General features: G+C 45.9%; 49 protein-coding genes and 1 other RNA gene (2 of these 50 cut by a window edge). 36 read left to right on the plus strand and 14 right to left on the minus strand.

The window, feature by feature from the left end; all coding sequences use genetic code 11:
* Both glnD and map read right to left on the minus strand, forming a co-directional pair.
* On the minus strand, positions 1-2,053 hold the 5' portion of the coding sequence (gene glnD / locus AT705_RS19040; RefSeq protein ID WP_058797798.1) for a [protein-PII] uridylyltransferase. The gene continues 566 nt to the left of window position 1, outside the view; the window shows 2,053 of its 2,619 coding nt (coding positions 1-2,053); the start codon lies at positions 2,051-2,053; its stop codon lies beyond the left edge, outside the window.
* A 161-nt stretch (positions 2,054-2,214) separates the two neighbouring features.
* Positions 2,215-3,006 (minus strand): type I methionyl aminopeptidase, encoded by a 792-nt coding sequence (map, locus tag AT705_RS19045; RefSeq protein ID WP_058797799.1) that lies wholly within the window; start codon positions 3,004-3,006, stop codon positions 2,215-2,217.
* Between the two features lie 316 nt (positions 3,007-3,322).
* On the opposite strand from map, the gene rpsB reads away from it, so the two are divergent.
* The 19 genes from rpsB to AT705_RS19140 all read left to right on the plus strand — a co-directional run bounded on the left by rpsB (position 3,323) and on the right by AT705_RS19140 (position 24,296).
* On the plus strand, positions 3,323-4,051 hold the full coding sequence (gene rpsB, locus AT705_RS19050; RefSeq protein ID WP_049866374.1) for a 30S ribosomal protein S2: 729 nt from the start codon (positions 3,323-3,325) through the stop codon (positions 4,049-4,051).
* A gap of 163 nt (positions 4,052-4,214) precedes the next feature.
* Positions 4,215-5,066 (plus strand): translation elongation factor Ts, encoded by an 852-nt coding sequence (gene tsf, locus AT705_RS19055; protein ID WP_049866373.1) that lies wholly within the window; start codon positions 4,215-4,217, stop codon positions 5,064-5,066.
* Between the two features lie 150 nt (positions 5,067-5,216).
* Positions 5,217-5,957, plus strand: a complete 741-nt coding sequence (pyrH, locus tag AT705_RS19060; RefSeq protein ID WP_010385750.1) for a UMP kinase — start codon at positions 5,217-5,219, stop codon at positions 5,955-5,957.
* An 84-nt stretch (positions 5,958-6,041) separates the two neighbouring features.
* Positions 6,042-6,599, plus strand: a complete 558-nt coding sequence (gene frr, locus AT705_RS19065) for a ribosome recycling factor (protein WP_058797800.1) — start codon at positions 6,042-6,044, stop codon at positions 6,597-6,599.
* 77 nt (positions 6,600-6,676) lie between these two features.
* Positions 6,677-7,450 carry an isoprenyl transferase gene (locus AT705_RS19070; RefSeq protein WP_058797801.1) on the plus strand — a complete coding sequence of 258 codons (774 nt, stop codon included), beginning with the start codon at positions 6,677-6,679 and terminating at the stop codon, positions 7,448-7,450.
* 11 nt (positions 7,451-7,461) lie between these two features.
* A complete protein-coding gene (locus AT705_RS19075) occupies positions 7,462-8,328 on the plus strand; it encodes a phosphatidate cytidylyltransferase (RefSeq protein ID WP_058797802.1) in 867 nt (288 codons plus the stop codon).
* The gene (ispC, locus tag AT705_RS19080) at positions 8,325-9,512 is read left to right on the plus strand and encodes a 1-deoxy-D-xylulose-5-phosphate reductoisomerase (protein ID WP_058797803.1); all 1,188 of its coding nucleotides are present in this window, start codon (positions 8,325-8,327) and stop codon (positions 9,510-9,512) included. The genes AT705_RS19075 and ispC overlap by 4 nt, the downstream gene beginning before the upstream one ends.
* A gap of 8 nt (positions 9,513-9,520) precedes the next feature.
* Positions 9,521-10,873 carry a sigma E protease regulator RseP gene (gene rseP, locus AT705_RS19085; protein WP_058797804.1) on the plus strand — a complete coding sequence of 451 codons (1,353 nt, stop codon included), beginning with the start codon at positions 9,521-9,523 and terminating at the stop codon, positions 10,871-10,873.
* A gap of 67 nt (positions 10,874-10,940) precedes the next feature.
* Positions 10,941-13,412: an outer membrane protein assembly factor BamA gene (gene bamA, locus AT705_RS19090; protein WP_058797805.1), complete on the plus strand. Its 2,472-nt coding sequence runs from the start codon at positions 10,941-10,943 to the stop codon at positions 13,410-13,412.
* Between the two features lie 10 nt (positions 13,413-13,422).
* Positions 13,423-13,941, plus strand: a complete 519-nt coding sequence (locus AT705_RS19095; RefSeq protein WP_049866302.1) for an OmpH family outer membrane protein — start codon at positions 13,423-13,425, stop codon at positions 13,939-13,941.
* Positions 13,941-14,981 carry a UDP-3-O-(3-hydroxymyristoyl)glucosamine N-acyltransferase gene (gene lpxD, locus AT705_RS19100; protein ID WP_058797806.1) on the plus strand — a complete coding sequence of 347 codons (1,041 nt, stop codon included), beginning with the start codon at positions 13,941-13,943 and terminating at the stop codon, positions 14,979-14,981. Before AT705_RS19095 ends, lpxD begins: the two co-directional genes overlap by 1 nt.
* 11 nt (positions 14,982-14,992) lie before the next feature.
* Entirely contained in the window at positions 14,993-15,445 is a 453-nt protein-coding gene (fabZ, locus tag AT705_RS19105; protein WP_054015673.1) for a 3-hydroxyacyl-ACP dehydratase FabZ, read from the plus strand.
* A gap of 2 nt (positions 15,446-15,447) precedes the next feature.
* Entirely contained in the window at positions 15,448-16,218 is a 771-nt protein-coding gene (gene lpxA / locus AT705_RS19110; RefSeq protein WP_058797807.1) for an acyl-ACP--UDP-N-acetylglucosamine O-acyltransferase, read from the plus strand.
* Positions 16,219-16,318: 100 nt separating this feature from the next.
* Positions 16,319-17,473, plus strand: coding sequence for a lipid-A-disaccharide synthase (gene lpxB, locus AT705_RS19115; RefSeq protein ID WP_049866306.1), 1,155 nt, complete (start codon positions 16,319-16,321; stop codon positions 17,471-17,473).
* Complete coding sequence (rnhB, locus tag AT705_RS19120; RefSeq protein ID WP_010385765.1) at positions 17,463-18,056, plus strand: ribonuclease HII; 594 nt, start codon at positions 17,463-17,465, stop codon at positions 18,054-18,056. The genes lpxB and rnhB overlap by 11 nt, the downstream gene beginning before the upstream one ends.
* Before the next feature lie 2 nt (positions 18,057-18,058).
* Complete coding sequence (dnaE, locus tag AT705_RS19125; protein ID WP_058797808.1) at positions 18,059-21,550, plus strand: DNA polymerase III subunit alpha; 3,492 nt, start codon at positions 18,059-18,061, stop codon at positions 21,548-21,550.
* Between the two features lie 16 nt (positions 21,551-21,566).
* Positions 21,567-22,523: an acetyl-CoA carboxylase carboxyl transferase subunit alpha gene (accA, locus tag AT705_RS19130; RefSeq protein WP_058797809.1), complete on the plus strand. Its 957-nt coding sequence runs from the start codon at positions 21,567-21,569 to the stop codon at positions 22,521-22,523.
* A gap of 101 nt (positions 22,524-22,624) precedes the next feature.
* A complete protein-coding gene (gene tilS / locus AT705_RS19135) occupies positions 22,625-23,980 on the plus strand; it encodes a tRNA lysidine(34) synthetase TilS (RefSeq protein ID WP_058797810.1) in 1,356 nt (451 codons plus the stop codon).
* Positions 23,955-24,296, plus strand: a complete 342-nt coding sequence (locus AT705_RS19140) for a hypothetical protein (protein WP_058797811.1) — start codon at positions 23,955-23,957, stop codon at positions 24,294-24,296. Before tilS ends, AT705_RS19140 begins: the two co-directional genes overlap by 26 nt.
* 159 nt (positions 24,297-24,455) lie before the next feature.
* Here AT705_RS19140 and AT705_RS19145 read toward each other — a convergent pair whose 3' ends face one another.
* Positions 24,456-25,352 (minus strand): GGDEF domain-containing protein, encoded by an 897-nt coding sequence (locus tag AT705_RS19145; RefSeq protein ID WP_058797812.1) that lies wholly within the window; start codon positions 25,350-25,352, stop codon positions 24,456-24,458.
* A 205-nt stretch (positions 25,353-25,557) separates the two neighbouring features.
* Here AT705_RS19145 and AT705_RS19150 point away from each other — a divergent pair, with 205 nt between their 5' ends.
* On the plus strand, positions 25,558-27,558 hold the full coding sequence (locus tag AT705_RS19150) for a monovalent cation:proton antiporter family protein (RefSeq protein ID WP_058798055.1): 2,001 nt from the start codon (positions 25,558-25,560) through the stop codon (positions 27,556-27,558).
* 13 nt (positions 27,559-27,571) lie between these two features.
* Here AT705_RS19150 and AT705_RS19155 read toward each other — a convergent pair whose 3' ends face one another.
* On the minus strand, positions 27,572-28,717 hold the full coding sequence (locus AT705_RS19155) for a patatin-like phospholipase family protein (RefSeq protein ID WP_058797813.1): 1,146 nt from the start codon (positions 28,715-28,717) through the stop codon (positions 27,572-27,574).
* A gap of 438 nt (positions 28,718-29,155) precedes the next feature.
* Here AT705_RS19155 and AT705_RS19160 point away from each other — a divergent pair, with 438 nt between their 5' ends.
* From AT705_RS19160 to AT705_RS19180, 6 genes are all read left to right on the plus strand, one after another.
* Positions 29,156-30,061 carry a DUF3014 domain-containing protein gene (locus tag AT705_RS19160; RefSeq protein ID WP_058797814.1) on the plus strand — a complete coding sequence of 302 codons (906 nt, stop codon included), beginning with the start codon at positions 29,156-29,158 and terminating at the stop codon, positions 30,059-30,061.
* 157 nt (positions 30,062-30,218) lie between these two features.
* Positions 30,219-30,315: signal recognition particle sRNA small type (gene ffs / locus AT705_RS25000), an RNA gene on the plus strand.
* Positions 30,316-30,445: 130 nt separating this feature from the next.
* Positions 30,446-31,075 (plus strand): TnsA endonuclease N-terminal domain-containing protein, encoded by a 630-nt coding sequence (locus tag AT705_RS19165; RefSeq protein ID WP_058797815.1) that lies wholly within the window; start codon positions 30,446-30,448, stop codon positions 31,073-31,075.
* The gene (locus AT705_RS19170) at positions 31,065-32,906 is read left to right on the plus strand and encodes a Mu transposase C-terminal domain-containing protein (RefSeq protein ID WP_058797816.1); all 1,842 of its coding nucleotides are present in this window, start codon (positions 31,065-31,067) and stop codon (positions 32,904-32,906) included. Before AT705_RS19165 ends, AT705_RS19170 begins: the two co-directional genes overlap by 11 nt.
* A gap of 2 nt (positions 32,907-32,908) precedes the next feature.
* Positions 32,909-33,922, plus strand: coding sequence for a TniB family NTP-binding protein (locus tag AT705_RS19175; RefSeq protein WP_058797817.1), 1,014 nt, complete (start codon positions 32,909-32,911; stop codon positions 33,920-33,922).
* Positions 33,923-34,225: 303 nt separating this feature from the next.
* Positions 34,226-35,782 carry a P-loop NTPase fold protein gene (locus AT705_RS19180; protein WP_058797818.1) on the plus strand — a complete coding sequence of 519 codons (1,557 nt, stop codon included), beginning with the start codon at positions 34,226-34,228 and terminating at the stop codon, positions 35,780-35,782.
* Positions 35,783-35,815: 33 nt separating this feature from the next.
* On the opposite strand, the gene AT705_RS19185 is transcribed toward AT705_RS19180, so the two are convergent.
* Positions 35,816-36,730 carry an IS5 family transposase gene (locus AT705_RS19185; RefSeq protein WP_058795072.1) on the minus strand — a complete coding sequence of 305 codons (915 nt, stop codon included), beginning with the start codon at positions 36,728-36,730 and terminating at the stop codon, positions 35,816-35,818.
* Between the two features lie 114 nt (positions 36,731-36,844).
* Between AT705_RS19185 and AT705_RS19190 the strand changes: the two genes are divergently transcribed.
* The 4 genes from AT705_RS19190 to AT705_RS19210 all read left to right on the plus strand — a co-directional run bounded on the left by AT705_RS19190 (position 36,845) and on the right by AT705_RS19210 (position 42,516).
* Positions 36,845-37,960, plus strand: coding sequence for a hypothetical protein (locus AT705_RS19190; RefSeq protein WP_058797819.1), 1,116 nt, complete (start codon positions 36,845-36,847; stop codon positions 37,958-37,960).
* The gene (gene rdrB, locus AT705_RS19195; RefSeq protein ID WP_058797820.1) at positions 37,960-40,695 is read left to right on the plus strand and encodes an antiviral RADAR system adenosine deaminase RdrB; all 2,736 of its coding nucleotides are present in this window, start codon (positions 37,960-37,962) and stop codon (positions 40,693-40,695) included. Before AT705_RS19190 ends, rdrB begins: the two co-directional genes overlap by 1 nt.
* 15 nt (positions 40,696-40,710) lie before the next feature.
* Positions 40,711-41,430 (plus strand): antiviral RADAR system accessory protein RdrD, encoded by a 720-nt coding sequence (gene rdrD, locus AT705_RS19200; protein ID WP_058797821.1) that lies wholly within the window; start codon positions 40,711-40,713, stop codon positions 41,428-41,430.
* 771 nt (positions 41,431-42,201) lie between these two features.
* Positions 42,202-42,516 carry a helix-turn-helix domain-containing protein gene (locus tag AT705_RS19210; RefSeq protein ID WP_017216068.1) on the plus strand — a complete coding sequence of 105 codons (315 nt, stop codon included), beginning with the start codon at positions 42,202-42,204 and terminating at the stop codon, positions 42,514-42,516.
* An 8-nt stretch (positions 42,517-42,524) separates the two neighbouring features.
* Here the strand turns inward: AT705_RS19210 and AT705_RS19215 are convergent, their stop codons facing one another.
* The gene (locus tag AT705_RS19215; protein WP_058797823.1) at positions 42,525-43,211 is read right to left on the minus strand and encodes a DNA-methyltransferase; all 687 of its coding nucleotides are present in this window, start codon (positions 43,209-43,211) and stop codon (positions 42,525-42,527) included.
* Positions 43,212-43,667: 456 nt separating this feature from the next.
* On the opposite strand from AT705_RS19215, the gene AT705_RS19220 reads away from it, so the two are divergent.
* The 5 genes from AT705_RS19220 (at position 43,668) to AT705_RS25745 (ending at position 49,135) form a co-directional block, all read left to right on the plus strand.
* The gene (locus AT705_RS19220) at positions 43,668-44,846 is read left to right on the plus strand and encodes a TniQ family protein (RefSeq protein ID WP_058797824.1); all 1,179 of its coding nucleotides are present in this window, start codon (positions 43,668-43,670) and stop codon (positions 44,844-44,846) included.
* A 402-nt stretch (positions 44,847-45,248) separates the two neighbouring features.
* A complete protein-coding gene (locus AT705_RS19225) occupies positions 45,249-46,901 on the plus strand; it encodes a type I-F CRISPR-associated protein Csy2 (RefSeq protein WP_237113752.1) in 1,653 nt (550 codons plus the stop codon).
* Positions 46,901-47,923: a type I-F CRISPR-associated protein Csy3 gene (gene csy3, locus AT705_RS19230; RefSeq protein ID WP_058797826.1), complete on the plus strand. Its 1,023-nt coding sequence runs from the start codon at positions 46,901-46,903 to the stop codon at positions 47,921-47,923. The genes AT705_RS19225 and csy3 overlap by 1 nt, the downstream gene beginning before the upstream one ends.
* Positions 47,920-48,513: a type I-F CRISPR-associated endoribonuclease Cas6/Csy4 gene (gene cas6f / locus AT705_RS19235; protein ID WP_058797827.1), complete on the plus strand. Its 594-nt coding sequence runs from the start codon at positions 47,920-47,922 to the stop codon at positions 48,511-48,513. The genes csy3 and cas6f overlap by 4 nt, the downstream gene beginning before the upstream one ends.
* Positions 48,514-48,973: 460 nt before the next feature.
* Positions 48,974-49,135 (plus strand): transposase, encoded by a 162-nt coding sequence (locus AT705_RS25745; RefSeq protein ID WP_237113753.1) that lies wholly within the window; start codon positions 48,974-48,976, stop codon positions 49,133-49,135.
* A 716-nt stretch (positions 49,136-49,851) separates the two neighbouring features.
* Here the strand turns inward: AT705_RS25745 and AT705_RS19240 are convergent.
* Together AT705_RS19240 and AT705_RS19245 are read right to left on the minus strand one after the other, a co-directional pair.
* On the minus strand, positions 49,852-50,784 hold the full coding sequence (locus tag AT705_RS19240) for a LysR family transcriptional regulator (protein WP_058797828.1): 933 nt from the start codon (positions 50,782-50,784) through the stop codon (positions 49,852-49,854).
* Between the two features lie 414 nt (positions 50,785-51,198).
* Positions 51,199-52,113: an IS5 family transposase gene (locus AT705_RS19245; RefSeq protein ID WP_058795072.1), complete on the minus strand. Its 915-nt coding sequence runs from the start codon at positions 52,111-52,113 to the stop codon at positions 51,199-51,201.
* Between the two features lie 262 nt (positions 52,114-52,375).
* On the opposite strand from AT705_RS19245, the gene AT705_RS19250 reads away from it, so the two are divergent.
* Positions 52,376-53,167: a CmcJ/NvfI family oxidoreductase gene (locus tag AT705_RS19250; RefSeq protein WP_058797829.1), complete on the plus strand. Its 792-nt coding sequence runs from the start codon at positions 52,376-52,378 to the stop codon at positions 53,165-53,167.
* Between the two features lie 245 nt (positions 53,168-53,412).
* Here the strand turns inward: AT705_RS19250 and AT705_RS19255 are convergent, their stop codons facing one another.
* The 6 genes from AT705_RS19255 to AT705_RS19280 all read right to left on the minus strand — a co-directional run.
* Complete coding sequence (locus tag AT705_RS19255) at positions 53,413-54,387, minus strand: ion transporter (RefSeq protein ID WP_058797830.1); 975 nt, start codon at positions 54,385-54,387, stop codon at positions 53,413-53,415.
* 68 nt (positions 54,388-54,455) lie between these two features.
* Positions 54,456-55,664, minus strand: coding sequence for a low temperature requirement protein A (locus AT705_RS19260; RefSeq protein WP_058797831.1), 1,209 nt, complete (start codon positions 55,662-55,664; stop codon positions 54,456-54,458).
* 3 nt (positions 55,665-55,667) lie between these two features.
* Positions 55,668-56,222 (minus strand): carboxymuconolactone decarboxylase family protein, encoded by a 555-nt coding sequence (locus tag AT705_RS19265; RefSeq protein WP_157576868.1) that lies wholly within the window; start codon positions 56,220-56,222, stop codon positions 55,668-55,670.
* Positions 56,223-56,226: 4 nt separating this feature from the next.
* Entirely contained in the window at positions 56,227-56,880 is a 654-nt protein-coding gene (locus AT705_RS19270) for a DsbA family oxidoreductase (RefSeq protein ID WP_058797832.1), read from the minus strand.
* 1 nt (position 56,881) lies between these two features.
* Complete coding sequence (locus AT705_RS19275; protein WP_058797833.1) at positions 56,882-57,250, minus strand: hypothetical protein; 369 nt, start codon at positions 57,248-57,250, stop codon at positions 56,882-56,884.
* A gap of 11 nt (positions 57,251-57,261) precedes the next feature.
* Positions 57,262-57,671, minus strand: partial view of a peroxiredoxin family protein gene (locus tag AT705_RS19280; RefSeq protein WP_058797834.1) — the 3' portion only. The gene runs 139 nt beyond the window's last position; only the last 410 of its 549 coding nucleotides appear in the window; the start codon falls outside the window, past its right edge; its stop codon occupies positions 57,262-57,264.

Raw genomic sequence — 57,671 nt, forward strand, 5'->3', positions numbered from 1 at the left:
GTTCTGATACAACTACGCAGGGCTGGCTTAAGTCATCTCGGCCGAGCAAATATTCGGTTTGCCAGGAAATTTGCTGCTCGCTGAATGCGGTAAAATAGTTGGCTTTAAAGCGTGCCCAGATCATGTCAATCAGGTCTTCGCGATAGTCTTTATTGATCAGCCGCTGTTTTGCCTGTTGTTTCTTATCGCGGATCTGATCACGCATATCCATGGGGTTTTCCAGACCCAGGCGCAGCGCCCGCTGCGTGAGCAAATAAAGCTCACGCAATAAAGTGTTTTTCCAGTCATTCCACAGATTATCGTTGGTTGCGCGAATATCGGCAACGGTCAGACAATAGAGATAGTCGAGCTGGCGCTCGTTTTTAATGCGTGTGGCAAATTCGTTGATCACTTCCGGATCATTGATGTCCTTACGCTGCGCGGTGACCGACATCAACAGGTGGTTTTCGACCAACCAGGCAACAAGCTTACAGTCGGAGGAAGAGAACCCGTGCATTTGTGCAAAGGCGGAGGCATCAACGGCTCCCAGCTCAGAGTGATCGCCGCCCCGGCCTTTGGCAATATCATGGAAGATACCTGCCAGATACAGCAGCTCAGGTTTATCCATGCGGGTGACGATTTCAGTACACAGCGGGAATTCGCCCTGGTGCTCATGACTAAAATAGCGATAAATATTGTTGATAAGCTTGTGCGTATGCTCATCAACGGTATAGGCATGGAACAAGTCGAACTGCATCTGTCCAAAGATATTTCGCCATTGTGGCAAGTAGGCGGCGATGATCCCATGCTTGTGCATTAGGGTAAAGGCGCGGCCCATGCCGTTAGGGTGCTTAAGCAGTCGCATGAGCGCGTCACGGCAAGCAGCGTAATCTTGTAAGTCACCCAGCAGGCGTCGTCTGACCTGACGAACGGTGCGAATGGTGCTGGGGTCGATGTCGGTAATTTCCGTGTTATCCGCAATATGTTCAAATAGTAAAATGAGATTTTCCCGGCGAAAAAACACGGACGGATTTTTCACCCGAATTTTATTTCCGACACGTTCAAAGTGGTTATCGAGCGGTATCACGGTTTGTTCGCTTTGGTCGGGTAAAATGCTCTGTTCAAAGTAGGCCAGCAGCATCTGGTTCATTTCACGCACCCGGCTCATGATCCGGAACAGGCGTTTCATCATGCGCTCCACAGACGCCTTACCTTCGGAACCAAATCCCAGCAGCTCAGCGGCATGCGGCTGGTAATCAAACAACAAGCGATTTTCACTGCGCCCGGCTGCCAGATGGAGTGCAAAGCGGATATTCCAGAGGTTCTCCAGGCATTCCAGCAGCTCCTGATATTCTTCGTGGGTCAGATAGCCATGACTTATCAGCTCTTCGAGTGTTTCTGCATGAAAGTGCTTTTTAGCAACCCAGAAAATGGTCTGAAGGTCGCGCAGGCCGCCGGGGTTTTCTTTGATATTTGGCTCAAGGTTATAGGCGGTGCCATGACACTTTTTACGCCGCAGTCGTTGTTCTTTGACCTTAGCGATAAAGAACTCATCTGACTGCCAAATGGGCGTTTCAACAATGTGGCTTTTGAGTCGCTCAAACTCAACGTGATTGCCGCAAATTAAGCGACTTTCCAGCAGGCTGGTGGTGAAATGCACATCTTCGCGCTTTTGTTCAAGCACCTGTTCATGGGTTCGGACACTGTGGCCAATATCCAGATTAAGATCCCACAGCAAGGTCATGAATGACTCCAGAGACTCTGTCAGCTCAGGTCCGGGTTCTTGTTTACAGAGCAACAGAAAGTCAATGTCGGAGTATGGGTGTAATTCTCCGCGACCATAACCACCGACCCCTATCAGGGCTAAGTCAGGGAATTGGGCCAACCCGGTGTCGGCGTACAACTTAATCAACAGGCGGTCGATAAACTCGGCCCGGGCATTGATCAGCTGTCTGACGGGTTGCTTAGAAAACTGGTTGTTCAGCCATTTATAAAAATAGGCTTGACAGTTTTTGTAATCGTTTAAGGTTTGCGCTTCGTCGAGAAGCGTTTTTACTTTGTTTGGTAGTGCCACCTGGGCTCCCTATGTTGCGCGCAAAACTCACAGCTCAGTTTTACACTAAGTCACAAAAAAATGCGAGGTTGTGATTGGAGAAGGGTGTTTAACTGGATGAAAAGGCAGCATAGTGAGCGGATGGTAACGCCACCGCGATGGTGGCGTTGATATGGCAAGGATTAAGCGCTGTGCTCAATCACGCGCTCAATGGTGTCGTCGCTGCGCAATGTCAGGATCTCAACACCGTTTTCTGTAACCAGCAATGTGTGCTCCCACTGTGCAGACAGGCTGCGGTCCTTGGTTACCACGGTCCAGTCGTCTTTCAGCAGTTTGCAGTGGCGTTTGCCGGCATTGACCATGGGCTCAATGGTCAGACACATACCTGCCTCAAGCGCTTCTCCGGTGCCTGCTTTACCATAGTGGACGATTTGCGGTTCTTCGTGGAATTCTGCGCCAATGCCATGGCCGCAATATTCGCGGACGATAGAGTAATTAAAGCCTTCCGCATATTTTTGGATAGCAGCGCCAATGTCACCAATGCGTACACCTGGCTTCACCATGCGAATGCCTATGTACAGCGCTTCCTGAGTGACTTCGCTCAGGCGCTTGCCCTGAATACTGGGTTTGCCAACAAAAAACATCTTTGAAGTATCGCCATGATAGCCATCTTTGATAACGGTCACGTCAATGTTGATGATGTCGCCATCTTTGAGTGGCTTGTCGTTTGGAATACCATGACAAATGACATGATTTACTGAGGTACAAATCGACTTCGGAAAACCATGGTAGTTAAGTGGGGCAGGGACTGCTTGCTGCACATCTACAATGTAGTTATGACAAATGGTGTTTAGCTCATCGGTCGTCACCCCTGGTTTGACAAAAGGTTCAATCATTTCCAAGACTTCAGCGGCTAACTTACCGGCAACACGCATCTTTTCGATTTCTTCAGGGGTTTTGATCACTGCACTCATTGAGACTCCAAGTCATAGTTTCGACGCAACAACATCGGGCTAGTTTATGAACGATTTTTAGCCCAAACGTTGAGTTAATTTCTTTTATATGGTATAAAGCGCGCCGTCTTTTTACAAATAAATCTTTCGGCCGATTCAGGCTCTCAGGTTGTTTGTAACGAAGACCACACGAAATTTAATTTTAACACACACACATATCGACACATACACTTGGGTGCAGGTGAGGGACAAATAACCGGTTTACCGGAGTGCCAAACTTGTTGGTGTTATGGGATATGTGGAGGCCTAACCCTACTTAATTTAGAGGAAAATACAAATGGCAAACGTTTCAATGCGCGATATGCTTCAAGCTGGTGTTCACTTTGGTCACCAGGCTCGTTACTGGAACCCTAAGATGAAGCCTTTCATCTTCGGCGCTCGTAACCGTGTTCATATCATCAACCTGGAAAAGACTGTTCCTATGTTCAACGATGCACTTAAGTTCCTTTCGAACGTTGCATCTAACAAAGGTAAAATCCTTTTCGTTGGTACTAAGCGCGCTGCAAGCGAAGCAGTTAAAGAAGCAGCTATTCAAAGCGAGCAGTTCTACGTAAATCACCGTTGGTTAGGTGGTATGTTGACTAACTGGAAAACAGTTCGTCAATCAATCAAGCGTCTTAAAGACCTTGAGACTCAAAGCCAAGACGGTACTTTCGAGAAGCTGACTAAAAAAGAAGCTTTGATGAAAACTCGCGAAATGGAAAAGCTTGAGAAGAGCCTTGGTGGTATTAAAGATATGGGCGGTCTTCCAGACGCTATCTTCATCATCGATGCTGACCACGAGCACATCGCTATCCGTGAAGCAAACAACCTGGGCATTCCAGTAGTATCTGTTGTTGATACTAACTCTAACCCAGATGGCGTTGACTTCATCATCCCAGGTAACGATGACGCGATCCGCGCTATCCAGCTTTACACTGGTGCTGTAGCGACTGCTATCACTGAAGGTCGTGAAAGCAACATCGTTGCTCAAGCTGAAAGCGACGACTTCGTAGAAGCTGAGTAATTGATTGCATACCGCGCCACTGGCAACACCTAGTTTGCGGGTGGCCGGTCGCAACGCACTAAGCTGTCATCAAGTCTTCATCTTATTTATCTGGAGACTTGATATTCTTTACAAGCGGTAATTCGCTTATCAAAAAACCGAATTCAGAATTGAGGATATTCTAATGGCTGTAACTGCTGCCCTAGTTAAAGAACTTCGCGAGCGCACTGGCGCTGGCATGATGGATTGTAAAAAAGCACTAACTGAAACTAACGGTGACATCGATCTAGCTATCGAAAACATGCGTAAGAGCGGTGCTGCTAAAGCGGCTAAAAAAGCTGGTAACATTGCTGCTGAAGGTACAATCCTTATCAAGCAAGGTGAAGGTTTCGCTGCACTTCTTGAAGTTAACTGTCAAACTGACTTCGTTGCTAAAGACGAAAACTTCCTGGGTTTTGCAAACACTGTTCTTGACGCTGCTGCTGAAGCGAAAACAGACATCGAAACTTTGAAAGCTAAGTTCGAAGAAACGCGTGTTGCACTAGTTGCTAAAATCGGTGAAAACATCAACGTACGTCGCGTTGAGTACATCGATGGTGCAAACATCTCTGCTTACCGTCACGGCGACCGTATCGGTGTTGTTGTAACTGGTGAAGCTGACGAAGAAACGCTGAAGCACGTTGCAATGCACGTTGCTGCTTCTAAGCCTGACTACCTAAACCCAGAAGATGTACCTGCTGAGGTTGTAGAGAAAGAAAAAGCGGTTCAAGTTGAAATCGCTATGAACGAAGGCAAGCCTGCTGAAATCGCTGAGAAAATGGTTGTTGGCCGCATGAAGAAGTTCACTGGTGAGATCTCTCTTACTGGTCAAGCTTTCATCATGGAGCCTAAGAAGTCTGTTGGTGAGTACCTGAAAGAAAAAGGTGCTTCTGTTTCTTCATTCATTCGCCTGGAAGTTGGTGAAGGTATCGAGAAGAAAGAAGAAGACTTCGCTGCTGAAGTTGCTGCTCAAATCGCGGCTGCTAAAGGCGAATAATCACGCTTAGGTGATTAAGTGATGCAAAAGCCCCCTCGATATGAGATTTGCTTTTGCGTCACTGCACAAAATTCTCTAAAATAACCGCGCATTTATGTCTTTCATAAGCGCGGTTATTTTGTATCTCACTTTTAATTTGGCCCGGAAATTATGACTATCAATCGAAAACCTGTTTTTAGACGCGTTCTTCTTAAACTTAGCGGCGAAGCTTTGATGGGAGATGAAGGCTTTGGAATCGATCCTAAAGTATTGGATCGTATGGCCCAAGAAATAAAAGAACTTGTAGAACTCGACGTAGAAGTGGGTTTGGTTATCGGCGGCGGTAACTTTTTACGTGGCGGCTCGTTAGCCGAAGCGGGCATGAATCGCGTAGTGGGCGATCACATGGGCATGCTGGCAACTGTGATGAACGGCCTGGCAATGCGCGATGCACTACACAGAGCGTTTGTGAATGCACGTCTGATGTCTGCCATTCCTCTGAATGGTGTTTGTGATGCGTATAACTGGGCAGAAGCAATCAGCTTACTGAAATCTGGCCGCGTGGTTATTTTCTCTGCGGGTACCGGTAACCCGTTCTTCACAACCGATTCGGCAGCTTGTTTACGCGGTATTGAAATTGAAGCAGACACTGTCATTAAAGCGACCAAAGTAGACGGCGTATTCAGTGATGACCCTGTTAAAAACCCGGATGCAGAATTACACCGTCACCTGACGTACAATGAAGTGATTGAAAGAGAATTAAAGGTTATGGACCTGGCGGCATTTACGCTGGCCCGTGACCACAACATGCCTTTGAGTGTATTCAACATGAACAAACCTGGCGCGTTAAAGCGGGTTATCATGGGTGAAGAAGAAGGTACGTTAATCAGTACACAACCAGCTGCAGAGTAAGCGCTCTGGCGCATTGGCTGGCAATACCAGCAACTTAACCTGCAAGCTGAGTCCGATTAATACAGTAAAGAATAGGATAGCACTGTGATTGATGATATTAAAAAAGATGCGCAAGAGCGCATGACAAAAAGCGTAGCTGCGCTGGCAAGCCAGCTATCTAAAATCCGTACTGGCCGTGCACACCCGGCATTGCTCGATGGCATCTCTGTGTCTTACTACGGTGCTGACACGCCACTTAATCAGGTTGCTAACGTGACGGTAGAAGATTCACGTACACTGGCTATCAGCGTGTTTGACAAGTCTTTGGCACAAGCGGTAGAAAAAGCGATCATGGCGTCTGATCTGGGTCTTAACCCAATGTCTGCGGGTACGGTTATCCGTGTACCACTTCCTCCGCTGACGGAAGAGCGTCGTAAAGACCTGATCAAAATCGTACGTGGTGAAGTTGAAGGCGGTCGTGTTGCGGTTCGTAACATTCGTCGTGATGCCAACGGTGACGTAAAATCACTGCTGAAGGATAAAGAGATTTCTGAAGACGAAGCACGTCAGACAGAAGACGAGATCCAGAAGCTAACTGATAAGTTTATCAAAGAGATGGACACTCAGCTGAGCGCTAAAGAAGCAGAGCTGATGGAAATCTAAGCAGCCACAAATTTATTAGGTTTGCAGCGCCGTCTAAGGTATACTAGACGGCGTTTTTTTTTACTTAAATAGGCATTATGATTTTAACCGCTGACGCAATTTCACAGCAATCTCTGCCCAAACATGTCGCTATTATTATGGATGGAAATGGTCGTTGGGCTCAGGCGCGTAAGCGTCCCCGTGCATATGGACATAAAAAAGGGGTGGATTCAGTTCGCAATGCTGTGCAGTTTTGCTCTAAGCTAGGGATAGAGTCATTGACGTTGTTCGCTTTCAGTAGTGAAAACTGGCGTCGTCCAGAGGACGAAGTCAGCACTTTGATGGAATTATTCCTGTTTGTATTGAGTAAAGAAGTTAAGAAGCTCCATAAGAACAATGTGAAGCTGTCCATCATCGGTGATATCTCGCGCTTCCCAGCCGGGTTGCAGCAAAAAGTTGTCGATGCAGAACAGTTAACCGAGCACAACTCGGGACTCAAGTTGAACATCGCGGCCAACTATGGCGGTCGCTGGGATATTGTGCAGGCAGCTCAATCGCTGGCTGAGCAGGTCGCTGAAGGCGCCATCCAGGCGAGCGACATTACAGAAGAGGCGATTTCGTCACGGCTGACTATGGCGGATCAAACCCCGCTTGATCTGTTGATCCGCACCGGTGGAGATTACCGCATTAGTAATTTCTTACTGTGGCAGGCAGCGTATGCTGAGCTCTACTTTACCGAAACATTATGGCCAGACTTTAATGAAGAAGCGTTTTCAGAAGCGCTTGCCAGTTACGTTTCTAGAGAACGACGTTTCGGTTGTACCGGCGAACAAATAAAACAATTACTCGCCGAGAGCAAAACAACAAGTTAAAGGTACAAAATTTGTTAAAACAACGTGTTATGACGTCGGTGGTGCTGGCGCCACTGGCTTTACTATTGGTATTTTTTACGCCGCTGAATTTATTTAGCGTGATTGCCGGTGCCATTATTCTGATGGGTGCCTGGGAATGGGCGGCCTTTATCGGCCTGACTAATCGCCTGCATAAAGGCATTTATGTTGTCATGATGGCCGCGGTTCTGACAGTTCTTCATACCCACTGGCCGATCACAGAGCTTTGGCATCAGGGACGTCTGGTGGCCGATGCAAACTACGTTTTTACTCTTGCCGCGGCCTGGTGGCTGGTTGCGACTGTTCTGGTTATGAATTACCCGCGCATGGCGAAAGCCTGGAATGAAGGCATGATTATGCGTACTATAGCTGGCTTTTTGACCTTAATTCCACTTTGGCTGGCACTGAATGTGCTGCGCAGCGCAGAGTATCATCAGGCAGAGCAATATGGCTCAGTGTTAATTATGGTGGTGCTGGGTATCGTCTGGAGTGCAGACATAGGGGCTTACTTTGCCGGTAAAAATTTTGGCAAACACAAATTAATGCCCAATGTCAGCCCCAATAAAACGATTGAAGGGTTAATTGGTGGTTTACTGACGTCTGTCGTGTTTGTGGTCATTTTCTGCTATTACAGCGACGTAGAGCAACATCAGTGGCTATTATATGCTGGTTTAACCGTTGTGATTGCGCTGTTTTCTGCCGTCGGTGATTTACTGGAAAGCATGTTTAAACGTGAAGCCGGATTAAAAGACTCGGGAAAATGTCTGCCAGGACATGGCGGTATTCTTGACCGTATCGATAGCTTAACTGCGGCTGCGCCGATTTTTGCCTTGTTGTACGCCTGGACGGTGACACTATGAGTGACAAGCAAAACCTGGTGATCTTAGGGTCTACGGGCTCTATAGGTACATCAACGCTGGATGTCGTTGAGCGAAATTGCGCACACTATCAGGTTTTTGCGCTGGTTGCCGGGCGCAATGCTCAACTGGTTATCGAACAGGCTCTAAAACATCAGCCTCGCTATGTTGTTATGGGGACTGAGGACGCTGCCAAAGAAGTAAGTTCAGCACTGAGTACCCAACAGACTGAGGTGCTCTGTGGCACTCAGGCCATGTGTGATATTGCCGCTCATACTGACGTCGACATTGTGATGTCGGCCATTGTCGGTGCAGCGGGATTATTGCCAACACTGGCAGCGGTAGAGCAGGGCAAGAAAGTTTTGCTTGCCAATAAAGAATCTCTGGTCATGTCAGGCCAGTTATTTATGGATAAAGTAAAACGCCACGGTGCGATTTTGCTGCCCATAGACAGCGAACACAATGCTATCTTTCAATGTTTACCAGATGCCTTGCAACAGGGGGCTAGCACGGCCCTGGATGCTCAAGGGATCCGTAAAATCCTGCTAACCGGTTCCGGGGGCCCTTTTCTTAACCGTGAAATTGATACACTGGCCGATGTGACCGTGGCTGAGGCTGTTGCACACCCTAACTGGTCAATGGGGCAGAAGATCTCGGTAGACTCCGCGACCATGATGAACAAAGGACTGGAGTTTGTTGAAGCAAAATGGTTGTTTCATTGCCAGGCAGACGACATTGAAGTGGTTATCCACCCACAAAGTATGATCCACTCCATGGTGCAATACATAGATGGCTCCGTGATTGCGCAAATGGGTCAGCCTGATATGCGTACTCCCATTGCTTATGGTCTGGCCTATCCTGAACGGATAGACGCGGGCGTTAAGCCTCTCGATTTTGCGGATATTGTTGATTTCACCTTTACCAAGCCTGATTTCAATCGCTATCCCAACTTGAAACTGGCAATCGATGCATGTCGCAGTGGTCAGTCTGCCACAACGACCCTGAACGCGGCGAACGAGATTGCGGTTGCGGCCTTTTTGAATGAGCAAATTGGTTTTTGTGATATTTATCGCATAAATGCTGAAGTACTTGAACGTTGCCACCTCGAACCTTTACACTCTGTGGACGCGATAATGGCACAGGATGCGCAAGCCCGCAGACTTGCCAGGGAACTGATCAGTAAGTAGGAGTCACTATGTTGGAATTTTTCTGGAACCTGGGTTCTTTCATTGTCGCACTGGGGATCTTGGTGGCTGTACATGAATATGGCCATTTTTGGGTTGCCAGAAAAGCCGGTGTGAAGGTACTCAGATTCTCAATTGGGTTTGGTAAACCTTTGGTTCGTTGGCACGATAAACTCGGTACTGAATATGTCATTGCCGCTATTCCTTTGGGCGGCTATGTTCGCATGCTGGACGAACGTGTGGACGAAGTCTCCGCGTCAGAACAGCACCTGTCATTTAACAACAAACCCGTCCTGTCCAGAATTGCCATTTCAGCAGCAGGACCACTTGCAAACTTCCTGTTCGCCATTTTTGCCCTCGCATTGATGTATATGGTCGGCGTTCAGAATGCCAAGCCCATTGTCGGAAACGTGACCGAGCGTAGCATCGCAGCTCAGGCTCAGGTGCAACCGGGCGATCGTATTATCAGTGTTGATGATGAGGTTGTTCAGTCCTGGCAGGAAGTGACCTTTGCGTTGATGGGTGGACTGGGTGAATCGCAAGTCATCCTCAAAGTTCAGGACAGTGAGGGGCTGCTCGCTTTGCGTCAGCTCGATACCCGCGAGTGGCGACTGGAAGAGCAAGATGTGCCACCTTTGACGTCTGTGGGTATCCAACCGTATCGTCCCAATCTGAAACTTGAAATTGCACAAATAGCGTCAGGCTCTGCTGCCGAGCAAGGCGGTTTGGCGGTTGGGGATAAACTGCTGCGTTATAACGATGAAACACTCGACTCCTGGGAGCAATTTGTTCAGCTGGTTCAAACCTCAGCGCAGCAACGCAGTCATCTGGTCGTGCAAAGAGCAGGTGCTGAGGTTGACCTTTACCCGACACCACAGGGCCGCGAAGACAATCAGGGAATACTTGTTGGCTATCTGGGTGTAGTCCCTGTGCTTGAGCCCTGGCCGAAAGGGTATATTGAAACTAGACAATACGGGGTATTCGATAGTATCGTGCTGGGCGTTAAAAAGACCTACGACTTAACTGCGCTCAGTTTTGAGATGATTGGTAATTTATTGACCGGTCAGGTATCGGTTAAAAATCTCAGTGGGCCGGTTGGCATTGCTGTTGGGGCCGGGAATAGTGTGAGTTATGGGTTTGTCGCATTTTTAGGCTTTTTAGCATTAATTAGCGTCAACCTGGGGGTTTTCAACCTTTTACCCCTGCCGGTCTTAGATGGCGGGCACTTAATGTATTACTTTATTGAACTTATTCGCAAAAAACCGGTCTCTGAAAAGACACAAGAGTTAGGCTATAAGGTGGGTGCAGTTGTGCTCCTGGCGCTAACTTGTTTTGCACTACTTAACGATGTATCGAGGCTTTAGGCCGCTAGGTGCGATAGCAATTGAGGCGCACTGTTCGCCGTAAGCTGTAAAGGATAAAGATAATAAAATGCCTATAAAAAAACATTTAGCTGTAACGAGTTTACTGGGCGCGAGCTTTGCTGCTCTGGGGCAAAACTCCTTTATCGTAGAAGATTTGAAAGTTGAAGGCCTGCAGCGCGTTGCGCTGGGCGCTGCGTTAACACATATTCCTATCAACGTGGGTGATCAAGTTGATGACTATACGGTGTCTAAGACGATTAAGGCGCTATTTGCATCTGGCCATTTTGATGATATCGCCGCATATCGCGATGGCAATCAGGTTATTTTCAAAGTTAAAGAACGTCCAACGATTGCCTCAATCGAATTTGATGGCAACAAAGACATCAAAGACGAGCAGCTTCAGGAAAGCTTAGATCAGCAAAATATTCGTGCCGGTGAAACCTTAGACAGAACGGTCATTGATAGTGTAGAGAAAGGCCTTATCGAATTCTTCCATAGTATCGGTAAGTATAACGCTAAGATTGAGATGACCATTGTTGAGCTGCCTCGTAACCGGGTGAGACTGAAGCTGGACTTTGATGAAGGTGACGCGGCGTCGGTCAGACAGATCAACTTGGTTGGTAATGAACTGTTCTCGGATGAAGAGTTGCTGAAACTGGTTGAATCGCAGCAAGATTTACCCTGGTGGAAATTCCTGTCAAGCGACCGCTATCAGAAGCAAACCATTGAAGGCGATCTGGAAAAGATCCGAAGTTACTACCTGGACCGTGGTTACCTGCGTTTCAATATTGACTCGACCCAGGTGTCTGTAAGCCCGGAGCGTGAGTCTGTCTACGTGACAGCGAACCTCACCGAGGGTGAGCAGTACATGGTGAAAGACTTTGAGTTCATCGGAGATCTGTTGGGTCGGGAAGAATTGATCCGCAGCGTGGTACCATTAAGAAGCGGTGAGTTGTACAACGGCTCAATCGTGACAGCCACCGAAGAATTTATCAAAAGTTACCTGGCACGCTTTGGTTATGCCAATGCCGAGGTGCGTACTGTGCCTGACATTGATGATGAAAACAAAGAAGTGAAGCTGACCCTGGCGGTTGACCCTGGCAAACGCGTTTATGTGCGCCGTATTGCGGTCAATGGTAACCAGGTCACTGCAGACCACGTTGTTCGTCGTGAAATGACGCAACTTGAAGGCGCCTGGTTATCTAACCAAAGCCTTGAACGCTCAAAGTTACAGATCCAGCGTCTGCCTTATATGGAAAGCGTTGACTTTGAAGTCAAGCCAATTCCAGGTGTTGACGATCAGGTCGATGTTGACTTTAAAGTTAAAGAGCAGCCAGCAGGTAGTTTCCAGGCCGGTGTCGCATATGGTTCATATGGTGGTTTGCAGTTCAACGTGGGCGTGAGTGAGTCTAATTTCCTCGGAACAGGTAACCAGCTGGCCTTTAATATTAATACTGGCCGGGGGTCGAAGCGTTATACCGTTTCTTACACAAACCCTTACTTTACGCCAGATGGTGTGTCACAGGGTAGCAGTATTTTCTACAGTGATTTTGATGGCTCTAAGCTGGGCCTGATTGATTACGACCAGACCAACTATGGTATTGGTACCAATTTTGGTTTCCCAATCGATGCCGTTAACCGCATTAACTTTGGTGTGCGCTGGATAGAAGAAGAGCTGGATCGTATCCCGGATTACGAGCAATCACGGGTAATGCGACTGGCGTTTACCGATCCGGAAAACCCGGATGCTGGGTTTGATTTTACTAAGTATGAGCTGAGCGTGGGGTGGTCACGGATCACTGTTAACCGCGGTATGTTCCCGACAGATGGTTCACGTCAGAGTGCGACCTTCAGGATCACCACTCCTAACTCAGATCTGAACTTCTTTAAATTGAATTACGACTCGCGTTTCTACTGGCCAATCAGTAATGACCATCGTTGGGTATTCTCGGCGCGTACTGGTCTTGCTTATGGTAACGGTTACGGTGACGTCAACGGCTTTGAGCAAACGCTGCCATTCCAGGAGTTCTATCGTATAACCGAAATGGAGCTGCGAGGTTTTGACCGCAATACTATCTTGCCACGTGCGCTGCAGCGTGTACCTTCTTCAATTGGCGGTACGCCATTACCGGATGGCACAATACCAGGTTCGATTGGTGGTGATCCGCAGTTTGACAATCTGATCCAGGGCGGTCGTATCGGTGGTAACGCAAAAGCCTTAGCAGGCATTGAGATGATTGTACCTACGCCTTTCCTGGAAGAAGAAAACACCAGCTCAGTGCGTACCAGCTTCTTCATTGACGCTGCGAACGTCTGGGATACTGAGTTCGATGCCGATCGTTATACGAACTTGTCGCCTGATGTGTATAAAACATTATCAGATTACTCTGATCCAAGTCGATTCAGGGTATCTACAGGCCTATCTGTACAGTGGATCTCACCAATGGGACCTATGCTGATCAGTTTTGCCTACCCACTGAAAAAAGAAGAAGATGATGAAACTGACTTCATCAGCTTTAACATAAGTAATACGTTCTAAGGAGCTAATTGTGAAAAACCTTTTTAAAACTTCGGCCATGGCGCTGATGGCTACACTCATGATGGGTGCTTCTGCGTCTGCGTTTGCACACAAAGTTGGCCTGGTTGATATGCAAAACATCTACTCAAAATTGCCGCAAATGGCCAAGATTGAGCAAACTTTGCAATCTGAATTCGCAGAGCGTCGCCAAGAATTAGAAAAACTACAAGGTGACATCCGTTTCGAAGCCGAGAAGTTCAAGCGTGAAAGCGCAACAATGAGTGAAGATCAGCAAGTTGCATTGCGTGAAAAAATTCAGGGCATGCAGCAAGAACTTGCTACAAAAGGTCGTCCACTTGAGCAAGAAATCAAAGTGCGTCAAAACCAGGAGCTGGCAAAAGTACAGAAACTGATCGTTGATGCGATTGAAGAAGTTGCCAAAAAAGGAAAATACGACGAAGTTCGCGTAAAAGATACGACAATTTACTTTAACCCTGATAAAGTTTCTGACCTGTCGGATAAAATTGTTGAAGTAGTCAGTAAAAAGTAATGACCAAACACTACACTTTGTCGCAGTTGGCTGACGCTGTGGGCGCCGAATTACAAGGCGATCCGGCTCAGTCAATTGAGAAAATTGCCACCTTGCTTAGTGCGGGTGGTCAGGACATCGCGTTCCTGGCAAATAAAAAGTACCGTAGCCAGCTTGCATCAACGCAAGCGGGTGCCGTGATCCTGGCACCTTCTGAGGCTGAACACTTTTCTGGCAATAAGCTAGTCTGTGACAACCCTTATGTTGCTTACGCTAAACTTGCGCAATACATGGATACCACACCTGACTCAGCTCAGGCGATCCACGAGCGCGCCTCAGTCCATGAGTCAGTGAAGCTTGGCAGCAATGTCAGTATCGGTGCCAATGCTGTGATAGAGGCGGGCGTTGAGCTGGGTGATGACGTACAGATTGGCCCTGGTTGTTTTGTTGGAAAACATACGCGCATTGGCGCAAAAACTAAGCTGTGGGCAAATGTCACGATTTATCATGAAGTCGTGATTGGAGAATCCTGTTTATTCCAGTCTGGTGCTGTGATCGGCAGTGATGGCTTTGGTTATGCCAACGAAGGTGGAGAATGGGTTAAAATTCCTCAGCTTGGCAGCGTCATTATCGGTAACCGCGTAGAAGTCGGGGCGAGCACGACGATAGACCGTGGTGCGTTAGACGACACAGTGATCCATGATAACGTGATTTTGGATAACCAAATTCAGATCGCACACAATGTTGAAATTGGCTACGGTACGGCGATTGCTGGCTGTAGTGTTATGGCCGGTAGCGTGAAAATCGGCAAATATTGCCAGATTGGCGGTATGGTGGCAGTCAATGGACACAATGAAGTGTGTGACGGAGTCGTCATTACGGGGATGAGCATGGTGACAAAAGGGATCTCCGAGCCGGGGATTTACTCATCAGGTATGCCTCACACCACCAATAAAGAGTGGCGTAAGAACATTGCTCACCTACGAAACCTTTCGGATTTTAAAGCGCGACTAAAAGCGCTGGAAAGCCTCACAGAACAGCTTAAACATACTGATAACTAAAGGATGTTATTTTGGCCAACGAATTAAATAGCTTCGATATTCAAGAAATCCTCAAGCTACTGCCGCATCGTTACCCGATGTTGCTGGTAGACAAGGTCATTGATCATAAACCTGGCGAATACTTACATGCAGTTAAGAATGTAACTGCAAACGAGCCTATTTTTACAGGCCACTTCCCTGATCAACCTATTTTTCCTGGTGTGATGATTTTAGAAGCGCTGGCTCAGGCAACAGGCCTGCTGGGTTTCAAGACCGTAGAGAATCGCGGTGATAATGAACTATACTTGTTTGCAGCGATTGATAATGCGCGTTTTAAGCAACCTGTTGTGCCTGGTGACACCATGCATTTACACGTTGAATTTGTTAAAGAGCGCCGTAATATCTGGAAATTTTCTGGTGTTGCAAAAGTCGACGGTAAAGTCGTCTGCAGCGCTGAAATAATGTGTGCAAGAAGAGAGTTTTAAGCGTGATCCATCCTACTGCAATTATTGAGTCAGGTGCTCAGCTGGGCGACAACGTATCGGTTGGACCTTATAGCTATATCGGTAATGATGTTGTTATCGGAGACAATTGTAAAATTGAATCTCACGTGGTGATCAAAGGACCCAGCGTGATTGGTTCCGGGAACCATATTTTTCAGTTCGCATCAGTGGGCGAAGCCTGCCAAGATAAAAAGTACAAGGATGAACCAACCAAGCTCGTGATTGGTGACAACAATATTATCCGTGAGTGTGCCACTATCCACCGTGGCACCATTCAGGATAAAGGGATTACCGAGATAGGCAGCAATAACCTGTTTATGGCATATACCCATGTCGCGCACGATGCCATCATAGGTAACAACGTGATTTTTGCTAACAATGCAAGTGTTGCAGGGCACGTTCACGTCGGCGACTTTGTGATTTTGGCAGGTAATTCTGGTGTGCATCAGTTCTGCAAAATTGGCGCACATGCCTTTGTTGGCATGTACAGCGGCGTGAATCAGGATGTGCCACCATTCGTAACAACGACCGGTACACCCGCACGACCAGCGGCAATTAACTCAGAAGGGTTAAAACGCCGTGGCTATGAGTCAGATGAGATTATGGCTATTCGTCGTGCTTACAAGACTTTATTTCGTAAAGGCCTTAAGCTGGACGAAGCACTGGAAGTCATGCGCGAAGATGCGGCAAAATTTGCTGGCGTACAGCAAATGATCGACTTTATTGCGACTTCTGAAAGAGGATTGGTACGTTAAATTTATATAACGGTCGATAACCTTTCTACATCGCATATCTGTATCTGATATACTAACGCCATACAGCCTGTATGGCGTTTTTTTATTCTAAAAGAATCACATGGCCAACGAAAAAGAAATTACGATAGGGATTGTTGCCGGCGAGCTGTCTGGTGACATCTTAGGTGCTGGTCTGATCCATGCACTGCGTGAACACTACCCTAATGCACGGTTTATCGGGATAGCCGGTCCAAAAATGCTTGATGCCGGGTGCGAAACCTTATTCGATATGGAAGAGCTGGCCGTGATGGGCCTGGTGGAAGTCCTGGGGCGTTTGCCACGATTACTGAAAATACGTAAACAACTGGTCGAACACTTCATTGCGCAAAAGCCGGATATTTACATTGGTATTGATGCGCCAGACTTTAACCTACGCGTGGAAAAGCCACTCAAAGCAGCCGGGATTAAAACCGTTCAATACGTCAGCCCTTCAGTGTGGGCATGGCGGCAAAAGCGAATTTTTAAAATCGCAGAGGCGACCAACCTGGTGCTGTCTCTTTTGCCATTTGAAAAAGCATTCTACGACAAGCATGAAGTGCCGTGTACCTTTGTAGGACATACGCTGGCAGATGAGATCCCGTTGGATGTGGATGTCGCAGCTGCGCGTGCGCAGTTGGGGTTAAAGGAGTCTGATACAGTGCTGGCCCTGTTGCCTGGTAGCCGTGGTTCCGAAGTAAGCCAGCTAAGTGAAACCTATTTACTCACAGCCAAAGCGCTGGCAGACAAAATCCCCAACCTGAAAATTCTAGTGCCCCTGGTGAACGAAAAGCGCAAGGCACAGTTTCAGGCTATCAAAGCGCAGGTGGCTCCAGAGCTGAGAACCATTCTGCTGGATGGTCAGTCATCGTTAGCAATGACGGCGGCCACTGCGGTGTTACTGGCGTCTGGTACAGCGACACTCGAAGCCATGCTATACAAAAAGCCAATGGTGGTTGGCTACAAACTCAAGCCAATGAGTTACTGGATATTTAATACCTTTTTTACGTTCAACATTAAGCACTTTTCTTTGCCAAACTTGCTGGCAGATGAAGCTTTGGTTGAAGAGTTTTTACAGCAGGATTGTAATCCAGATGCACTCACAGACGCCTTGCTACCTCTGCTGAGAGGCGATAACTCAGCCCTGATCCAAAGATTTTATGATATTCACCAGAATATACGCCGCGACGCCAGTAAACAGGCTGCGCAGGCAGTAGTGGAGTTAATGAATGCAAATTGAACGTCCTGATGTGCAGTATATTGCAGGCGTAGATGAAGTAGGCCGTGGTCCTCTGGTAGGAGACGTGGTAACAGCAGCCGTGATTTTAGATCCGGCCAACCCGATAGCCGGGCTGGCAGATTCCAAGAAACTCACCGAAAAAAAACGCCTGCTACTGGCTGAAGAGATTAAGCAAAAAGCGCTGTGCTATCACGTTGCACGGGCCACCGTCAGTGAAATTGATGAACTGAATATCCTGCATGCCACTATGCTGGCTATGACGCGTGCTGTTGAAGGCCTGGCTGTTAAAGCACAGTTTGTGTTTGTCGATGGCAACCGTTTGCCTGAACTGAGCGTCCCTGCGCAGGCCGTGGTCAAAGGAGACAGCCTGGTTGCAGAGATCAGTGCTGCGTCTATACTGGCCAAAGTAACGCGCGATCAGGAAATGCTCGACCTGGACAAAGAGTACCCTCAGTATGGTTTTGCTGCACACAAAGGCTATCCGACCAAAGCCCATTTTGCGGCGCTGAGTGAGTTTGGTGCAACACCGCATCACAGAACCAGCTTTAAACCTGTACAGCGCATTCTGGCGGAGAAGCAGTAGTTATGGCAGCACCTGAGTTTGTTCATTTAAGAGTACACAGCGACTTTTCTATGGTTGACGGGCTGGCTAAAACTAAGCCCATTGTGGCGCGTGCCGCTGAGCTGGGTATGCCAGCCTTTGCGATTACCGACCAGATGAACTTGTGCGGCCTGGTCCGCTTTTACGGTACTGCACATGGTGCGGGTATTAAGCCGCTGGTTGGTGCGGATTTTTGGCTGAAGAGCGACCAGTTTCCTGATGAGCCGAGCCGCATCGTGGTGTTGGCAAAAAATAATGAAGGCTACAAGAACCTTACTTTACTGATCTCCGAAGCTTATTTACGCGGGCATGTATTTCATCGACCCGTTATTGATAAGGCGTGGCTTGCCAAATACAAAGAAGGTCTGATCTTACTCTCAGGTGCCAAAGATGGCGATGTCGGTAAAGCCCTGCTCAAGGGTAACCCGCAGTTGGTTGCCGATACGGTTGAATTTTACGAGACCCATTTCGCCGATCATTATTACCTTGAACTACACCGTACCGGCCGTGAGCAGGAAGAAGAATATTTGCATGCCGCAGTCGCGTTGGCCACACAAAGAGGCTTACCTGTCGTTGCAACCAACGAAGTGGTATTCTTGCATGAACAGGACTTTGAGCCACATGAAATTCGTGTAGCCATCCACGACGGCTATACACTGGAAGATAAAAACCGACCCAGACGTTTCTCCAAAGAGCAGTATCTGAAAACCCCTGAGCAAATGCAGGAATTATTCAGTGATATTCCGGAGGCGTTGCAAAATACCGTTGAGATAGCCAAGCGCTGTAATGTCACGGTGCAGCTGGGGACCTACTTCCTGCCTGATTACCCAACTGGTGAGTTAAAGATTGAAGACTTCCTGGTCAAGGTATCCCGTGATGGCCTGGAAGAGCGACTGTTATTCTTATTCCCGGATGACGCGGATCGCGCCGAAAAGCGTATCCCTTATGATGAACGTCTGCAAATTGAACTCGACGTAATCAACCAGATGGGATTCCCGGGCTACTTCCTGATAGTAATGGAGTTCATTCAATGGAGTAAGGATAATGATATTCCGGTTGGACCAGGGCGGGGTTCCGGTGCGGGTTCTTTGGTTGCTTATGCATTAAAGATCACCGATCTGGACCCACTTGAATTCGACCTGCTATTCGAACGTTTCCTTAACCCTGAGCGTGTCTCGATGCCCGACTTCGACGTCGACTTCTGTATGGACCGACGGGATGAAGTAATCGACCACGTATCTAAACTGTATGGTCGTCAGGCGGTATCTCAGATCATCACCTTTGGTACGATGGCGGCTAAGGCGGTTATCCGGGATGTAGGCCGGGTACTTGGGCACCCTTACGGCTTTGTTGACCGAATTTCTAAGCTGGTCCCTGGTGACCCGGGTATGACACTGGCCAAGGCGTTTGAGGTTGAGCCTCGACTGCCTGAAGTGTATGACGGCGATGAGGAAGTCCGAGAGCTGATCGACAAGTGTCGTATTCTTGAAGGCTGTACCCGTAACGCCGGTAAGCACGCGGGGGGCGTGGTTATCTCGCCTACCAGCATTACCGACTTCGCTGCATTGTATTGTGATGAAGAAGGTAAATTCCCGGTCACTCAGTTTGATAAAAACGACGTTGAAACGGCTGGTCTGGTTAAGTTCGACTTCCTGGGTTTGCGTACTTTAACCATTTTACAGTGGGCGTTGGACATGACCAACGAGCGACTGGCGCGCGAAGGCATTGAGCCGGTAGATATTGCGGCCATCCCACTGGATGATCCGGCCAGTTTTGAAGTATTACTCAGAGCCGAAACCACCGCGGTATTCCAGCTGGAATCACGGGGGATGAAAGATCTGATCCGTCGTCTGAAGCCGGACTGCTTCGAAGATATGATCGCACTGGTTGCTTTGTTCCGTCCAGGTCCGCTGCAATCGGGGATGGTAGATAACTTCATTGACCGTAAGCATGGTCGCGAAGACATCTCATATCCGGATGCGCAATACCAGCACGAGAGCCTGCAACCCATCCTGGAGCCGACCTACGGGATCATCCTATATCAGGAACAGGTAATGCAGATTGCCCAGGTCCTGGCGGGATACAGCCTGGGTGGCGCGGACTTGCTTCGTCGAGCCATGGGTAAGAAAAAGCCCGAGGAAATGGCGAAGCAGCGAACAACCTTCGAAGACGGTGCGAAAGACAACGGAGTTGACGGCGAACTTGCAATGAAGATCTTCGATCTTGTAGAGAAGTTCGCGGGTTACGGCTTCAACAAATCTCACTCTGCTGCTTATGCACTGGTGTCATATCAGACGCTGTGGATGAAGACCCATTATCCGGCCGAGTTTATGGCTGCGGTAATGTCGGCGGATATGGATAACACCGACAAGATCGTGACCCTGGTCGATGAATGCGAAAACATGAAGTTGACGCTGCTCCCACCAGACGTCAATGCGGGTGTCTACAAGTTTGCTGTAAACCGTCAGGGTGAGATAGTTTACGGTATCGGTGCCATCAAAGGGGTGGGTGAAGGCCCGGTAGAAGCCATCCTGGAAGCCCGGGAGCAGGGCGGCCCGTTTAAAGACTTATTTGATTTCTGTGCCCGGGTTGACCTGAAACGCCTCAACCGCAGGGTCATTGAAAAACTGATCTACGCAGGCGCGCTCGACCAGCTGGGACCAGAAAAAACGCAGCCAGGTCGTGCCACTTTGCTTGCGAGTCTCAAAGATGCCATGAAGTCAGCCGAGCAGCATCACAAGGCCGAGTCACTGGGGCAGAGTGATTTGTTCGGTCTGCTGGCCGTTGAACCCGACGAGGTGGAACAAGCGTTTGTTAAAGCCATTGGGCTGTCAGACGATGAATGGTTGCAAGGTGAAAAAGACACTTTAGGCTTGTATCTGACAGGTCACCCGATCAATCAATACAGAAAAGAGTTAAAAAATTACACTTCTGGTCGTCTAGTAGAATTACAGCCGACGAATCGCGATGTGCAATCGACGGCTGCCGGACTGGTTATCAATGCAAGGGTGCTGATCAATAAGAAAGGCAAACGCTGGGGTCTGATAACTTTAGATGACAAGAGCGCACGAATTGATGTACGCTTATTCCCTGAACAGTTTGAAATGTACCAAGATATGCTGCAAATGAACCAAATCTTGGTAATATCCGGACAGGTCAGCTTTGATAACTTCTCCGGCGGCATTACAATGACCGCCAGAGAAGTCTGTACCATAGCTCAGGCCCGCGAAAAGCGGATCAGTGCGATAAAAATGACATTGAATATGGTGCAAATAGACGCGAATTTCATAGATAATCTGAAAAAAGTACTGGAACCGTATAAATTCGGAACGTGTCCGGTAAAAATCCAATATCAGCGCCCAGACGCGATAGCGGAAGTGACATTAGGTATGCAATGGTGTGTGACGCCCAGTGATGATCTCCTCAGACGATTATCCAAGATGGCGGCGCAGGAAATAGAACTAGAATTTAATTAAACAGGTAGTTTAGAGCATGAGCCTCAATTATCTTGAATTTGAGCTTCCGATTGCAGAATTAGAAGCAAAAATCAATGAATTACAAAACGTAAGCCGCTCTGGCAGTCTTGATCTCAGCCTTGAAGAAGAGATCAGCCGCCTCAAGGAAAAAAGCGTAGAGCAAACGAAAAAGATCTTCGACAACCTGGGTGCCTGGCAGGTATCTCAGCTGGCGCGTCATCCGCTTCGTCCATATACTCGCGATTATATCGAGCGTATTTTCACTGAATTTGACGAGTTTGCGGGTGATCGTACGTTCGCAAACGATCCGGCCATTCTGGGCGGTGTAGCACGTTTTGATGATAAGCCAGTGATGGTCATCGGTCAGCAGAAAGGCCGTGATACTGCTGAGAAAATCAAGCGTAACTTTGGTATGCCTAAGCCGGAAGGGTATCGCAAAGCATTGCGCCTGATGGAAATGGCTGAGCGTTTTAAAATGCCAATTATCACCTTCATCGACACGCCGGGTGCCTACCCGGGCGTTGGCGCTGAAGAGCGTGGTCAGAGTGAAGCAATCGCACGCAACCTGAAAGTGATGGCTGCACTGAAAGTACCGACCATTTGTACCGTAATTGGTGAGGGTGGCTCAGGTGGTGCACTGGCCATTGGTGTGGGTGACCGCGTTAACATGCTACAATACAGCACTTACTCAGTTATCTCGCCGGAAGGTTGTGCGTCTATTCTGTGGAAGAGCGCTGAAAAAGCCCCATTGGCGGCAGAAGCTATGGGTGTTTCGGCAACGCGAGTGAAAGAGCTGGATCTGATCAATACCATTATTGACGAGCCTATGGGCGGCGCACATCGCAACTATGATACGATGGCGAAAAACCTTAAAGCACAGCTGAAGCGTGATCTGGGTGAGCTGGAAGCGCTCAGCACAGAAGAAATGCTGGAACAACGCTACCAGCGCCTGATGTCATTTGGTTACTGCTAAACCAGAGCGACACAGCAAAACCGAAAAAAGCCGCATCGCGGCTTTTTTTGTGCCTGCGAAATCGGGATAATACTGCCTAAGTACCTACAACGCCCGTGATTATGACTCAGACTCCGCTTTATAAACGTTTTTCTGCCAGCTTAGACGCCTTACTGGCAAATGAGGTAGCACGTGATGAAACGCATATGGCACCACGTGGCCTCACAATCGCGCTCTCGGGTGGTGTCGATTCAATGGTACTACTGCACTTGTGTCATCACTACGTGCAAATCAATTCTCATCTGGCCCTGCAGTCAATCTATGTTGACCATGGTTTGTCGCCTAATTCTTTGCAGTGGCAGGCCTTTTGTCAGGCACAGTGTGATGCACTGGCAGTTGAGTTTACCCCCGTCTCCGTCAAGGTCTTGGCACAAAGCCGCCAAAGCCTGGAAGCTCAGGCTCGTGCAGCCCGGTATGCCGCACTGGACAAACGGGCGAATCAAGGTAATGCACTGGTACTCGGTCAGCATGGTGACGATCAGGTTGAGACCTTTTTATTGCGTCTGAAACGGGGCTCAGGCCTGAAGGGGCTCGGTGCTATGCATGCGAGCAGCACACTGCCATCAGGGCGAGTCTGTTTAAGGCCTTTGTTGTCATCAGAGCGCGCCGACATAGAGGCGTTTGCGCAGACATTTGGCATTGCCCATATCGAAGACGAGTCAAATCTCAGTGATCGGTTTGATCGCAATTTCTTGCGTAATCAGGTACTGCCTTTGCTAAAATCCCGTTTTTCGGGGTTTATTCCCAGTGTTATGCGCACCGTTGAGCTGTTGCAGGGGCAGCAGGCCTTGCTGGACGAAATCACCCTGGCCGATCTGACGCAATGTCGCAGTGAGCAGAGTCTATGTATTAGCCGCCTTGCACAGTTTGCCCCATTACGGCAACAAAATCTGGTGCGTGCCTGGTTAGCGGAGCAGGGTGTCCAGATGCCATCGCAGAAGCAGCTTGATCAGATCCTTAGCCAGGCACTTAACGCACGGGCTGACGCACAAATGACGGTTTCGCTGTCTGGCGGGCAGGTCCGGCGCTTCAGAGATCAATTACATTGGGTGACCGAGCAGCCGCCGCGACAAGCACAGTGTGATGTTGGCCTGACGAGGGTGGCGCTGGATGACAATACAGCCCTAAGTGTAATTGAAGGTCAGGGGGTTCGTCACCCGAGTGCGGATGAGCAAGTGTCAGTGCGGTTTAATTGCCTGAATGAAAAAGTTAAACCGCCCGGACGCAGTGGCCGTAATACGCTTAAACATTGGCTCAAAGACTATGATGTGCCCACCTGGGATCGCAGTCGCGTGCCTTTGATTTATTATAACGACGAGCTGGTGCAGGTCGTTGGGTTTTTCGTCAATGAGGCGTATGCATCGTCTCAGGGACTTAGCTGGAAGTTAGAAGATGCAAGAAACACAAAAAATCGGTGAATCGCTGGCAAACAAGGCCATCTGGGCAGTACTGGGCTGTGGTGCCTTGTTTGTTGTTCTGGTGATGAATGGTGGTCTGAACATTGGTAATGTTGTGCTCAGTCTGAGTATCGGCGCGCTCAGTGCGGCATTGCTGCTGGCGTACTGGCACGGTAAAGGTGGCAGCTTTTTTATCTTTGGTCTGGGTGCGCCCATGCTGGCAATCATCTTCAGTGACCTGCCGAACTTTTTATCACTGGCCTGGGTGATCAACAGCTTCTTTTGCGGCTTCTCTGTATTGTTATTGCTGTATAAATTGGTTTTGCTGCGCAACTAAAGTTACCCGCAATACACGCTAAATGTCAGGTGGAGAAATCCTTTTACTAACCTTTCGGGGTGGTGTTTGACATTGTTAGTAAGGTAATTAAGTCCCTGAAGCAGACGGGGAGAAAGGCCATATTGCGTTAGGGGACGCAATATGGCGAGGTGGTCTGGATTAGATTGTACGGGCGCAGTTTCGACCGGCGTCCTTGGCGCGATACAGGCCTTTATCAGCCCGCGAGAAAATTTCGTTAGGGCAATCCTTGCTGGTTACCAGTGTAAAGCCGATACTGGTGGTCACGTCATGATTCTTCATAATCGTACAGGTTCTGACGGATGCCATAATGCGCTCTGCAATCACCTTATTGGTGGTAAACGCCGGGTCGTCTATCAGTATCGCGAACTCATCACCACCAAAGCGGAAGACCGTATCAGTCGCTCGTACCGAAGACTCCAGAATGCGGGCAAATTCAATCAACACATTGTCGCCCATTTTGTGGCCATACAGGTCGTTAACTTGTTTAAAGTTATCGAGATCCAGTAGCATCAGGCTAAAATTGCTGTGATGACGACGGCTGCACTCCAGCTTTTTGGCCAGAAACTCATTAAACTGGCTACGGTTCGACAGGCCTGTTAGTGAATCTTTGGTTGCCAGCTTCAGCACTCTTTGATACATCAGGGCATTTCTCAGCGGGTACAATAAGCAGGTGTGCAGCTGGATAAGCCGGGCCTGCAATGCTTCGCTGAGATGATATTTACTGAAGTACACAATCTGACCCAGGTGCTGGCTGTTTAACTCCAGATCAAAGGTATACGGGCTGAGCTGATTGTTGCTCTGCTGCATCTGAAACACCCCTTCGCTGGAGTGAAACTGTAATCCGGCCAGGTTGATAATACGCTTGATGTAACCTGCAAAGATGTCGAGCAGCCCGTTGACATCCAGCGTAGTTTGTAATTTTTCAGTCAAACTCATCGGGTTTTCGGGGACGTGTGACATTTGCATTTGTGCATTAAACGGCAAAAAATCCCCGCGCGTCGGCGCTCGTTGAGTCAAAATATGGACATTTTCCATCTAGTATTCCCCTAAGTACAACATTCGAACTGTTCTAAGCGAGTTTCATGCCAAAAATTTAAACTGGCTGAAAAACAGCTGCTTGCTATATTTAATAGTGGATAAAAATTGCTCAACACTATTTTATTGACGCTTGGGAGGCGGTTTGCAGCAAAATTTTGCCGGGTTTTTAGGTGAGGATGTCACCAGTACGTTAGTTGCCGCCCTGGAAGGTCAGTTTGCCGGGTTGATAGCCTTATTACTGTGCGCCGTAGTATTGGTGTGGTCATTTAAGCGGGTTGGGCTGCCACCTATCCTGGCTTATCTGCTGACCGGACTACTAGCTGGCAGCTATGGCTTTGGCTGGATCAGCAACAGTCACGAGATCCAGCTGATTGCCGAATTGGGCATCGTTTTTTTACTATTTAGTCTTGGTCTGGAATTTTCTATTCCTAAATTAATGGCCATGCGCAGCGTGGTGTTTGGTCTGGGCAGTTTGCAGGTGCTGGTCACCACTGTGGTGTTGGCGGTGATATTAAAGTATCTGGGGTTTAACTGGATAGAGGCACTGATCATCGCCAGCTTAATTGCGCTGTCTTCAACGGCTGTGGTGGTTAAAGAACTCAAAGAGCGGGGAATATTGAATATTCGTCGGGGCCAGCTGGCGGTAGGGGTGTTGCTGTTCCAGGACATTGCTGTGGTACCTTTGCTGATCACCATTCCTTTATTAAGTCAGTCTGATAACCAGGTGCTGGTGGGCGCCCTGATCCTGGCACTCGCCAAAGGCGCATTCGTGTGTATGTTGTTATGGGCCATCGGCAAATGGGTCTTGCCCAAAGTGTTTAATGAAGTGGCCATGGCACGCACCGATGAGCTATTCGTACTGACCACCTTAGTGGTCGCGCTGTGTGCGGGTGCACTGACTTATGCATTTGGCTTGTCTATGGCGTTAGGCGCATTTCTGGCGGGAATGATGCTGGGCGAGAGCCAGTTCAGGCACCAGCTGGAAGCCGAGATCCGGCCATTTCGCGATATTCTGATGGGGCTGTTTTTTGTTACCGTTGGCACCCAACTGGATGTGTCTTACGTGATCCAGTCCTTTATTTATATCGTGCTGGTGCTGGCGCTGCTCATTGTTCTCAAACTGGCCATTATTTTCCTGTTGGCACAATTGATGGGAGAGCGTCGAAAAGACGCTTTTGCAGCCGGGATCTTGCTATGGCAGATGGGTGAGTTCGGCTTTGTACTGGTTGCTCTGGCCGGCAAACACCAATTGCTCAGTGCAGAAGTGGCGTCGTTCCTGATAGCGCTGGGGGTACTGTCTATGGCACTTACTCCGTATTTGATCGGCGAAACAGACAGGCTCATCAAGCTGCTACGCATAGACAGCGAAGGTCGGCCAGAGCCACACGAGCAGGGTTTTATTACCTCCAGTAAAATTAAAAATCATGTGGTGATTTTTGGCTATGCCCGCGTCGGCCAGACCATAGCCCGCTTTTTGCGTCCGGAAGCCATTCCTTATATTGCCGTGGAGCGCAACCCGGCCATTGTTCAGGAGGCGCTGACCGCAGGGGAGCCCGTGGTGTTTGGTGATCCGACCCAGCACGAAGTGCTTAAGTCGGCCAATGTCAGTGAGGCCCGGCTGGTGATAGTGTCGCTAAATGACTTCGACAAAGCGCAAGCGGTTATAGATGCGGTTAAACGCTTTGCGCCTGAGGTTAAAATTCTGGTCAGAATGAAGGACGATACCCATCTTGAGGCGCTCAAAGAACTCGGAGCCACTGAGGTGGTGCCAGAGTCACTGGAGGCCAGCCTGATGATGGTGTCGCATGTATTGTATATGTCTGGCGTACCCATGCGGCGGATCCTCAAGCGGGTGAGCATAGAAAGGCAAAATCGCTACGAATATCTGCACGGTTTTTTCACCGGGGACAGCCAGGAAATGAAAGAGTACGCGGGGGCTGAAGGATCAAGTTACAGTTCAGACCGGCTTGAGTACCTGCACGCTATTGCCTTGCCGGACGAAGCCTTTGCGGTGGACAAATCAATCGCTGAGCTGGATCTGGCACGGCACAAGGTGGTGGTGAAAGCGCTGCGGCGCAACGGCGAAGAAATTTCTATGCCCGATGAAGAGATCACCCTGTGTGCCAGTGATGTATTGCTGCTCAAAGGCAAGCCACGCCGGGTAGAGCGCGCGGAGCAATTTTTGTTAGATGGCCTGCCATAACGCAGGTCTTAGGTTAATCCAGCTCCAGAAACGCCCGGATCTCATCCAGCCGGGCCAGTCCATCCTGATAACCATACTCGATCAGCTTCCGGGTATAGGCTTTTTCGAATAACAGGTAACTGGTTAAACTCGACGGAGAGTGCCGTTTAACCCCGATGGAGCGCAATAAGAGTTTAATGGCCATCGGCAGTTCATCGTAATAATGCAGCGCCAGTTCATTGAAGTTATGGGTGGGGTTAACCACCAGGGTCTGGATGTGTTTAAGTTCTTTGTGTTTGTCTCTGGCGGGCAGTAATCCCACGGTGCGGTTAACCCGCTCCATACGCTCCAGATCTGACTGTAACGTATCGCTGAATACGCTATCGAGCAAATGACCCGCAACCACCGACATGCCGGGAAAATGCGGCTCATAGCCAATGGGCGTGGGGATCTTGGGCTGCTCAACACCAATGACAAAAATTTTCTCGGCGCCCAGATGGATTGAAGGGCTTAGTGGTGACAGCTGGTGGATAGAGCCATCGCCGTAATAATGGTGCCGAACCCGCACACTGGGAAATACCATGGGAATGGCACTGGAGGCCATCAGGTGGTCCAGCGTAATGTGGTCGGGCACACCAATGCGCTTGGCGCGTTGCCAGGGGCGCGCATCTTTCGCCTGATAAAATGCTACCGAGCGGCCGGTTGAGTAGCTGGATACCGTCACCGATAGCGCATCCAGATAGCCGCGCTGAATGTGGCGGTCGATACGGGACAGGTCGAGTACATCATTCAGCAGCTGGCGCAGTGGTGTGTTGTCCAGCAGGCTCGCGGGGGGCTGGTTGATATATTCAGCCTGAAAGCTGCGCATCATGTTGCCCAGAATATGACCAAATGCACCCACAAAGCCGCTCTCGTAAACCATATCGGTATGAAAGTTCTTCCAGATTGACTCTATTTTGCGTATCGCCAGATGCATATTCGAGGCATAGCAGGCCAGACCGGCGGAATTAATGGCGCCCGCTGAAGTGCCATTAATAATGCGAAAGGGCAGCGGGGCGGTTCTGGGCAGGCTGTGTGCCAGCGCTTTCAACACCCCAATCTGGTAGGCTGCACGGGCCCCGCCACCGGTTAGCAGCAGTGCCGAACGAGGACATGAACGCGAACTGTGATGTTTACTCATATGCTTCCTTAACCGCTTACATGGTGGGTTGATTTGAGAAATATTTGCCAGCCAGTACTGGTTTGATACGGTTACTATAACGATTTGTTTAACTTAGTAAAATAGCAACATATCGCGGCTTGGGAACAAATTCATAGGCGATTCATATTGAGTCCATATGCTCACTAAGCACGAATTGGTATTGCACCTTGTCACGGATGCGATATCTTTTAATGGATACTCACCAATATTGGATGCATTTGTGAGTATACGCGTTTAAAGAGACTAAAAATGCCATAGGTTGCAGCTGCAAAGGTCGTAATAACGACCAGCAATAAGCTATAATCTTTTGTATATTATAGATTATTTTTGTAGCCTTACTATGCGGCGATATGCCTTGATGGCATTTTAATCACCGTACGTGCAACTTATTCGTTTAGAAAAATTAATGGAGCTTCCATGTCAGAGCACAACTCAGCAGAACCAAGGAAAAGCAAGCCGTCTAACAGCCACTTATTGCTTGCCGTAAGCGTGGTCATAGCCCTCGTTATTGTGGCCATATTTGTGCTTTCAAACCGGGATAATCAGCAGGAAAACACAAAATTTAAACAGGATGTCGTCATACCGGAGGAAACCCAGGCGGAAGTGGTTAACACCGCGCGTCCGGATCCCGTGCAGGAAGTCGAAGAGTCCATTGAACCAGAACCGGTTGTTGAGCCTGAACCTATGCCTGAACCCGAGCCAGAGCCGCTGCCACAGCGTGAGCCTGAGCAACCTGTTGTTGCACCACTACCATCGCTGGACGACAGTGACGTGGCCCTGAGCGAGCAAATTGCGAATTACCTGAACGATACCGCAATGGATTTAGTGGTAACCGAAGACATGATCCGCCGTAGCGTGGTGTTTGTCGATAACCTGGCACAGGGTAAAGTGGCTAAAAAGCACTTCCCGGTCAGTAAGCCCAAAGACCGCTTTATGGTTATTGAAGATGACATCATCATCACCGACCCAAACAGCTTCGAGCGTTACACGCCTTATGTGAACATGCTTAATGCCATGAGTACTGCGCAGCTGGTGCGTACTTATAACAAATTCAGACCATTGATAGGTGAAGCCTATGAAGAAATAGGCTACGACAGCAGCGAATTCGACCTGACCTTACAAGAAGCTTTGGGCGAGCTGCTGGAAACCCCAATCCCGGAAACCAGCCTGCCACTGCTACAAGAGTCTGTGACCTACAAATATGCCTATGCAGAATGGGAGCAGTTGTCTGATGCGCAAAAACTTTTCCTGCGCATGGGCCCGGAAAACATGAAAAAGATGAAGAAACGTCTGCAAGACCTAAAAGTCGCGCTGGCAAAGTAAGCTAAAACCGAAGAAAAAAACCAACCAAAACAGCAAAGCCCGTCTAATTGTATATTCACTATGCAGTTAGCCGGGCTTTTTAATATTTCCCCTTGCAACCAGACGCGAAACTCGCGATAATCCCTCCCGCGCCAAACAAGGCCCTCAATGGTAGTCTTATTGGTCCTCTCGCAACGATAGTTCGTGAACCTGGTCAGGTCCGGAAGGAAGCAGCCACAGCGGATGACTCGTGTGCCGGGATGTGGCTGGTAAGACTGCCACCCAAACTCCAAAGTTGTTGTTTGAAGTGTAAGTCTGCAAATTTGTAGTAAAACCCCGCATAAAAATTGAATTATAACCCTGCATAGCCTACTTTTAGATCGTCTCGCATATTCGGTGATGGTTATGATCAGGCGTAAACTCAAACATTCCAGAATCAAAAATCTATATAAGTTTGCAAGTCAAAAGAACAAAGCCATTTGCTTAGTTGAATCATCCTTAGAGTTCGATGCGTGCTTTCACTTTGAATACTCTCGCGAAATTAAATCCTTTGAAGCTCAACCATTAGGGTTTGAGTATGAGTTTGACGATAGAACTTGCCGCTACACGCCTGACTTTTTAATTACTCATCATGAGAAGCCGCAAAAATATATTGAAATTAAGCCTTACAGTAAAATCGCAAATCCTGAATTTAGGGCGCGCTTTGCGCAAAAACAGTTAGTTGCCAAAGAACAAATGGGCATTGAGCTGATATTAGTCACTGACAAACAAATTCGTGTTTATCCAACCTTAGATAATTTAAAGTTGCTGCATCGTTACTCAGGCTTTCAGTCTTTAACCGATCTTCAGCTTTCCATCATTCAGCTACTTAATCAGTGGCAAAAACTTACTATTCAAGATTTGGTAATGACCCTAAAAGCCTCTATCGGTGAGGTGCTTGCCTCGGTATATCGTTTATTGTCTTTAGGCAGTGTTAATTCAGACTTAAACACAGAACTTACCTTAGAATCGGTGATTTGGGCAGATGGAGTTTGAAGACGAGTTTAACTTTGAAGAAACACCGCAAAAGTTAGTTGAAACTGCCAAACCAGCAGAGCCTAACGTTCAACCTCGTGATTTAGAGTCACTGCCTATGGAAGTGCAGGATGCTACGCTTGCACGACTTAAATATGTCAAGTGGCTTAAACAGCGATTAATTGGTGGTTGGACGCAGAAAAACTTAGCACCACTACTGGCTGAAATGCCTGAACTTCCTGGGCAAGAAAAGCCAAAGTGGCGCACTGTTGCTGGGTGGCATGCTGATTATATTAAAGCCGAGGAAGACATTCATGCTTTGATCCCAAAGCATCATCGCAAGGGCAACCGCCAAGCCCGCACCGACACAGACAAATTCTTTGAGCTAGCTCTAACTCGTTATTTAACCAGAGAAATGCCGTCTGTTGCGTCAGCGTATCGATACTATTGCGATCAAATCGTTTTAGAAAATGACAAAGTGTTAGGTGAGCCACTAAAGCCACTCACTTATAAAGCGTTTAAAAACCGCATTGATAACTTGCCCCAGTATGAGGTGATGGTTGAACGCTATGGCAAACGTTTAGCGGATATTGAATACAACAAAGTGATGAGCCATAAAAGGCCCACCAGAGTGCTTGAACGAGTTGAGATAGACCATACACCACTGGATCTCATTCTATTGGACGATGAACTTGATGTGCCATTGGGAAGACCAACCTTAACCTTGCTCATTGATGTTTATAGCCACTGCGTTGTTGGCTTTTACCTTGGTTTTCAGAGTCCTGGCTATGATGCTGTGCGCAGAGCGATTAGTCATGCGATGAAGCCTAAAAGCTATCTTAAAAGTACCTATCCAAAAGTCGTAAATGAATGGCCATGTTGTGGGAAGATAGAAACTTTAGTGGTTGATAATGGTGCCGAATTTTGGTGTCAGTCATTAGAGCTTGCTTGTGAAGAGGTTGGGATAAATATTAGCTATAACCCTGTTGGCAAACCTTGGCTTAAACCCTTCGTTGAGCAGTTTTTTAAAACCATTAACGAAATGATGCTTTCGCCATTTCCCGGTAAAACATTCTCAAACATGCTCGCAAGGCATGACTATAACCCGAAAAAAGATGCCATATTGCGTTTCAAAACCTTTAACATGCTATTCCATAAATGGATTGTTGATGTTTATCATCAATCCACTGACGCGAGATTTAGATATATCCCCAATGAAGAGTGGAACAAAGGGTTTATTGCACTGCCTCCTGCACAGTTAACGGAACAAGATACAGACAAACTTGATGTTGTTATGTGTATGGCGAAAGAGAAAACATTGCGCAAAGGGGGTATTAAAAATCTGCATATTAATTACGATAGCGACGAACTCTCTTCATATCGCAAGCGATACAGCCCCAAAAAGAGCATAAAGGTTAAGGTTAAAATAAACCCAGATGATCTGTCGTATGTATACGTCTACTTAGATGCGCTAGAGCACTATATAAAAGTGCCAAGCATTGACTCAGAGGGCTACACAATGGGTTTGTCGCTAATCAGGCATAAAATCCACCTTAAGTTTCACAGAGACTACATTCAAGGCAAAGTGGATCTATTGGGGCTTGCTAAGGCGCGGCAATTTATTAATGAGCGAGTGAAAGAAGAAGCGCGACAGCTTAAAAATGTAGGGTCAAAAACCAAAGTTACTGGCACCAAAGCAATTGCTCGGGCGCAGGGCGTAGATAATACTCAAGTCAAATCCATTGCTAAAATGTCTGAAACAAAGCAAGCCGAACCAACCCCCGCTGACATTAAGCATAAAAAAGACGATGATAACTGGGATGACTTTGTCTCAGATCTTGAGGCGTTTTAGGTATGCTGACCGAGGCTAAAAAGGCAAAACTCAATCAATTCAAAGCGGTGTTTATTGAATACACCATACCAAAGACCATCATAAACGATTTTGACAAACTGCGTTTGCACCATGACCTGGCAGGTGAAAAGCCATGCATGATGCTAAGTGGTGATACTGGCTGTGGTAAATCTGCATTGATTAAACATTACTACGATAACAACTCACCATATTATGTTGACGGTAGACGGAAAGTCCCCGTACTGCTGAGCCGAATACCGAGTAACCCATCAATTGAATCCACCTTAAAGCAGTTGCTGCACGACCTAGGACAGTTTGGTGCTAAATCTAGCAAACGACTTAGACATGGCAATGAAATAGCGCTCGCTGAAAGCTTAGTCGAGCAATTAAAGCGTTCAGGTACAGAGCTAATTATTATTGATGAGTTTCAAGAGCTTGTTGAAAACAATCTAGGTAAAAAGCGCCGAGACATTGCGAATCAGTTTAAATACATCAATGAAAAAGCAGGGATCTCCATTGTATTAGTCGGTATGCCTTGGATAGATCAAATAGCCGATGAGCCTCAGTGGTCATCACGGATTTTTATTCGCCGCTTTATTCCTTACTTTAAAATATCAGAGAAAAAAGAGCTTCAACTTTTTATTCGTGTGCTTAAAGGGTTTGCAAATCGACTGCCATTTTCAGACAAGCCTCGTTTTGAGGATTTGGGTATCGCATTATCACTTTTTGCCATTTCAAATGGCTGCCTTCGAAAGCTGAAAAACTTCTTAGATTCAGCACTTACTGAAGCACTCATTAGTGATGCAGTAACGCTAAACAAGCAAAGCTTAAGTTCTGCGTTTAAGGCTTGGCGGCCAGAGCTCGGCAATGTGTTTGAGATGAATGTGAATGAGATTCAAGGTTGTGAGGTAGAACAGTATTCCACGTTTAAACCTGATGGGCCTCAAGACGAAGACCCATTTATAGCGCCCCAGTTTTGTAAGAAAGTGCCGTTGGTAAGGCTGCTTAAAAAGTAACCTGTAAAAAGCTCCGTTATCGGCGCAAATGATTGTTTATATCAACGTAAAAAAGCGCCCATGTAACTAAAAAGCCTGACTAGCAAGGTAAATTTCTTCTGAAATACAAAAAGCTAACACTAATTTTTATTTTTAATCGAACATCTCGATGGGACTTTTGCTTTTTAAGATTAACCACCAACAATGGTCGTTATCTCAGCCACATAATGCTTTGTTATTTCAGCTTTTTGTTATATTGTTGTCGCATATATCTCGTTGAACTATTTGGTTATTTAAGTTCACAGTACATACAAGGATTTTGCGATGACAACAACGTACATTCCGCTAGATAAATCAGAATCAGCAGAACAAATCAAACCAGAAACGATTTTACCTAGACCTATTTATGATGACTTAGTTAATTTCATCGACATTGCGAGGGATGAAGCTAAGTCTGTAGACAAAGACTACAACAAATCAGAGCGAAGCCATAAAGCGATTTCCATCGATGGAGAGCGGGGTTCAGGCAAAACATCTATTTTAGTGAACTTAAAAAGTTACATTAAAACTACTAAACCTGAGCTACTTAACGATGTTCATATATTAGAGCCTATCGATCCTACTTTACTTGAAGACGGTGAATCACTGTTTTTGCACGTTATTGTGGCTGCAATTCTCCATGATGAGGATATAAAAAAAGCACAATCAGGCAATGCAAATAAAGATGGTAGTTTCTCTCATACATTGGAAAAGCTCGCAAGTGCCTTAGAGTCTGTCGACGACCAAAAAGACTTACGCGGTATGGATAAAATTCGCTCACTGTACGGCAACAAACATTTGGTTAATTGTGTCACTGACTTTTTTAAAAGTACTCTAAAGCTTTTAAACAAACATTTATTGGTGTTACCGATAGATGATGTTGATACCTCATTAAACCTCGCATTTGAAAATTTAGAGATTATACGCCGCTATTTAGTGGCGCCTTGTGTATTACCTATCGTCAGCGGAGATCGAAAACTCTATGATGAGGTTTGTTGGCGTGATTTTCATGGCCGTTTGACGAAGGATTCTTCGTATCAGGAGTTACAGGCCTTCAATATTGCGCAAGAACTAGCAAACGAATACCAACGTAAGATTTTGCCATTACCACGCCGTTTAAGCATGCCAGCAGTCGAGACCTATTGGGCTAATACAGAGATAAAATTGGGTACTGATACTGGTATGCCGTTACCGAACTTTATTGCTTGGTTAGAAATTTTCTTGGCTGGCCCTGTAAATGGCTTGGAGAATAGTAAACTCAATATACCTGTACCATCAATACGTGCACTGACTCAATTTATCAATCATTGCGGGGACCTAATATCTAAATTGCCTAATGAGGTCACTGCTGAGCAAAGTCAACTAGCCATTAAACAGCGCTGGCAAATGCCAGAGACTAACCTTTCCGCAGTAGATAAATTTCAACACAAGTATGCCGAATTGACTAAAAGAGTAGACAGAAAATATGATGAGGCTTACAAAGAATTTGAAAAGATTGAATCAGAACCAAAAAGTGCGCTTAAGGAATTTAGTGGAAAACATGCTTCGCTGACAAAAGAGTGGGTTCATAAGCTCAAGACATATTTTCAATATGAGCCAAAGGCGGGCTCTCACTATTTGACATTGCTTGCAAAAGAGCACTGGCTTGAGTTAAAAGAACAAAAAAGCCAATTTACTTCTGTTTTTTCTACCCCATTGTTTCAGCCATTAACTCATAACTGCGGTGAGCTTAAATTATTTGACAAGCCTTATGATATGTCTGACTGGAGCCAAAAACTTTTAAAAAAACTACCAGATTTGTGGTTTGACCCCATTAAAGATAAACGGACAAGGCCTTGTTGATCAAATCCAGATAACTTAGGTAACACCGAGATTTCAACTGCTTCCCTGATATTCAGGCATACCTAGCCTAGTCATTCTATTGAGTACTTTCACTTTGATCATCGCTTCAGTGTGTTGCTGATTGAATCCACGACTGACCAGCTTGTCACCCATTAGCTGTTTGTATCGGTACATTGCCGTTTCCGCCAGTGAACGTTGATGGTAGTTCACACATTTTTTCCACTCACTGCTGCCTATATGCTTTGTTAAAATGACCGCGCTGTTGCGAGCATGTCCATCCTCCCACAACTGTGCGTTACTCCTTGGTGGGATCACTGCTTCGGCCTTTTTAGCTGCTACTTCGGCATAACAGCCTCTGGTATCATAGGCACCATCTGCTTTAACTGAGCTGATCTTCCTGCGCAATGGTCTGAGTAGGTCACCCAAAACTTCTGAATCAGCTACAGACACTGTGGACAACTCAGCGCCTACGATTTGGTGTGTATCTGGATCAACTGCCAGGTGTAGCTTTCGCCATGTTCGGCGCTTGTTTGCACCATGTTTTCTTGCATGCCACTCACCATTTCCGTACACCTTCAAACCAGTGCTATCAACCACAATATCAATGCCTCCGGATGCACTGGAGTGTGGCCTATAGCGAACTGCCAGCTCTGCACTACGCTTGCACAAACAACTATAAGTTGGCGTATCCAAATCAAGCTTCATCATTGATATTAGTGACGAAACAAAACCCTGTGCAGCTCGAAGAGACAAGCGAAATACAGCCCGCAAAGTCAGGCAGGTCTCAATTGCCAGTTCAGAGAAATGATTAGCCCGGCCTTTACCGCCGTGATGTTGCGTGTTGTTCCACTGTTCAATCGCGTCCTCGGAAAACCAAAGTTGGATGTTACCTCTGGCGATAAGGGCTTTGTTGTATTCGCGCCAGTTGGTGATACGCTTTTCTTTCAAAGTTCAGCCTCTGTGTTTGCTTTCGAGATCTGATCACATAAGGCTAAATTAGTTCAATGATTTAGGAAACAACGCCAACGGACAATAGTTTCATTCCCTATCATTGATGTTGGTGTGCAAACTAAGAAGGGATGGAACTATTGGAATGAAGTTAAAAACAACCCGGAGCAGAATGCGAATGTAGCAGATAAAGCTATTTTGTTGATTTCATTATGCACGCAGCGATATTTTTTTGAGAGAGCTAAACAGTCCGATATGTTAAACATCGGAAGACTATTTGAAATCATTATTGCTAGTTTAGTTTATACACCGAAGCTCGAGGATCTTGAGCGAGTGATTAGACAGGCTCCATTCCATTCAGCTTCTGCTTTGGCTCCTGCCAATACGCTAATTGTTGATGAGGAAGATAACGAAAGTAACGAAGAGTCAAACGACGGGGAGCTACGACAGCCGGACAGAAGTATTAACGTACTATTGCCCCAGCTAACGCTTGAAATTGAAAAGTGGAGAAATGAGTACAAAGTTGACCAACTAAATCTGTCACCTTGGCTAGTTTATCAAGTATTTAATAAAGTTTTTAATCAAGGGATAAGAGACAAGGTTTACGTTAATGATTCAACAAATGCAAATTTAGCAGTGCAAGCAATTGCCAAGTCATTTTATTTAATATGGTCTGCTTTTGGCTCATTTGAAAAAGGGAGATTGTTTGGCTTGCCTGAAGTAGTTGCTACAAATAATCTTAAATCGGCGAAAAACTTTGAAAGTAATGATCACTTTAATCTGAACATTAGACCATTTTCACCAACTAAAAGCTCTAGAACTGTCGCCGAGAGAGAGCGATTTGGTGAGTTGTCCAGGACAGTTACTTATGTATTATCGAGACATCCATTAAGAGCATGGATTGAGGATGTAGTAGAGGAAGAAGAAGAATGGTTTCAAGGTTCAGAAATACAAACAAGTAAGCCTAAAAGCGAAACGAAGAAAACTACAGGAGCAACAGTTAAAGAGAGAGACAGATTTAAAGAGCGAGTCAGTGAAATGTTCGGTTTAGACTCACCTCCAAAACAACTTAGTAAGACATTTATAAAGAAAATGATGCAAGCTCAGGAGTGGGACCGAGATAAGTTCCAAGCAAGCCTACTAGTTTTGGAAAAAGAGTTTAAAGACAAATATACAAACACATTTAAAGACGCGGGTTTTGAGTGTTTTCCAGAACAAGGTAGTGACTGATGTTACACCGTCAATTAAGTGAGCACGCGGCAGGTTGTTTTTATAGTGATGAGCAGGTAGCAAAACACCTCTGGCAGTTTTTGCATTCATCACAAGACGATACATTTAATGACATCTGGCAATTGCTACAAAATGAATGCTATCAATTGCTAACATCGAGTGTTGATACACGTTATCCTCGGGAGTTTAGGCTTAATGACATCCGAGCACTAATGGGTCAGCAGTGCCATGCTGGCTTATTTGTTAGCTCTCATTTGCCATGGCTGGACGAATTAGCAGATACGTTATTGATACGCAATGGTGATTACCTGCAATTTAGAGAGTCAAAGACCCAAGCTTATGTGCGCCTTGCCGCAGAGCTTGATCCTTCGTTATTAGTAGGCTGGCAACTTGCAGATTGGTTACAGCAAAATCCAATACCCCAAATCCACGATATTAGGCGGGTTATTAATGCTCAATTGCCGTTTTTTGCCCCTCCTGCAAATTCGGCGAAGCCTTTTGCTGAGGGCCATGTTCATGTTTGGGGTGTTACCACTGAGAGTCTTATTTTTAATGAAATTTTGTTCCAATCTAAGCCGCTAAAAAACGGGAATGCGGTTTTGGCTAACGGTCAGCTAAGCGATGCTCAGACAGACGAGCTATTAGTCCGAGCTAGAACCCTATTTGCTGACCTTATTAGCTTTGCAAAGACGGCCAATTGTAGCCCAGATAAGCAATTAAAGAGTGAGCAGGCTAATTCGTTCAGTCATTGGTTAAAGGAACGTGACGCGTCATTTCGAACGAGTAATGATTGGGAACTGATAGCGAAGTTGCCGCACAATATTAACGAATTAAACTTACAATGGCTACTGGTTGAATTTGCGAAGGCAATTTGTCAACGACAGGCAAATTGCTGGTTGTGGTTGCATGTATTTTTGAGTTTTATTTATCAAAGTTCCAGTACTTTTGAATCCACCCGAGTTGCAATACTTTGTTTTTGGCAAACGATGAATGCGCTGAGACGCCGTTTGATTATGGATGGTCAGGGGCTCTCGCGTTTTGTAGAAACTTATAATGGCAGCTATTTACGTAAAGTTGGCCAGCCTTATCAAGATAATATTCGCCGAATATTTGCAGGAAAAGGTGATGTTGCGGAAATTAAGTCTGGACTTTTTTCATTCACAGAAAAAAGTATAGAAAATTTTTCTCAAGCACTCCTTTCTTCTTCAAACGTTACAATACCCAAAGCTCCGTACATCTTTGGGGAACATGAAGTTGTTTTAAATGAAGGTACTCGTCGTTATATTGATAGTTTAGAGCGTTGGCACTATTGTGGCCACTTTTCTCGTTCACAATTAGCTGGAATAGGAAAAAGGCCTAAAGCTGATTTAAAAGAGAATTGGAAGAAAGCAGCAAAATTACTTCGTAAATTAAATTCGCAATCTGGTTGGAGTGAATCTACCTTTCTGGGAGGTAAGTTAAATCCAAGCTTTCATTTTCAACCAAATAGGTGGTTTCGAGGCCTAGATGTAGCAGGTGATGAAAATGCTCTCAAAATTGAGTATTTTGCACCAATGTTACGTTGGTTAAGATCAGGATTACATTCAAAAAGTGCAACTGAAACAGCATGCAAGGATTTTCATTTTAGCATTCATGCGGGAGAAGATTACGCACACCCACTGTCGGGCATGCGACACATTGATGAAACTGTTCGTTTTTGTGACATGCGAGAGGGCGATAGACTTGGTCATGCGTTAGCACTTGGTATTGAACCAGCCAAATGGGCGCAACGACAGGGTGAAATGGTACTCTATGCTGATGAGCATTTGGACAACTTAGTCTGGATGTGGCACTACGCAACGGTTTTAAGCACTCAACTTCCGCTCGCACAACAAGTGATCCCGCTGCTCGAACGGCGAATAGTTCGCTTTTACAATAAAGTTAGTTGGTTAAAACAGCCCAAGTTTCATGACGAGGTTGAGTCACAATCCGAGGCTCATCTATTTGATGCTCAAAAGGATAAGTTGACGCCAGATATTCTATATCGAGCTTGGTTGTTAAGAAGAAACTGTTATTTCCAGCTGAAAAAACTTCATGGCAACAAACCAATGTCAGCAATGGAGGTGATTGCTTTGCCTGATTGGGCGCGTCTTTGCGACGATGAAAAATATGCATCCATTATTTATAAGAGTCGACATTCAAGTTTACTCAGTGACGAGGCTGATGCTATGGTAATTGTCCGAGTAGCAAATGAATGGGAGGCTCAGAACAATATCGGACTTCCATCTTCTCGAAGCCAATTAGGACGTAACCAAAACAAAAAAATTATTGAGGACATAGATACTCCAGCTGAGCTTGAGTTTATGGCGGCAATCCAAGACTATCTGCTCACACAATATGATAGTCTGGGTATTATTATCGAAACTAACCCTACCTCAAACGTTTATATTGCAAGACTAAACAGTCACAAAGAACATCCTATATTTCGCTGGAACCCTCCCGATGAATCCGTTCTGATGAATGGTAACATGTTTAATCGGTTTGGTTTGCGCAAAGGACCAGTCAAAGTGTTAGTCAATACGGATGATCCTGGGATAATGCCTACAACTCTTCGCACGGAGTATATGTTGCTACGGGAGGCCGCAGTAGAACAGGGCATCGGAAGTACAGTTGCAGAACGTTGGTTAGAGTCTATCCGGCAATTTGGATTAGAACAATTTCACCGCAATCACCTACCTGTATTTGAACCCATTTAATAAGAGTGAGCTGTAATGAGTGATCAAGATAATAAGCCCATATCAACCTACGACGAATTGCAAACTAAGATAGCAGCCAAAAAGAAGGAATTTGACTCAAAGCAGCAAGCAAGTTATTGGCAGCGTTACGTGATACGTCGTATTCCTCTGTTTACTATTCCAATGCTAGTTTTTTATTCAACTATATTTGCGTTGGGGTTTGTAAAAGACATAGGGAGTAAAGCCGTGACCTCTTTAGTCCCAAGTTTACCTTTTTCCGTTTACATATCCCAAGATGTGCTTTGCTCGTTATTCGCCGTTGTTTTAGTTCATTTAGTATTTGTAGGCCTAAAATACGAGGGGATGAGTAAAACATCGAGGTTATTACATAAACTCGCTTTTAATTTGTTGATGATGGCCACCATCTACTCTATTTCAGCATTGATTTATTACGAAATACATGCAATCGCGCTAGGGGTCGTTGTTTTTGCACCTTTGTGTATTTTGCCTCTTCTTGTTGATAGAACGCTTGGTTGGACACGACAAAACGATAGATTCAAATTATTTTCGTCAAAGATGCAAGGGTTGATCGAACTAAATCTAGCCAGAGAAAGTCTTGGAGTTGAATTTAGCGAGCGTAATATTCTGGAATACATAGGTATTTTGGAACAATTCGAAAGTCAAAAATATAATGATACAGTTTCTGATTCTTTCTATATATTAAGTCAAGTTGAGAAATTGAAACCGCAGGCTTAAAATTACGAGCTTAGTTTGAATTTTCAATTTAGAACCCAGTTAAAGCTGTTTGGAATGTGAATGGCGAAACTTTGTACCCTTCTGACACAGCAAAAATGGCATGAGGTCGAAGCCAAAGAGGGAGATAATTGTTACTCCCCTTAAACAACAATTCGTGTGACACGTTAGCAGTTGATTTCATAGTTAGCTAGTTTACTTGCGCGTTTCGGATGAATGTTTATTATCTGGGTGTAAACTTGTTTGTATTCGTATTAGGAAAATTTATATTCCGTTTTTTGATAAGTTTCCTCCATGGTTAGGGTGTTTTTTTATATAGGGTTTAGTTCATTTTCACTTTGATCATCGCTGGTGCATGTCGCTGATTGAATAGGCGATTCACCAATTTGTCACCCATGAGTTGCTTGTACCGGTGTATTACCGTTTCCGTCAGTGAATATTGGTGGTAGTTCACACACTTTTTCGACTCATTACTACCTATATGCTTAGTTAAAATGACCGTGCTGTTGCCGAGCATGTCCATCCTCCCAAAACTGCGCGTTACACCTTGGAATGATCACTACTTCGCCCTTTTTAGCTACTAGTTCGGCACAACACCGTGAGTGCATGTACGAGTATTATTCATTTCTTGTGCTCATTATAATTTAATGGAAAAGTTAAAAAGCATTAGAAAGCATCAGAAATTGCGTAAGTTAAAGCTAAGTATTCCTTAGTACCAAAGTGGGCGCTATACTAAGAGAATCTTAGCTATTAAAGTTAGTAGCTAAGGTACTCATGGAATCACCAACGCCCTTACGCCTAAAAGAAGCCCGTAAAGCAGCTGGCTACACGCAACAGCAGCTAGGCATTGCTTTAGGTATGGAGCCCAACACGGCCAGCGCAAGAATGAACCAGTACGAAAAAGGTAAGCATGCACCAGACTTTACAACAATGAAGCGTATAGCAGACGAGTTGGGAGTGCCTGTAGCTTATTTTTATTGTGAAGAAGATGATCTGGCTGAATTGATTTGTGAGTTAGGTAAGCTCAATTCAGACTCTCGTAAAGCGCTCTTGGAGCACATTAGATTAAATAGAAATGAGGAACGCTAATCGCCAGATTATTTGCGTTCCTTTCTATCCAGCAGATAGGCATGAGCGTCATCAGAAATATCGCACCCTACACTGTTTCTATTGAGATTATTTGCTGCAATTAAAGATGCGCCAGAGCCAAAGAAAGGATCAGCAACAAGTTGGCCTTCAACACTGCTTTGTGAAATCAGTACTTCAAATAAAGAAACGGGTTTTTCGGTAGGGTAACCTTTAAAAACCCTTTTATGACAAAGTATGTCAGGGATGCTTAAGTCATTTAACTTTCGTTTTCCTTTTTCGAAAAAAAGGATGTATTCGTGACGGGCTCTATAGTGATACCCCATACCAATGGATACCTTATCCCAGATGATTGGTTTCCAAAATTTAAAGCCGACTTTTTCAGCTATTGGCTTGATAACAAACATAGTTTCCTGATCACAAAACAAATAAAAATGAGAGTTCTTCTTAAGCACGCGGTATATTTCGACAAGTAACTCTTCAAAGCGTGAATTAGGAAATATCGCAAACCAAGAATTGCTGGATGCTTTGCTATGTTTGAGCCTTGTGGTTGTTCCAACTTTGCGGTGTTTTTCTAGCGACTCATAGGGTGGGTCAGTGATAATTAAATCGACACTTTCGTTTGAAAGTGTCGATAACCATTTCACTGAATCGTTTTTATAAACTTGTAGTGATGATTTCAATTGAACGATCCGCATGTTCGCCCATTTGTGAATGCGATTGATGCTTTACCTTTAGCTAGGTGTCGACAATCGATACAGTAGCTTTGATCGCCATCCGGATTGCGAGCTGTTTTTCTTGCCGGAGTTTTTCCGAAGTTATTTGGGTAAGGGTGGTATACGTGTTCAGAACCATTAGCATCTGAGCAGTGCGGACATGATTTAAATTTTTGACCATTGTGGTCGTTTACGTGGATCATTCCACTATTTAGCTTCTTTCCACAACAATTGCAGACCATCTAGACCTCCTTATTTTGATCTATGAGTTTTCACTAGTTTCAACCGCTTTCAATACATCCTTAGAGATAGCTAAGTTATAATTATATTACTACTATGTAATAATTGGGGGGGGTGATCTAAGTCAATAATGGTCTTTTGACAACTGGTTTTCTTTCAGCTAAACCTAAGCTAAGAAATCCTTAGTTTAGGTTTGAAATGCAATTCCTCTCCCAAACAACTCCTTACCCAGACGAAACCATTGAAAGCTATTTGCTTCGTTTGTCACAAGACAATGGCTACCTTGGCTTTGCTGATATGGCTGATATTTTGTGGGACTGGCTGGTTACACAAGATCACGACCTGGAGGGGGCTTTTCCAAACGAGTTGCATTCGGTTGATGTGTATAAGGCATCGCAATCAAGTAACTTTCGGGTTCGTGCGCTGCGGTTGGTTGCGCAGTTGTCAGGGGTTGAAGCGTCTGGGTTGCTTAATTTATGTTGGCTTCGCAGCAATACACAGTTTGGCGCTATCACGGCGGTTTCTCGTGGTGGGTTATTGGTGCCTCGTCAGTTGCTTCGCAAGTCTGGCATACCTGTTTGCACTGAATGTTTAAAGCGAGATACGCACATACCTTACCTCTGGCATTTAAGAGCCTATAAAGCCTGTCACAAGCACAATCAGCAATTAACCAGAATATGTGGGAAATGTGATGCTGAAATTGATTACCGAGCGTCTGAGGCGTTTGTTGAGTGTGAATGTGGTGCTGCCATCAAGCAAGGCCCAAAGGCAAACCAAGCAGATTTAAAATTGGCAAATGCGCTTGCAGGTAATGCTGCTGCAAAGCTCGTTGGACTTTTGGTTTGGTTTAGCCAGGGACAATCTATCAGTTTTGATGACGATGAGTTCAGTGAGCTGTTTGTCAGCTACTTTTCTAACTGGCCCAACGGGTTTGAGGATGAACTAAGTAACATCATTGAACTTGCTATAGTTAAACAGTTGAGGCCTTTCAACCACACGCCATTTCGTGACGTATTTGGTAGCTTGCTTAAAGACAGCAAATTGGCCAGCACTGACTCACAAGGCTATAACACGGTGCAGTTGGCCATCATTGCATTTTTAATCAAGCTCGTTGAGCAAAACCCTAAGAAAAAGCATCCAAACTTAGGTGATCTACTACTCTCAATGCTCGATGCAGCCGTAATTCTTGGCACAAGTACTGAGCAAGTGTTTAGGTTGTACGAAGAGGGCTTTTTAGCAGCTGCTCAACCACCCAAAAAAAATACGTTTTTAAAGCCGAGTAATAACGTGTTTTACCTTAGGCAGGTCATTGAACTACAACAGTCTTTTGCACCGAACATACCTAATAATCAACAACAATTTGTACCACCATGGTGATCAATGGAACTGTACAGACTACTTCAAAATACCTCAACCAAAGAGCTTACCCAAACGCTACGAGCCGCATTTGCACCATACTCTGAACACGTTGATATTACAGGGAGTGAACCTCAGGCGTTGGTGATTTTAATTAACCTTACCTACAAGCGAAAAGACATTAAAGATTTAACGAGTGTAAGTGTCGCCAAAGCCGCGTTGCGTGATGAGCAACACCTTAAAACCTGTATTGATGAAGTGAAGTGGTATCATACTCATAATTTAAAGTATCCTGATATTCGTGTCAGCCACCAAAGGTTATTGGCGCATGTGGTTGATGATGGGCTTAGGGTAGTCAGCAGTGCCAGTTACCCAACACAATTCGGCTGGTCACACAACAGTGCTAAAATCAATCATGCTAAGTTGTTTTTAACAGGCGTTGTTTGGCGTGGTGAATATGTTTGTTTGGCACAGCTGCTTGCTAAGCAAGAAGGCTTTTGGGTAGCGCAGTTTAGAGAGCTTGGTTTGTTAAAAAAGGATGTGGTAGCAGTGTGTGAGCAAATAGCCGCACAGCTCCTTAGTGAAGACTTGCCCGAGCAAATTAGTAATTACACCCCTCAGTTACTTATTCCAATTGAACATGACTACTTAAGTATTTCCCCCGTTGTGAGCCATGCAGTTTTAGCTGCACTGCAAATAGCAACGCGCGGCGGTTTGCTTAAACGCGGGGCTATTGAACACAATCGCCCTGCAAATATTGGAGAGCTGCCAAGCGCACAGGGCGGCAGAGTGAATGTGCTTAAGTACTTTGCCAAAACTTATAGATCTAGAACCGTTAACGACTACTACAGCCAAGACGAGCAACGGCTTTTTAATGTGTCGGCATTAAATAGCAAAACAGTGAGTGAGGCTTTGCTGGTGCTATCAAAGTCAAAGCTGTTTAATACGCTTAGGCAAAAGCGCTTGGCACGTATTGCTGCAACTAAGACGTTACGAACAGCACTTTATGGATGGTTGGAAAAGCTTATAAAGTTGGCGCAAAACGAAGCGATAAATAACTCAGATCCAGAGCCTGTAAAGCTTTTAGCCACGCAGGAATACAAACGATCAGAGCTTGTTTTAAGCCAAGAGCTAAACAGGCAGATGAGTGGACTTAAATACTTAAAGCGTTACGCTTATCATCCAGAACTAATGCCTGTTTTAAAAGCGCAACTTAGCTATGTGCTATCGCATCAAAATAACCAAGCAGATGAATTTGAGGCGGAGCATATTCAGTACGTGCATTGTCAGAATTTGCGCGTCTACAACGCCGAGGCAATGCCGAATCCTTACATAATGGGTATGCCATCAATCACCGCGCTTGAGGGGTTGGGGCATCAATTTCAATGCAAGCTGCAAAAGCTGTTAGGCAGTGGCGTACATGTGATCGGTGTGGCCGTGTATGTTCGCTCTTACCAATTGCACAACAACAAGCAGTTACCAGAGCCCAACAAACTCAAAAAAGACGGTCAAAAGCGTGTGCCGCTGCGTTCGGCAATTATGCAAATACCCAAGTGCGATATATGTTTTGATTTAGTATTTAGAGTGCAAACCAACAATCAAGCCGTTGCTAACGACTTGTCTGAAAACCTGCTGAAAGCGGCATTTCCATCCCGCTATGCGGGTGGTACGCTTCATCCGCCATCGTTATATGATCAAATTGATTGGTGCCAAGTTTATACAAAACCACTGGCATTATTTGAGCGCATCCGCTCGTTACCTAAAGGTGGTTCGTGGCTTTATCCAACCTCGGTCGAGGTAAGCAGTTTTGAGGAACTGGCTGAGCAGTTAACACTACGACCAACTATGCGGCCAGCTGCACTGGGTTACTTAGCCCTTGAAGAACCAAAGCCAAGGCAAGGCTCAATCACCCAGTTACATTGCTATGTTGAACCTGTTATTGGGTTGCTTGAATGTGTAGATGCGGTCACGGTTCGGCTCTCTGGCGCTCGGCATTTTTTTAATCACGGGTTTTGGGCCATGCATTGCAAAAAAGCATCTATGCTTATGAAAAAAGCCAAGTTTGAGTACGACTAATGAAACTCCCGCGCCAGCTCACATACACCCGATCACTCTCGCCAGGTAAGGCGGTGTTTTTTTATAAAACATCCGAAAGCGACTTTGAGCCACTACAAATTGAGCGGCAAAAAATCCGAGGTCAAAAGTCAGGCTTCGCCGAAGCCTATAAAAATGAAGCCACACCCAAAGAACTTGCACCGCAAGATTTGGCCTTTGGTAATCCGCATACCATAGAGCTTTGTTATGTGCCACCTACAGTGCAACAACTCTATTGTCGGTTTTCTCTCAGAGTAGAAGCAAACAGCCTAGAACCGAATGTATGTGGTGAGCCAAAAGTAAGTTACTGGCTAACGCGATTTATGAACACCTATAAGCAACATGGTGGCTTTGCTGAGTTGGCAAAGCGTTACGCTAAAAACATTCTCATGTGTGAATGGTTATGGCGAAACAAAACATCACCCAATGTAGATTTAGAGATAATTGGCGAAGGGTTTGAACCTATCAGTATCACCAAAGCCAACCGTTTGCGCTGGGATGGCAAATGGCGCGAGGCTGAAGATGCACTGCATACCCTCACAGAAGTGATCCAATCAGGGCTAGAAGACCCATATAGCTTTTGCTTTTTAGAAGTAACCGCCAAGCTAGACACCTACTTTGGGCAAGAAATTTACCCAAGCCAATCATTCGCAGAAAACGATGACGTAGCAAGAGCTTACGTTTATACCCAAGTAGCAGGTAAAGACGCAGCCTGCTTTCACTCACAAAAGGTGGGGGCTGCCATTCAAATGATTGATGACTGGTACGATGAAGATTCAAACAAGAGGCTAAGAGTTCACGAATACGGCGCAGACTACAAAAACGTGATTGCCAGACGCGCTCCAAGCAACCGATTAGACTTTTATTCACAGCTACAAAAAGTGGCGCTATACGTAAAAGAAATGGAGCAAAACGGCCTAAAAAACCAAGAGCAAGCCAGCCATATTCACTACATAGCAGCCGTTTTAATCAAAGGCGGGTTATTCCAAAGGACCAAAGAATGAGCCGAGCATATTTCACCATTACTTACCTGCCAGAAAATTGTGATGTGACCTTATTAGCAGGCCGCTGTATTGGCATATTGCACGGCTTTATGAACAAACGAAGCTGCAACCACATTGGTGTAAGCTTCCCCAAATGGACCGACAAACATCTAGGCAATCAGATAGCTTTTGTAAGTGAAGATAAAGCCGTACTTAAAAACCTAAGTCAGCAAAACTACTTTGAAATGATGGCCCACGACAAGCTGTTTGAAATCTCTGCTATCAAGACTGTACCAGCTGATGCGACGGAAGTTCGTATCATTCGCGACCAAAGCCTAGGTAAGTTGTTCATGGGTGAAAAGCGCCGCCGAATGGAACGCGCGAAACGCAGAGCCGAAGCACGCGGTGAAGAGTACATTCCTCAGTACGTGCCGACTGACACAGAAATTAGCGCATTTCATAAAATACCCATCGCCAGCAAAAGCAACCAAAACGACTTTGTATTGCACTTAAGGTTAGAGCCAACAGATTCAATACAAAACACTTTTAACAGCTACGGCTTTGCAACAAACAAAGAGCACCAAGGCAGTGTTCCGCTATTAGCCTTTTAAATTTTGACAGTTTTCAGAGCGCTGTATATCAAAGAGTTAAGGGCAGGTTATGCAACAAGGGTTATTTACTGAAATGAGGTTCAATTGTATGGAATTAATCAACTTTTAAGCTAACTTTAATAATGCTCTGCCGCATAGGCAGCTGGAAATGGCGGAAGTATATTTTCTAATGAACATCGTTAATGCTCTGCCGCATAGGCAGCTGAAATTAGGTCAGGAAGTAAACATCCACATCTAATGACATATAACTGCCGAAAAGGCAGAGTCCACTTCAAAACCCCCAGAATTTACTGGGGGTTTTTGTCTCTGAGGGGCGCTGTTTCTTAAATCATTGAACTAATTTAGTCTTGTGTGATCAGCTCTCAAAAGCAAACACCGAGACTGAACTTTGAAAGAAAAGCGTATCACTAACTGGCGTGATTAAAACAAAGCCCTTATTCGTCATAGGCTATATCCAGCTGTGGTTTTCCGGGATGCTATTGCGCAGTGGAGCAACACTCAACATCACGCCGGTAATGGGCAAGCTAATCATTTCTCTGAGCTGGCGATTGAGACCTGTCTGACTATACGGGCTGTATTTCGCTTGTTTCTTCGAGCTGCACAAGGCTTATTTCCTCACTGATATCAATGATGAAGCTTGATTTGGGTACGCTGATTTATAGTTGTTTGTGCAAGCGTAGTACAGAGCTGGCAGTCTTTTGCAGACCAAATTTCAGTGCTGCTTTAGGCATTGATATCGGGGTTACGGCTCCACAATATTACTGACATGACGGACGCTAATAGCTATCTCTAACACGTCTTCATCCCGCAGTTCTGTTCTGGCGTAAAAACCTGATGATAAAATCTAAAGCATCAAACACCGAATATACGCCTGTATCACGCTACATCAATCTTGATGATATCTGCATCACAAAGGCCTACCGGAAGATCTGCAACGACCATACGTTTAGCTTCAGAGGAAAACTCTATTTCATCGACTCACCGCTTAAGCACTCAATCGTTAACCAGAAAATTGAAATTCGTACGGGTAAAATAAGCGGTTTGATACGTACTTCGCTGGGCGGAACTACAGGTAACCGAAGTCAGGGAGCCTGATAAGCTATCCTCTGAAGACCATGAGATCCAGAAGAAGCTCGGTAACATTGATAGTGTGATTACGTGAAAATCGCTCGGTACTTATACTGTCGGTACCCCTTGGTAATCACACTAATTCATATAAGTAAACTCCTTGTGCAGAGCCTGAGTGATCTCCGGTAAATCAATATCAATGTAAACTGGCTGGTAAAACTGCCATTACCGCAATTCTAGGCTAGGTTGAATCGACACTAGTACATTTTATTAGATATGTGCTCTACCTGCTTCCTCACCTGTTGGGCTGTGCTCACTGCCTACGCACTCAAGTTGATTTATCATCCATTGATGAATTTTACTTTTACTTGTTCTTGGGTGCCAGCCAACAATCACTTCAAAAGGTGGGGGTAACTCATCCACGTCTAAAATAGCAACTTTTTCATTGGGTAATAATCTCGACGGATAAAAAGCTACCATATCTGTAGTATGTAGGATCTCGGGTACAGATGAAAAGCTTGGAACAGACATAATGATATTGCGCTTGAGGCCAAAGCGGTTAAACCATTGCTCTAGCGAGCCTCTTAAGTTTGCCCTAGACGGCGACACTATTACTTGTGGGCTGTGTGCAATATCTTCCAGAGAAACATTCTGCTTAAGAAGGCTAGAGTACTTACTAGCAATACAAATATGTTGCTCATCAAATAGTTTCTTATAAGGTAAGCTTTCTGGAACAAATTCAGGAAAGCTTAACAACAGATCAAGCTCTCCTGAGCTTAACAACTCATTGACGTTATCACTTTCGAAATCCCTAACAATTATTTTCAAACCAGGGGCATCTTTTCTAATTCTATTCATCAACTTAGGTAACAACGCATGAATAGCATAGTCAGTTGCACTGATAGTGAAAATGCCCTCGAATTTACTCGGATCGAATTCATCAGGGGCGAGCATATCTTCTATTTTATTCAACACTTCTAGAATAGGAACTTGTAATGAGAGTGCCTTTGTAGTTGGCACCATTTTATTACCTTGTCGAATGAACAAGTGATCTTCAAATGTATCCCTGAGCTTTCTTAACTGTTCGCTTATTGCTTGTTGTGTTAACCCCATTTTTTTCGCTACTCGAGACAAGCTTTGCAACTCAATTAACGCGATTAGAATTCTCAGTTGTTTTATATCTAATCTAGATAAACCATTCATAATTTTAACCTAAAAAGGGACCACTTTTTTCAATTGTATCTACGAGCATTTATGATTTTAACACGTTTCAAAGAGACCACGTAATTAACCAAAGCGTTATTTGGAGGGCTTAAAAGCAAAATACAAAGCGCAAGAGAGCTATAAATTATTTATTGATAACGACTAGAACGATTGTGTTTCAGGAGCGTTTTTCTATAGCATTACACTTAATCAAGAGGAGTTCAAAGAAACGGTTAAGACGATCATTCAGTCTGCAATTAAAACATGACGCGGCCAGCTTGATTCTCGATGAGTTACCTCGATATTTGTGTGTTATTGCGGCTTGGCTGCCAAAGGTCATCTAACAACCCGGGTTCTTGAGCTGGCAATCGGCCTTGTTGATCAAATCCAGATAACTTAGGTAACACCGAGATTTCAACTGCTTCCCTGATATTCAGGCATACCTAGCCTAGTCATTCTATTGAGTACTTTCACTTTGATCATCGCTTCAGTGTGTTGCTGATTGAATCCACGACTGACCAGCTTGTCACCCATTAGCTGTTTGTATCGGTACATTGCCGTTTCCGCCAGTGAACGTTGATGGTAGTTCACACATTTTTTCCACTCACTGCTGCCTATATGCTTTGTTAAAATGACCGCGCTGTTGCGAGCATGTCCATCCTCCCACAACTGTGCGTTACTCCTTGGTGGGATCACTGCTTCGGCCTTTTTAGCTGCTACTTCGGCATAACAGCCTCTGGTATCATAAGCACCATCTGCTTTAACTGAGCTGATCTTCCTGCGCAATGGTCTGAGTAGGTCACCCAAAACTTCTGAATCAGCTACAGACACTGTGGACAACTCAGCGCCTACGATTTGGTGTGTATCTGGATCAACTGCCAGGTGTAGCTTTCGCCATGTTCGGCGCTTGTTTGCACCATGTTTTCTTGCGTGCCACTCACCATTTCCGTACACCTTCAAACCAGTGCTATCAACCACAATATCAATGCCTCCGGATGCACTGGAGTGTGGCCTATAGCGAACTGCCAGCTCTGCACTACGCTTGCACAAACAGCTATAAGTTGGCGTATCCAAATCAAGCTTCATCATTGATATTAATGAGGAAACAAAACCCTGTGCAGCTCGAAGAGACAAGCGAAATACAGCCCGTAAAGTCAGGCAGGTCTCAATCGCCAGCTCTGAGAAATGATTAGCCCGGCCTTTACCGCCGTGATGTTGCGTGTTGTTCCACTGTTCAATCGCATCCTCGGAAAACCAAAGTTGGATGTTGCCTCTGGCGATAAGGGCTTTGTTGTATTCGCGCCAGTTGGTGATACGCTTTTCTTTCAAAGTTCAGCCTCTGTGTTTGCTTTCGAGATCTGATCACATAAGGCTAAATTAGTTCAATGATTTAGGAAACAACGCCCTGGCAATCGCTATATTTGCTGAAAAATCAGAAAGTAAATGACGATGCCAACGCTAATCGTTTGCTTCAATTGTTAGGCGAATTAATCCGATAAAGTTTTACCTGTATCATTTACAAGCACTTATTGTTTCAAAAGGTTTAGCACCACGAATAACATAGACCTACTTTCAAAGAAACGAGGTGTCTATGTTTTCAGTTAATTATGTAAACCCAAACAAAGAGCTTGTATTTGATCAACGTCAATCCGGTCCGGGTAATACAAAACTTACTCAAGCTATTGATACCCGTGTCATCGAAATAAACGATGTGAGAAAGAGAGAGAAAAATTTCACATTAGATGTACAAGGGTTTAAACCTGTTTATTTCGACCTGGAATTTGATAATTTTGAAGATGATCAAGCCCTGGTATCCAATTTATACCCAAGAGTCCAAGCGTTCATTTCACACACACTAGGTGTTAAAGATAGTGTGATATTTGACCACACATATCGCTCCTCTACTCGTAAAACAAAAACAGTACACAATAGAGCACCTGTAAAGACAGTCCATAATGATTATACAAAGTCTTCAGCCAAACGCATGTTTGATCTACAAACTCAAGACAGGCCAGATCTAAGAGGAAAGCCCTATCAGTTCATCAACCTTTGGTTGCCAGTGAATAATGAAGTTGAAGAGTCACCACTCGCTTTTATTGATTTGTCTACAGTTGAGTCTGCCGACTTCAGAAAGTTGAAACTTATTTATCCGGATAGAATCGGCGAGATTTCCGGGATTGCCTATAACCCCAAACATAGTTGGTTCTATAAATCCCTTATGAAGCCCGGAGAAGGAATGCTATTTAAAGTTTTTGACTCAGAGTCAAAAAATAACATTGTAGGTGTACCTCATTCAGCGGTTGACTTGTTAGAAGTCGAAGAAAGCAATGTGGTTAACAAACGTAGCAGTATTGAGTTTCGTGCAATAGTATTCGGGGAGTAACCATGTTTCACTGGAAACTCCCTTGTCAAGCAGGTGCTCGACGCCCGAGCGTGTTTAACTAATTCGCTTAATCACATAGATTATAACCAAGTAAAAATGGACACGGCCCCAAGTGGTTCAATTGTTCAAGTTGCTCTGCTCTGTACTCACTCTCTGTCAGATGCATGCTTTCACTGACATGAATAGCTTGATAAAAAGGCTTTCAACTAGTAATGAAAAGCATCGCTGGTTTTCTATTGATACTCTCAAACTGGTTGCTCATTTCTGTTCCGAGCAGGGATGGACTTGTGGCAGTGTGGACAAGTATGGATATTAATTTGTGCCAATTTACGTCTGGTAATTAGCTTATTTAGCACATCTTTCGACAAGTTTAGCTCTTCGGCCAGCTCGTCTAACTCATCTCTTTCCGCCCGGGTGACAATACCATCTTGAAGTGCATGGGCCACTTCAATCTCCAGGTGTTTCTTTCTTGCGCTTAGTTCCTCACCAAACCTCGCTGCCAGCATGGCAGCCGGCAGTGCAACGACTCCTACGCCTAACAGCATGATGAAAATAGCAATCAGTTTACCCAAAAAGGTTACTGGGATGACATCGCCGTAACCGACGGTTGTCATGGTTACCACTGACCACCAGATAGCGCTGGGGATGCTGCTAAATTCGTCGGGTTGGGCCGTATGTTCAACACTGTACATAACGCTGGCCGATAAAATGACCAGCACAAGCATAATAAACATGGCCGCACCTATGGTTGGCAATTCTTGCTTTAATACGCTAACAAACAACCTTAGCCCTTTAAAATAGTGAGTCAGTTTAAGCAAGCGAAGCATACGTAGCATTCTCAGGTAACGCAGATCGAGCGGCAGGATAAATGACAGGAAGAAGGGGGCGATTGCGATTAAATCAATAAGGGCGACAGGGCCGACAATATACTTTAACCGGGCGAGCCAGGGGGGCAAAGGTGTGAACTCGGGTGACTCGGTACAGATCCATACCCGGGCCAAGTATTCAATTGTAAAAACTATTACAGAAAACAGATTAAAGGCAGTAAATACGTGGTGATACCTTTCACCTATAGGGGCATACGACTCAAGTATGACTGCGATAACATTACCGACAATCAACAAGACAATAAACCCGCTGAGCAGCTTAGCGCAGCCGGGGCCGTCAAAGCCGAGTTCAAGGAGCGCGTATGTTTTTTGTTTGAGGGTCGGTGTCGTCATAATATTCATATCTGAAATAGAAGCAAAGCGGCCCTTTTGCCGAACGACTGAAAGGGCGTTTGAATAACTCAGGTGTTCTTAGCTAACTCTTCTTTGGAGAACGTTAGGTAGGCCCTGGTAACCGGGATAGCTATTTGCGATATCAAGGCACCTCCCCACAGCAGGTTACCTATAATGGCGGGTACATAAGGCAGAATTACTAATGTGAACAGGGCCATTATCACCCCTATCATACGTACCTTGGCTGTGGCGAAGCGGTGGGCCACGCGGGGCTCAATGTTAAATTGAATCCAAAGCAAGCAAAGTAAATATGATGCCAACCCGATACAGCCAATAACGCCATATTTCAATGGGTAGGGCTCCCAGAAGCCGACCTTAACCTCCCCGGCCAGGGCGACACCTACCATGACGGCTGATAACATAAGGAAAAGATGTCCCAGCCACCAATTGACTAATGTCCGTTTATCCTGATTTTTCGGTTTACCGTTGCCGACAAAATCGAAGTAGATCCAGCACTGGACAAAGACAGCAATACCGCCGAACATAAAGTTAACTAAAACACTTGGGTCGACCTTGTATATGCCTTTTTGCGACAGTGTGATGACCAGTTTAAAAAAACCTTCACCGACAACGATCAGCATTAACAACGCAAAGCGTTCAGACATATGGCCCAAGCGAGGAAGAAAGCGTTTGTTGTTAAGCACGCCTACCTTAGGTGCCATGTAAAGCAGCTGTATAGACGCGACGCCTATGCCAAACAATACGTAACTATAGGGGGCTGGTAAAAACGCGCTGATTGCGAAAACAAGCGACAGAATAAAGAAGTTCCGACTCACATGATGCGCAAGTCGTGATTCCTCAACACCTAAGCTATGGGTTCTATGGTACAGGTAGGTGGTGATGAGGCGGTTTGCTGCAAAGGCCAGAGCGAAGTACATCCAGCCTTTGCCCAACACATGGGGTACAGATGCCGCCATGACCATGGCGGTAACTATTTGACTGGCCATGATCAGCCTATGTTTCACATCTGTACTGACATATAGCGAGTTAAAAACGCTGGAGTCAGCCCAGGCAAACCAGACTGAAATAAATAAGCCGGCAAAACCCAAAAAACCACTGACGGACAAATGGTCGCTTAAAAAGTTACCGAGCAAGAAGATAATGACCACATGGATGAGGTCGTAAAAAAGCTCTACCCAGTGCACATGATCGTGAGCGTCTTCTGTATCTAAGTGATGGCGAGGAAGACGCCACATAGGGTGATTTTCTAAAGCCATAACTTAGGTTCCTGGTTTTTCCCATGCATAGGGCTTCATAGGCTCATCGACTTCTGTGTGGGCCAAAGCGTTGGTAAAGTTGGAAATCAACTTGGCAGCCAGTCCGGTCAGTACTTCCAGGGCCTGGCGCTTGGTGTATCCGGCGCCGAGAAATTCCGCCAGTTTTTCGTCGCCGATATGCCCGCGATGATCCAAAAGCGCCTTGGTGAAATCGTGAAGGGCCTGCAATTTTTCATCGGGTAGAGGCGTTCCTTCTCTGAGCGCATTAATCACCTCATCGGGCATTTTTGCCGATTTCATCATCCAGGTATGACCCGGCACACAATAGTGGCAGTTGTTTTCAAAGTTGGCAGTCATAAAGACAACCTGCTGCTCTAGTGGCGATAAGCTACTTGCCTGCATAAATGAGGAGAAGGTCTCATTGTAGGCCTTGTACGTAATGGGTGCTTCCGCCAGTACCTTATGTAAATTAGGCAGCATACCGAAGCTGGCAAGGGATCCCTGCATCATGGGTTTAGACTCTTCGGGAGCGGTATCCGGTTCGTAATAGGTAAACATCTTCTCACCTCTCTTGGTTGATATAGTCTTCAAGTACGTTTTGATATGTGTCGACATCTTGGGCGCCGGTAAACAGTTTCTCATTATTAAAGATAACCGCAGGCACGGCCTGAATGCCCATATTCCGCCATTTTGTTTGTTGCTCGGTTACTTCCCGGCTATAGGCCCGACGGGTCAAAATATCTTTCGCTTCGTCGGAGTTCAGACCCAGCTTTGCGACCAACCGGAGCAACCGCTCATACGAGAAGTCACCTCTGTTGCTGAAAAACTCTTCAAACATGGCCTCCGCCAGCCTGGTTTGAAGGCCCGAATCTTTGGCCCAAAACAGCAGGCGATGACAATCATGGGTGTTGAGCATTTTCATTTCATCGAAATAGTTGAACTCAAAGCCCACCTCTTTGCCGAGTTCTGCCAGCATTTTTCTTGCCCGGATGCTTTGTTCAAGCGTGGTGCCGTACTTTTTGGCCAGGTGCTTACGCAAATTCTCTCCTTGTGGCGCCATGGTCGGGTTCAACTCAAACGGATGCCAGGAGATTTTGACCGCAAGCGTACCCTTCACCCTGTTCAGTGCCTGGCGCAAACGGTAGAAACCAATTGCGCACCAAGGGCACACCGGGTCGGAAATAATATCGATCTTGAGTGGTTTGATTGGATCCATATCATTTTCGCTCAACGATAATGGCCGTGATAGTGGTTTCACCGAGGTTAAATACCTGGTGCTCCCATTGGTCGTGCCACATCGCATAACCATCTGGAATATCCAGCTCCAGCTGTGTATCGTCGGCGGTTTTTATCCGGGCTTTGCCGCCGCGCTCAAAATACACGGTTTCTGCATTGTGCTTGTGCCAAAGGTCGTGTTCACCGGGGCGTAAGGTCATACGTAAAACCAGTACCTGGTCGTTTTCCAGCAAGACTTCGTACTTATCCGGTGAGGCGATGTGCGCGTGTTCGGCTTCTTTGCTGAAGGCGTACGATGAGCACAGTAACGTGCTCACCAGGCCCAGCATGACAAGTTTTCCTGTGCTCATGATCTTTCTCCTTATAGATGCATACCGCGAATAGGGTAGTTATTGCCCGGATCGCGGATCCAGCTCAGACCGCTTACCAAGGCCGAGAGTTCGGGCCTGACAAAGGGGTTGTTTGAAATATCCATCACCTGAATCTTGCCTTCGGCATTTACAACAAACAGCGCTGGCTCGGCAAAAGGGTGATCCGTTTCCTGTGGGGAGCGGGGATCTGAAATATACACACCCAACTCTTCCATTTGTTCCAGAGTCAGGCCATAGGCTAGCGGGAAGGAGACATCCAGCTGGGCCAGGTGTTCTTGTAACTGCGCTTTGCTATCGCCGGATACGGCGATGACATCGACCCCGGTGTTAAGCAAATTTGCTTTAAACTGCTCCAGATTGTTAAGGTAACGTGTACAAAGAGGGCAGTGGCGGCCACGGT

Origin of the sequence: Pseudoalteromonas rubra, from assembly GCF_001482385.1 — a bacterium.
Classification (GTDB): domain Bacteria; phylum Pseudomonadota; class Gammaproteobacteria; order Enterobacterales; family Alteromonadaceae; genus Pseudoalteromonas; species Pseudoalteromonas ardens.

What these genes read in the sequence shown, in the direction of transcription:
- map (WP_058797799.1), bottom strand. Translation starts at nt 3,006, where the DNA reads ATGAGTGCAGTGATCAAAACCCCTGAAGAAATCGAAAAGATGCGTGTT.
- rpsB (WP_049866374.1), top strand. Translation starts at nt 3,323, where the DNA reads ATGGCAAACGTTTCAATGCGCGATATGCTTCAAGCTGGTGTTCACTTT.
- tsf (WP_049866373.1), top strand. Translation starts at nt 4,215, where the DNA reads ATGGCTGTAACTGCTGCCCTAGTTAAAGAACTTCGCGAGCGCACTGGC.
- pyrH (WP_010385750.1), top strand. Translation starts at nt 5,217, where the DNA reads ATGACTATCAATCGAAAACCTGTTTTTAGACGCGTTCTTCTTAAACTT.
- AT705_RS19070 (WP_058797801.1), top strand. Translation starts at nt 6,677, where the DNA reads ATGATTTTAACCGCTGACGCAATTTCACAGCAATCTCTGCCCAAACAT.
- ispC (WP_058797803.1), top strand. Translation starts at nt 8,325, where the DNA reads ATGAGTGACAAGCAAAACCTGGTGATCTTAGGGTCTACGGGCTCTATA.
- rseP (WP_058797804.1), top strand. Translation starts at nt 9,521, where the DNA reads ATGTTGGAATTTTTCTGGAACCTGGGTTCTTTCATTGTCGCACTGGGG.
- bamA (WP_058797805.1), top strand. Translation starts at nt 10,941, where the DNA reads ATGCCTATAAAAAAACATTTAGCTGTAACGAGTTTACTGGGCGCGAGC.
- lpxD (WP_058797806.1), top strand. Translation starts at nt 13,941, where the DNA reads ATGACCAAACACTACACTTTGTCGCAGTTGGCTGACGCTGTGGGCGCC.
- lpxB (WP_049866306.1), top strand. Translation starts at nt 16,319, where the DNA reads ATGGCCAACGAAAAAGAAATTACGATAGGGATTGTTGCCGGCGAGCTG.
- rnhB (WP_010385765.1), top strand. Translation starts at nt 17,463, where the DNA reads ATGCAAATTGAACGTCCTGATGTGCAGTATATTGCAGGCGTAGATGAA.
- dnaE (WP_058797808.1), top strand. Translation starts at nt 18,059, where the DNA reads ATGGCAGCACCTGAGTTTGTTCATTTAAGAGTACACAGCGACTTTTCT.
- accA (WP_058797809.1), top strand. Translation starts at nt 21,567, where the DNA reads ATGAGCCTCAATTATCTTGAATTTGAGCTTCCGATTGCAGAATTAGAA.
- tilS (WP_058797810.1), top strand. Translation starts at nt 22,625, where the DNA reads ATGACTCAGACTCCGCTTTATAAACGTTTTTCTGCCAGCTTAGACGCC.
- AT705_RS19140 (WP_058797811.1), top strand. Translation starts at nt 23,955, where the DNA reads ATGCAAGAAACACAAAAAATCGGTGAATCGCTGGCAAACAAGGCCATC.
- AT705_RS19145 (WP_058797812.1), bottom strand. Translation starts at nt 25,352, where the DNA reads ATGGAAAATGTCCATATTTTGACTCAACGAGCGCCGACGCGCGGGGAT.
- AT705_RS19155 (WP_058797813.1), bottom strand. Translation starts at nt 28,717, where the DNA reads ATGAGTAAACATCACAGTTCGCGTTCATGTCCTCGTTCGGCACTGCTG.
- AT705_RS19160 (WP_058797814.1), top strand. Translation starts at nt 29,156, where the DNA reads ATGTCAGAGCACAACTCAGCAGAACCAAGGAAAAGCAAGCCGTCTAAC.
- AT705_RS19165 (WP_058797815.1), top strand. Translation starts at nt 30,446, where the DNA reads ATGATCAGGCGTAAACTCAAACATTCCAGAATCAAAAATCTATATAAG.
- AT705_RS19170 (WP_058797816.1), top strand. Translation starts at nt 31,065, where the DNA reads ATGGAGTTTGAAGACGAGTTTAACTTTGAAGAAACACCGCAAAAGTTA.
- AT705_RS19175 (WP_058797817.1), top strand. Translation starts at nt 32,909, where the DNA reads ATGCTGACCGAGGCTAAAAAGGCAAAACTCAATCAATTCAAAGCGGTG.
- AT705_RS19180 (WP_058797818.1), top strand. Translation starts at nt 34,226, where the DNA reads ATGACAACAACGTACATTCCGCTAGATAAATCAGAATCAGCAGAACAA.
- rdrB (WP_058797820.1), top strand. Translation starts at nt 37,960, where the DNA reads ATGTTACACCGTCAATTAAGTGAGCACGCGGCAGGTTGTTTTTATAGT.
- rdrD (WP_058797821.1), top strand. Translation starts at nt 40,711, where the DNA reads ATGAGTGATCAAGATAATAAGCCCATATCAACCTACGACGAATTGCAA.
- AT705_RS19210 (WP_017216068.1), top strand. Translation starts at nt 42,202, where the DNA reads ATGGAATCACCAACGCCCTTACGCCTAAAAGAAGCCCGTAAAGCAGCT.
- AT705_RS19215 (WP_058797823.1), bottom strand. Translation starts at nt 43,211, where the DNA reads ATGCGGATCGTTCAATTGAAATCATCACTACAAGTTTATAAAAACGAT.
- AT705_RS19220 (WP_058797824.1), top strand. Translation starts at nt 43,668, where the DNA reads ATGCAATTCCTCTCCCAAACAACTCCTTACCCAGACGAAACCATTGAA.
- csy3 (WP_058797826.1), top strand. Translation starts at nt 46,901, where the DNA reads ATGAAACTCCCGCGCCAGCTCACATACACCCGATCACTCTCGCCAGGT.
- cas6f (WP_058797827.1), top strand. Translation starts at nt 47,920, where the DNA reads ATGAGCCGAGCATATTTCACCATTACTTACCTGCCAGAAAATTGTGAT.
- AT705_RS19240 (WP_058797828.1), bottom strand. Translation starts at nt 50,784, where the DNA reads ATGAATGGTTTATCTAGATTAGATATAAAACAACTGAGAATTCTAATC.
- AT705_RS19250 (WP_058797829.1), top strand. Translation starts at nt 52,376, where the DNA reads ATGTTTTCAGTTAATTATGTAAACCCAAACAAAGAGCTTGTATTTGAT.
- AT705_RS19255 (WP_058797830.1), bottom strand. Translation starts at nt 54,387, where the DNA reads ATGACGACACCGACCCTCAAACAAAAAACATACGCGCTCCTTGAACTC.
- AT705_RS19260 (WP_058797831.1), bottom strand. Translation starts at nt 55,664, where the DNA reads ATGGCTTTAGAAAATCACCCTATGTGGCGTCTTCCTCGCCATCACTTA.
- AT705_RS19265 (WP_157576868.1), bottom strand. Translation starts at nt 56,222, where the DNA reads ATGTTTACCTATTACGAACCGGATACCGCTCCCGAAGAGTCTAAACCC.
- AT705_RS19270 (WP_058797832.1), bottom strand. Translation starts at nt 56,880, where the DNA reads ATGGATCCAATCAAACCACTCAAGATCGATATTATTTCCGACCCGGTG.
- AT705_RS19275 (WP_058797833.1), bottom strand. Translation starts at nt 57,250, where the DNA reads ATGAGCACAGGAAAACTTGTCATGCTGGGCCTGGTGAGCACGTTACTG.